Below are 57,671 nucleotides of genomic sequence, written 5' to 3' on the forward strand. Positions count from 1 at the left end.
GGAAGCTTACTATTTAACAATTTCGCTTGGTCAATCAAATCGTCAGTTGTATCTCCCATTGCGGAAACGACAACTACACATTTATGCCCTTCATCCTGTTTCTCGGCAACACGTTTGGCTACCCGTTGCATCCGTTCTGTATCTCCAACAGAACTGCCTCCGAATTTCATTACGAACAAAGACAAACCGAACTCACTCCCTACAGTATGTAACGTAAGATTGTAAACCATGGTAAGCATAAGCTCACCTTGCTTCTAAACAGTATAATACGAATAGCGCTTTGTTGTAACCCTTTTTTACTGTAAATCAGTAAAGATGTTAATGTGAAAATATGGAACTCGCGATAAATGGATTCTCTTTCTCTTAATAAAACAATATCCTCTGCTGAATAATGCTTAAGCAGAGGATAGTACAGCATGATATTACATATTTATTATCTTACAAATGTCTATTTATTACGCGCGGGAGTTGTATTTACCTTCGCGAGTATCGATGATCAGAACATCGCCTTCGTTAATGAAAAGAGGAACCTGCACATTCAGACCCGTTTCCACTTTTGCATTTTTGGTAGCACCTGTTGCTGTATTGCCTTTGATTCCAGGCTCGGTTTCAACAACCTTCAGCTCTACAGAGTTAGGCAGGTTGATACCCAGGATCTCTCCTTGGTAGCTGATGATGTTCACGTTCATGTTCTCTTTGAGGAAGTTCAGTTCCCACTCGAGCTGATCGCTGGTCAATGTAAATTGATCGTAAGTTTCGTTATCCATGAAGGTATGCTCATCACCGCTTGCATAGAGGTAAGATACACCGCGGTTATCGATTTGAGCGCGTCCAATCGTTTCACCCGCGCGGAAGGTTCTCTCTACCGTGTTGCCGTTACGCAGGTTTTTAAGTTTAGAGCGAACAAATGCCGCACCTTTACCTGGTTTAACGTGTTGGAAATCAAGAACCGTAAAGATATCTCCGTCAACCTCTACTGTCAAGCCTGTTTTAAAATCGTTTACTGAAATCACTAAAAAACCCCTCCTAATAATAGTTACAGCTTCAAAAGTTCTTTGTTGGAATGCGTGAGCAGGCGAATCCCTGATTCTGTAATCACGACATCATCCTCAATTCGTACACCGCCGATTCCAGGCAGGTAAATGCCCGGTTCCACGGTAACGACCATACCAGGCTCAAGAATATCATCGCTCAGCTTGGACAGTCTGGGAGATTCATGAACCTCCATGCCCAGACCATGTCCGGTACTGTGGCCAAACTGGTCTCCATAGCCGTATTTCGTAATCACATCTCTTGCGAGAGCGTCTGCTTCTCTTCCTGTCATACCCGGCTTTATATGTTCCAAAGTATGTAATTGGGCTTCCAATACAATATCATAAATCTCCAGCAGCTTGTCTGCAGGATTGCCGATTGCAATGGTCCGCGTCAAATCTGAACAATATCCGTCAAACAGCGCTCCAAAATCAAACGTAACAAAGTCTGACGTTTCAATCACTTTGTTACTGGCAACCCCATGCGGCATTGCTGAACGTTCGCCAGAAGCTACGATCGTATCGAACGAAGATGATGCTGCACCATTTTTGCGCATGAAGAATTCCATTTCCAGATCTACTTCACGCTCTGTCATTCCCGGCTTAATCACATTCAGGATATGCGAAAAAGTTGAGTCAGCCAAGTCTGCAGCACGCTGCATGATGGCAATCTCGTTCTCATCCTTGTAAATCCGCAGCTTCTCCACCAGGCCGCTGACAGGCACGAGAGACACGGGCTTCAATTGCTCTGAATAGACCCCATACGTAGAGAAAGTGACGAGATCCTGCTCAAATCCAAGAGACTTGATACCCTCTTTATCCAGGAGCTCTTTAACCGTACTCATCGGCTTGGCTGCATGTTCCACTACCGTGTAACCTGCTGCCTGCTGAGAAGCTTGTGTCATGTAACGGAAATCCGTAAGCAAATAGGCTTGTTCAAGCGTAATCAATACATATCCGGCTGAACCCGTAAATCCGGTCATATATCGTCTATTAATAGGACTGGTGACCAAGAACGCTTCCAGCTGAGACTCCTGCATCGCTTTACGCAATTTCAACACTCGGTTGTTCCCCATGATTATTCCTTCTTTCTTCGCTCTCGTTCATTCAATCCATCGAAGCGTCTTATGTCTCCAAATAGCGATACATCGCGTTTAGAGCATGTTCATAGCTGTAAGCTCCGAAGCCAGAAATTTGACCAATCGTTACCGCTGCAATGACCGACGTATGCCGGAAAGACTCCCGCGCATGAATATTAGACAGATGAAGTTCGATGGTAGGAATTTTAACTGTGCTCAAAGCGTCACGAATAGCATAGCTGTAGTGAGTAAAGGCACCTGCATTAAGCAATATTCCGTCAACTTCCCCCAAGGAAGCATGAATTCGGTCGATAAGTTCGCCTTCATGATTCGATTGATAAAAAGTAATGGATACGGAAAGCTTCTCCGCCTGAGCACGAAGCATTTCTTCAATGGATTGAAGACTTTGCTTGCCATAAATACCAGGCTCACGCACACCAAGCATATTCAGGTTCGGGCCGTTCATGACCAGAATCCGTTTCATATCCTCGCGCACCACCTTTCCTGCAAATAACCATCTGCTATTTTACCATACCGGATATTGGATTGAGAAGCTTTTTTGCATCAAGACAGAAGTGGTGAGCGATCGGTGTAGTTACATATTAGCTAGCAATTTATTATGAGCCCATCTGGGTGTCTCTTTTACGTTCATCCGTAAACTCCATTGCGATACTGTAACCGATGAACAATCCCCACAGCAGGAACAAGCAGACTTCGCTAAAGATGGAATCCCAGGTCAGCTGGTTTAGAGGCTTCATCATCCCTGTCCAGGGACCAATCCATACAAAGAGAATGACCCACCAGACTATCCCATAGATCAGGCCAGGTATAGGCCCCTTCAGCTTGCGGAACAGATAAGTATATATAATGGAGGCAAGCAGTGAGAAGACAATGAAAAACAGCCACCCGATAAAATGTCCCTGTATTTTATAAATATAAGCATGCTTGAAAAAAGGCTCTGCCAGAAAACCTATCGGTATGACAGTAAAGTTAAAGTAGTAAAATATCCACTGAATACCTCCCCAGATCAACCCTGCAAAAAAACCGATTTCCAACGCAAATACAAATTTATTAGTAATCTCTCTGCGCTGTTCTAAGTGACTCATGATTCATCCTCCTGCAGCTTATGTATTTATTTATCTTCTCGGAAGTAAGAGATCCGCAACTTTTTGGGCTTCAGCTCGTACATAAACACGATCACACTTTTGCATCTGATAACCAAAAGCAATGAATGGCCCTAGCTGCAGCAAATGTCACTATGCATACTCTCATGTAAAACCTTGTTATAACTTGTAGTATGTTCAAATTACTGAAGACTAGTCAGAACTAGAAATTGCTGGCGGAATTCGATACAATGTAGACAATCGAAGTTAAGAATAGGAAGGTGAGTTCTTTGCCTCAAGAATCAAAAAGAGTGGCTTATGGCGGTCAAGCCGTAATTGAAGGGGTCATGTTCGGCGGGAAGCATGTGAATGTCACTGCAGTACGTCGTAAAAACCAAGAAATCACTTTTCTTGAAGTGCCTAAGCAGGACAAATCCTGGGTTACCAAATTGCGTAAGGTCCCTTTTCTGCGCGGGATTGTCAGTCTGATTGACTCCAGCGCCAAGGGAACGAAGCATTTAAATTACTCGGCAGATGCATATGCTGACGACGAGCTGACACCGGAAGAACGTGCGAAGAATCAAGAGGATGAAGATTCTGGCTGGAGTCTGTCGATGATTATCGGCGTTGCTGCCGTAGGTATCCTATCCTTTGTATTTGGTAAAGTGGTGTTGACGGCGGTTCCGGTATTCATAGAGGAATTTCTATTCGGCAGCCTGTCGATCAGCCAGTTCGGTCATACTTTCATTGAAGGAATTATTAAGATCCTGCTTGTCTTTGCTTACCTGTACTTCTTATCCATGACACCAACCATCAAGCGATTGTTTCAATATCATGGTGCAGAGCATAAGGTAATAAGTGCTTATGAAGCTGGAGCTGAGCTCACTCCGGAGAGTGTGCAGAAATTCAGCCGTCTCCATTACAGATGCGGAAGCAGCTTCCTGGTGCTCAGTGTCATTGTCGGGGTGCTTGTCTATTCTGTATTCTCGATCCCGTTTCCTTACGATAATGTATGGGAGCGTGTAGGACAGCGGCTCATGCTCTTGCCGATCGTACTCGGTGTTTCATTTGAAGTATTAAAGTTTACAAACGCAGTAAGAGACATACCGGTTCTTCGCTTCCTTGGTTATCCGGGCCTGTGGCTTCAGCTTCTTACAACCAAAGAACCAACGAACGAGCAGGTTGAGGTATCGATTGCCTCCTTTAACCGTATGCGTGAGCTTGATGCGGAATTTGAAAAATCACCCGCAACGTTCAGTGTAACTAGCGGTAATCTTGATCCTGTGAAAGGATGAGGATCTGACATGGTTAAGCATGCAGTAGCTTTTTGGATCATCATGATATTGGCGGTCTTCGGTTTATATGTAAATATTCGACTTGGTCGATGGGATGCCCTAATCTTCCCCCTGATCCTGGGAGGACTCATCTTCTGGTTCTATAAGCGTCCCCCTCGGGCATTGACCGGCAGACACCCTAAAGTGAAGCCTTCCAAAGCAACGATGGCGAAGCTCGAACGGAGTAAGTCAGGACATAAACCCGGACAGACAATGAATAAGCGCAAGAGCTACCCTTTTCATGTCATTGAAGGACAGAAGAAAAGCAAAAATGACGATGAGCTTCCTAAATATCATTAGCAAAAGCAAAAGTCCTTTGACCTGCTAAAGGTCAAAGGACTTTTTATGTTGTAGATCAGCAGTTTATGAAGCCAATAAATTTAATATTTCAGACAAATTCATTTTCCGTAATAGTTTTGCAGTAAACCGATCAAGCCAAGAGGATTCTTGGTCAGGTATTGTGCACTAAAGTAGATGTCGCCATCAACTTCTTCATACTGCTCATTATATTTGAGCTGATTAATGATTTCATTTGCGGTGTGCCAGCCCGCTTCGGATGTTCCCAGCTTGTAAGGTGAGTGACCTATATACAGATCCACATCGGTCCCTGACACCTCATCGACCCACCAGTCAACCAGAATATCGTATCTTGCCGCTTGGAGTGACATGCTCCAATAAATCTGCGGTGCAACATAATCAATCCACTCTTTCTGAATCCAAGTACGCACATCCGCATGCATATCATCATAGGCGGTCACGCCTGCCTTCGTATTCGAGCCTGTCGGATCATCTGCGATGTTTCTCCACACGCCAAATGGACTAATTCCATACTCGACTCCAGGCTTCACAGCTTGTATCTGTTCCCCAAGTGACTGAACGAACCTGTTAATGTTATCTACACGCCAGTCATTAATATCTGTATAGTTGTTGTAATTGTATGCTTCGAAGGCAGCTGCATCATTAAAAGTGACATTAGATGGATAGAAGTAATCGTCCAAATGAACGCCATCGATGTCATAACGATTCACCACTTCCATGATGGCATCAATAATATGCTTTCTTGCATCTGGGATACCCGGATTAATGTACATCTGATTCTTAGCGGTTACGATCCAATCCGGATGTACATTCACTACATGATTGGCTGCATTCTTGCTAATGTCTGCCGTCGTATTCGCGCGGAAAGGATTAAACCAGGCATGGAATTCCATCCCCCGTTTATGTACTTCCTCGATCATGAAGCTGACAGGATCATACCCTGGATCCACCCCTTGGGTGCCAGTCAATACTTTGTTCCATGGAACCAGTGTGGAAGGATAGATCGCGTCAGCAGCACCTCTCAGCTGAACAAATACCGCATTGATTCCCATAGACTCCAGCTTATCAAGCTCCTGGATGAAATCACTCTTCTGCTTCTCCACATTATTCATAGAGCCTGATTTCGGCCAGTCTCCATTAATGGTGGAGATCCATGCGCCTCTCATATCGCTGTCCTCTGGTTCTCCAGGTACAACCGGGATTTCCGGATCCGTCGGCCACAAATTCGTAGAGGTGAGATGAATCGTTTTGGCGGATTGATTCCATTTCACAATCAGGCCCAGATGCTCGCTGACAAAACGAATCGGCACCATCACACGGTTTTTGGTGTTGGTCACATTCGCGGACAGCTGTACCGTTTTTCCGTTCACAATCGCCGTGCTCTTCCCTTGGGTCAAAGACAGGTCGTTGCCAAATCCTTGAATCCGAACGGTTTTGGACGCCTGATTCCACTTAACCGAAGCGCCAATGCCTTCACTGATTACACGAAGCGGCACCATCGTGACATTGACTTTGGGTACGATATAAGGCGCAACGTCAGACTCCAGCTCCTCACCATCCAAATAAATCGTAATTCCTGCCGTACTGGCTGCGAATGTCACAGAGCCCCCTTGAAATGCCAGCAAACAGACTAGCAATAATGCGATGCATTGTTTCCATTTCCTCATACAACCCTTGTCCTCCATAGCTTTGGTATTAGAAAAATAAACCATTTCCTATGAATATAGACGCGGATTCTATTCTGATAGTTGCGTATAAAAAGAAAAAACACCTGTCCCGCAAATAAATCAGGACGGTGCTCTTCTATGATTCGTTGGTCAGTTCTTTATGAACATTCTGTAAATCCTCTAGTCGGGTGTTGTCTCTGCGAAAATATTCGACAAGGGTTTCGATGCAAGTAATGGAATCCCAGCTCAAATGATGCTCAATTCCTTCAACATCGGTATAGATATTCTCATTCTTAACGCCAATCATCGTTAAAAATTCCTCAAGCAGCTCATGACGGTCCATTAGACGCTTGCCAATCTTTTTGCCTTTTGGCGTCAGCACGAGTCCGCGGTATTTTTCATAGATTAAATATTCGTCTTTATCCAGCTTCTGGATCATCTTGGTTACAGAGGAAGGATGGACTTCCAGTCCCTCAGCTATATCGGATACACGCGCATAGCCCTTCTCGTCAATTAACTTGTAAATTCGCTCCAAATAATCTTCCATACTGGGCGTTGGCATTTGCCTTACCTCTTTTCATTTATGAACTAGCGTCTGATCGATCGCACAACTTTGCTCTTGTAATGATACATGTTATCACTTGCGATTTGCAAGTCTTAAAGCCTGACAAGCACTTCTTACATGACTGAACTTACCACGCTTAATGGGTGCAAACTGATGGCACAATAACTAAGAATTGAATACAGGGAGAGGAGCCTACTGCCCATGACAATACTCGTTCCGGAAAAGCCTAAACGCAAGCTTAAGTCAACAGCTCCCTTTGTTCCTGATTTAGTTTATTTTGAACCACAGGCATTGGAATATGAAAAAGGCAAACGCATTATGGAATGGGTTAAAGCGAATAATATTGAATATCGTATGACCACTTCGCACAACCGAATTACGAACTTGCCGGGAGAGACAGATCAGGAGAAATACCGTATAGCCAAAAGAACGCTCGTGGTGGGCCTTCGCAAAACGCTTAAATTCGATCAGTCCAAGCCCTCTGCCGAATATGCGATTCCGATATCTACAGGATGTATGGGACACTGTCACTACTGCTATCTGCAGACCACGCTTGGCAGCAAACCTTATATTCGTGTCTATGTAAACACGGAGGACATTCTGCATGCAGCGAAGGATTACATTGAAGAGCGCAAGCCGGAGATTACCCGGTTTGAGGCCGCTTGTACTTCAGACCCTGTCGGGCTTGAACACATTACTGGGAGCCTCGGTGATCTCATTCGCTTTATGGCGGATGAAGAGTTTGGACGACTTCGGTTCGTTACCAAGTATCATCATGTAGATCCTCTGCTGAACATCAAGCATAACGGCCATACACGCATTCGATTTAGTGTAAATGCTGAATATGTAATTAAAAATTTTGAGCCTGCCACCTCCCGCTTCGAGGAACGTATAGAAGCCGCAGGAAAAATCGCTCACGCCGGATATCCCCTCGGTTTTATTATCGCTCCGATCATTTGGTACGACGGGTGGGAAGAGGGCTATAGCGAGCTGCTGGAAAGGCTTAAAGAAAATCTTCCACAGGAAGCAACCAAAGATTTGACGTTTGAGATGATTCAGCACCGCTTTACCAAGACGGCCAAAAATGTGATTGAACAGCGCTATCCCAAATCCAAGCTGGAAATGGATATAGCCAAACGTGAGACCAAATGGGGAAAATGGGGACAATATAAATATGTATACCCTAAAGATCAGCAGCAGGCACTCCGTGAATTTATTACGGAACGTATCTTTGATGCTTTTCCACAAGCTAAAATTGAATATTTCACCTAGGTTTGCCTTCGACAAAAGCCACTGCCAATCATTCGCATAATGTGAAAAAACCATCAGTCAGCGACTGATGGGCTTACATAACGAAACTATTTTTTAGAATATCATCCATTCCGGTGTAATCCGTTGCAACCATATCGTAATTTGTGTCATTCGGTCTGTAAAGAGCAATATACCCATCAGAACCATAACACTACCCCCGACCTTCATTAGTACACCTGAATATTTACTGATAAATCTCGTCGTTCCAACAAAGAATGCCAGCATGAAAAAGGGAAGTGCGAATCCTACAGTATAGCCTGTAATAAGAGTAATCCAGGTTCCCGGCTCGGTTGCTGCAATCGCGATGATTGCGGTAAGAATAGGTCCGATGCAAGGAGACCAGCCAGCAGAAAAGCCAATGCCAAAAATAAAAGAGCCAAGGTAGCCAGCCGGCTTCCATTTGACATCAAGCTTTCTTTCCTTCATCAATAGCTGCGGCTGAAAGAGCCCAATGAGAAATAAGCCCATGACCATAATAAGTATTGCTGACAGCATTCGAATGAGGTCCTTGTATTCGTGAAAAAATTCTCCAAAGATGCCTGCGCCAAGTCCGAGTGTGTAGAATACGACGGAAAAGCCCAGGATAAAAGCTAGAGTATGGCTTAACGTGCGCATACGGACCTCGCGCTTATTCTGCTCGTGCTTAAGCTGCTGCACGGATAAACCGGTTATGTAGGACAGATAGGACGGATACAGCGGCAGACTGCAGGGTGATAAGAAGGAAGCAACCCCTGCCAAGAAGGCTAATAATACGTTCACATCAGGCATGACTATAACGCCTCCCTAAGAACGAATGAAAGAATTCGGGTAAGATAAATATCTTAAGCCCGAATTCCTTTTTTACCAAGCATAATGACAATAAGCATCGCAATAAGCAAGAGAACAATCGTTGCTCCAGGAGCGAGATTCCATACCCCTGCAATGATAAGTCCTGCAATAACGGCAATTTCCGAAATAATGACAGATAATATAATGGAAGATCTGAAGCTTCTCGCAATCAAGAGACTGACGGCAACCGGTATGGTCAGCAGTGCCGATACAAGCAGCGCTCCGACAATCTTGATCGCTGTACTGATCACGAGTGCTGTCATGACGGTAAGCAGCATATTCAACAATTTTGTAGGAAGTCCGGTAACGGCCGCAGCGTCCTCTTCAAAGCTGAGAAGGAAGAACTCCTTATGGAAGATGGATACAACCGCAATTACAATAACCGTTACGATACCCACAACCGTCAAATCCGTCATATCCAATGTATATATACTACCAAACAAATAACTCATTACGTCCCCATTATAGCCTTTACCAAGAGTAAAGAATAAAGAAGCCAGCGCTACTCCCCCGGACATGATAATGGCGATCGATAATTCAGCATAACTCTTGTAGGCTTTACGCAGCTTCTCTATGGCAAATGAGGCTAAGACCGCAAAGACAAGTCCAACCGCAATCGGATATACCCCCAGCAAAAAGCCAAGGGCCACCCCCGCAATGGTTACATGCGACAAGGTGTCCCCGATCATCGATAATCTGCGAAGCACAAGAAACAAACCAATCAGCGGGGCTGTGATACCGATCAGTATCCCGCCAGCCAGCGCCCGCTGAAAAAATTCACTCGTTAATATTTCCAATTTCCACGACTCCTTCGGCCCTTATAACAATGTATGCTGTAAATCGGTCTGAGCACAGTTCTCCAGATCATGTGAATGGCGAACATAGAACTTGATCTTGCCGTTCTGCTGCTCAGGCTCACTTCCGAGATAACCTTCAATCATATCGATATCATGCGATACCATTAAGAAGGTCATATGATGATGTTGATGCATATGCGTGATCAGCTCGAAGAAGCTTGCCTGCGTCTCCGCATCAATACCTACCGTAGGTTCATCAAGAATGAGCAAATCTGGACGGTTAATGAGCGCCCGGGCCAAAAAAGTACGCTGCTGTTGACCGCCAGACAATTGGCCAATTCTCTTATCAGCCAAATCCTGAATCCGCATGACTTCAAGCGCATCATCGCATTGCTGCTTATGCTTCTGACTCAATCTGCGGAATATATTTTTGTTGTTGTACAGCCCAGACTGTACGACTTCTCTTACTGTAGCCGGAAACAGTGGATTAAAGGCATTTTTTTGCGGTACATATCCGATTCGTTCCCAGTCCTTAAATTTGGCGATCGGTGTACCAAACATCCGAATATCACCGGATCCTTGGGGCAGCAGTCCAACAAGCATCCGCATCAGCGTCGTTTTTCCCGCTCCATTCGAACCAATCACTCCTACGAAATCTCGTTCTTTCACGGTAAGATTCAGATCCTTAATTACCTGTTGTTCACCGTAAGAAAAACATAGATTGTTAAGCTCAAGGACTGGATCATGGCATAGTGCTGTAGCTGGTTGCATCAACGTTCCATCCTTTATTTCAAGTTCAATCTATTATCATCCTAGCATTATCTTCACTTATTTTAAAGCGGTGATTAAATTTTGTAAATTTTTCTCCATTTGAGTAAAATAAGTTTCTCCGTTCTGCAGCTGCTCTTCAGTCAATCCTTCAACCGGATTGAGTACCATCGTTTGTACACCCGCTTCTGAAGCAAGTGTCTTGGCCAGCTTATCCGATACCAGCTCTTCAAAAAAGATATATTTAATTCCTTCTTCTTCAACGAGATTAGCTAGCTTCACAATGTCCTGTCCCGTTGGCTCTGCATCAGGAGATAACCCCATGATCGAATGCTGAGTCAGTCCGTAATCTCGTGCAAGATAACCAAATGCTTGATGAGATACTACAATCTCTTTATTGGGTACTTTTGCGAGCTCCTCTGTAAATTTGGCATCCAGATCCTCTAGCTCCTGTTTAAGACCCTCATAGCGTTCTTCATAACCTGCTTGGTGCTCAGGATCTGCTTCAACTAGGCTGTCCTTAATATTTTCTGCCATGATCAGAGCTGATTTGGGGCTTATCCAAGTATGAGGATCGGTGGAACCATGATTATGACCATCATCTGAAGCTGGAGCTTCTTCTTCATGAGCGTGCTCCTCTTCATGCGATTCTTCACCTTCATGTGCATGCTCTCCTTCATGCGATTCTTCACCTTCATGTGCATGCTCTTCTTCATGAGCGTGCTCCTCGCCTTCATGGGCATGCTCATCAGCAGCTTCCTCTGCTGCATGATCATGGGTATGACCTTCTGAATCGATCAGCTCGATCCCTTCGCTTACTTCTACAGATTTCACATTAGAATCGCTGTCGAGTCCCTTCAAGAAGTTGGGTACCCATCCTTCAAGTCCTGCACCATTGTACAGAAACAGTCCTGCATTGGATGTATTGACGATATCCTGACTGCGTGGAGTCCAGCTATGAGGATCTACTCCTGCAGGCTGCAAATTGATTACATTCGCATCTTCCCCGCCTATCGTCTTAGCAAATTCATATATTGGATAAAAACTCGTAACGACGTTGAACTTATCTTCCTCAATCTGCCCTTGAGAGCTGCCGTTTGAATCATTGCCACAAGCGGCTGTAAATAACATGATAGCACTAAGTAATACTCCCCCGGCCATATTCCGCACTTTTTTTCCAGTCAAACTATATTTCATAATGACCTCCGCATCTATTAAATCGTAATCGTAATGATTACTAGCAAATAGTAGTATAGCATCCCTCCCAAGATTGTCAATACTATTTACTGAAAAAAAGAGCGTTCCCCAAAAGGAACGCTCTTCATTGTATAAGCTTAAAATCCTCTTTTTAAGATTATGTGCAGGATGCATCCATTTCATAACTCATTAAAAAGGGGTTTACTTCACGATTGCCCCGTTCGGCATATTTTCAGGCACCGTAGCCAGAGTCAATTGATCTCCATGAGAGGCAGCGAGAATCATCCCTTGAGACAATTCGCCGCGCAGCTTTACCGGCTTCAGATTCGTCACACAAATGACTTTCTTGCCTACCATTTCTTCCGGCGTATAGAACTTCGCAATACCCGATACTACTTGACGCTGCTCATAACCGAGATCAAGCTGCAGCTTCAGCAGCTTATCTGCTTTTTTCACCGGCTCGCACGCGGTAACCTGAGCAACACGCAGCTCTACTTTGGCAAAGTCCTCAATTCCGATCTCCGGCAGTCCTTCCGTTGCTTCTGCTGCGGCTTCTACCGCTTTGGCTGGCTCTGCTTTGGTTCCGCCTGACATAGCACCCGCAATATAGGCAACCTCCTGCTCTACATCAAGTCTCGGGAAGATCGGCTCACCCTTGCGAAGCTCATTTCCTGCTGGAACCAATCCTGCCTGCTTGGTGCTGTCCCAGCTTGTAAGCTCTCCCTCCTGAATGTTAAGCTGCTCCCAAATTTTGCGCGGAGCCTGAGTTAAGAACGGCTGCAGCAAGATGGATGCTACACGCAAGCTCTCCACCAGATGGGCCATAACGGAAGCAAGCTCCTCGCGTTTCGCCTCATCCTTAGCAAGCACCCATGGCTGAGTTTCATCAATATATTTGTTGCACCGGCTGATGAATTGACCAATCAGTGTCAGTGCTACAGAGAATTCCAGATTCTCCATCGCCTCTTCCACTTTCTCCACAGTACTCAGCGCAAGCTCCTCAATCGTGCTGTCAAATTCAGTTACTCTGGATTGGTATGCAGGCGTTTTGCCGTCAAAATACTTGTGCACCATCGCCACAGTACGGTTAAGCAGATTGCCAAGGTCATTCGCAAGATCCGAGTTGACACGCTCTACGAAGCTCTCCGGAGTGAATGTACCATCCGATCCGAACGGCACCTCACGCAGTAGATAGTAACGCAGGGAGTCCAGTCCGTAGCGGTCAATCAGTGTCACGGGATCAACGACATTCCCTTTGGATTTGGACATTTTGCCGTCCTTCATCAGCAGCCATCCGTGGGCAAATACCTTCTTCGGCAGCGGAAGATCCAGTGCCATCAGCATGATCGGCCAATATATCGTGTGGAAGCGGACGATTTCTTTACTCATCAGATGAACATCTGCCGGCCAGAATTTATCGTACAAGGAAGCATCCTCACTGCCATATCCCAGAGCGGTAATGTAGTTCAGCAGTGCATCAATCCATACGTAGACCACATGCTTAGGATCACTGGATACTTTAACTCCCCATTCATAGCTTGTACGGGATACAGCCAGATCCTCAAGACCCGGCTTGATGAAATTGTTGATCATTTCGTTCTTGCGGGATTTAGGCTGGATGAAATCCGGATTTTCCTCATAATATTGAAGCAGCCGGTCTGCATATTTGCTCATTTTGAAGAAATAGCTTTCCTCTTTGACGAGCTCGACGGGATGACCGCTGTCCGGGCTTTTTCCGCCAATAATTTTGCCATTCGCATCCTTCTCGGTATCCACCAGCTGTGTTTCCGTGTAATAGGTTTCATCAGGTATGCTGTACCAGCCTTCGTATTCCCCTTTATAAATGTCGCCCTGCTGCACCAGTCGCTCAAACACGTCCTGAACGACGGATGTATGCCGCGGCTCTGTCGTCCGAATGAAATCATCGTTTGTGATATCAAGCTTTTTCCACAAATCCTGAATTCCTGCGACAATATGGTCAACAAATTCCTGCGGTGTTTTGCCCGCTGCCTTCGCTTTTTGCTCGATTTTTTGACCATGCTCATCTGTACCTGTCAGGTAACGTACCTCATAGCCTCTTAGGCGCTTATATCTTGAGATCGCATCTCCCGCTACTGTAGTGTAAGCATGACCGATGTGCAGCTTGTCGCTTGGATAGTAAATCGGTGTTGTAATGTAGAATGTTTTTTTGTCTGTCACTTTTGTATACCTCCTAATGATTAATATGTAATCAAGGGATTGCGGTACCATGTAAAAACAACACAAAAAGACCCTCATCCCATATGGGACGAGAGTCTGTTACACTCACGTGGTACCACCCAAATTCCCTGATCACTTCACACTCAAGTAAGAAATCAGGCTCATACCAGTCAAGCTCATTGCTTAACTGTGCCCGCTAACGCTGGCATGCGCCGCTCCCTTACCTTCCATCTACTAGGACGGATATGGCTCGAAAGCAGTTCCTCCAGGACCATTTTCCGAACTCTGCTTCAGACCGGCTTGCAGCTCCCCCGGCTCTCTGTACTAAAGCATGCATGATCGTACTTATCCCTTCATAGGAAAAATATGCGTACATCTATAATATTGAGCTTATTCAGAAAAATCATACAAAACGGCAGCATCAATGTCAAGGTTCCAAAGCCTATGAAGGCGTATTTCCTTCACTGCCCTTCTTGGGAGGGACGAGGTCCACTCCCCCCGGATGTAGAGGATGACACTTCGCTATCCGTTTCGCCGCAAGCAAAGATCCCTTCACAGCACCGTGCACCTCAATGGCTTCGAGTGCATAAGCAGAACAGGTCGGATAAAAACGACAGCTGGGCGGCTTCAGCGGTGAGATGAATTTGCGATAGAACTGAACCGGAGCCTTCGCGATGAATCTAGCAGGCTTCATTATTAATGACCTTTGGAAGCAGGCTTCTTCGTACTCTTATCGCGGTTGCCTTCTGTTTGACATTCCCTGCAATATCCAAAAATTTCAAACTTGTGTTCAACAACTTGAAATTGATCCGGTGTATCTGTAAGATTCATCGGGCAAAACTCAATCGGCAGTGTCTTCTGACAGTTCAGGCATATCAAATGATGATGGTGATGACCGCTGCTGCATGAAGCTTTGAATTTAACCCCGTCTTCAAAAATAACCTGCTCCAGTACGCCGAGCTCCTGCATGACTCTCAAGTTGCGATAGACCGTATCAAAGCTTAGTCCGCTGTATGATTTGCCCATATATTCATAAACGTCTTTTGGTGACAAATAACCTTCTGATTCGGCAAAAAGCCTTGCCAGCGTCTTGCGCTGATCCGTAATTCGAAGTCCTTGACCGGACATGGCTTCAATAATTTGATCCGTGGACAGCATGACTCTTAACCCTCCTGTCATACCTATTTGTGTCATACCCTTATAATGCCTGAAATAAAGAGTCACGTCAACGAACACGTATAGTACGTTGATTCGTATTCGACACAAACGTAACAAAAAAAGAACTCTGATATAGAGCTCTTTTTTTGATATGAATAAATTCTTACTCCTCTACTTGCGGCAATGCCGTAAACAACAGATTGATTGGAAGACTGCTTGCCGGCGCAGCAGTGAACCAGATTTCGACCTTTTGCTCATAGCTGCCTGTTCGGTATAATACAACCTGCTCATTCGGAGCACTTACTCCTCCACTCTTCGCCAGGGGTATGAGCATTCCATTCACCATCGCATAGCCCGAATAGGTTCCTCCGCGAGGATTAAAGGAGATCAGTGTATTAGGAGCTACGGAGTCCAGTGTGATCTTGTACAGGACACCGAAGTTACCCGAGTTGGAGGCTGTTACCCCTACCATCGGATCCACGCCGGCCACGTTCGGGTCATCCTTGTTATCCCCAATCACAAGCCGCTGTGACTTCTCGCCAATCGTCTCGCTGTATTTGATGATGCGAGTTGGATTATCATAAGTTCCGCGGTTATGAACACCATCCCGATCAAGAACCGGCAGCTTCTTCACTGCAGACAGCGGATCCAGCTTCTCATCAATCATAATGACTTTGTAGTCAATTGGATAATTGCTGTAAACATCAGAATACAGTGAAATAATTTGACTCTGGCCAAGACTCGACATGCTCAGATCGGTAAGGATCAGCTTGCTCTCTCCCGGCTTCAGCTGAGTAGTCGACCACTTTGAACCATCCTGCATCGTTTCAAAATATCTTTGTACCGCTTTTTTGCCTGCAGCCTGTGCAATATTGGTCGGACCTGCGAAGCCTAGATTCTCTGTACGAAGTGTAGCTGTAGCCGAGTTGTTGTTCGTTGCGACCACGTACATCTTCACTTTTTTGCCGGTGTTATTGAGATGGTGAAGCAAAAATCTCGTGTTGCCGACGGCACGATCCTGATATAGAATCCCTTCACGGGTTACCGTTTCAGGACTATTGCTTCGTATCAGTGTGCCTGGTTGATCCGTGTACGTATAACTCACTTTATCCCAGGTCGGGACAATCGAACCGTCAAAGGCAAATTCCTCCCCAACCGGTGTAAAGAGACGATTAAACTCATTGAGCGTGTACAACGTTTCGTTTGTGATAATAATCGTTTTTTCGTAAGTCCGGCTTGCCCCTTTATTATCAGTAACCGTTAATCGAATCGTCTTGGGTCCAGGTGTGAAAAACGCTGCTGCATTATTGTCCCACTGTGTATCTACTATATACTCGTCATCTGTACTCTCGTCCTTGTACGTAATCAGCTCGCCCATCTTGTATTCTTCTTTATCTGTTGTAAACATCGGAATCGGCGGCTGATTCGGCCGTTCTACATTAATGGTAACGGTATAGGCATCACTCCATGTACCGCTTGAATCCTGAACATAATAGCTGACCGTATAGTTCCCTTCTGATTCAAATACATCCTGTCTGCCTTCCCAGCGTTCATTAATGATCGCAAGACCTTTCGGAGAATAAGGAGCTGTTACATAAGTTACCTGATCTCCTGCGTACACCTTGCTCGGCTGAATGCTGAATTTAGCAACCGGCTTACTCGACAGGTTCAAAATAATCCGTTTATTGATGTTATCCACACTGTAGGTTATGCCAAGTGCTTGGGTAATGGATGTCAGCGGCACCATAAATGTATTGTTCGTCTGATAGGAAGCGCCCTTCATGCTCTTCGAAACGCCGTTAACCGTATAGCTGCTGCTGTTCGTTTTGAAGCGAAGTTCGTTGCTGCCCTGGATGATCAGCGTTTCCTTGGTGCTGTAATTGTATGATACCTTGTATCCGACTCGATCAACCAATGCGCGAATAGGCACATAGGAAACACCGCTCTTCACAACCATCGGCTGTGGAGCGTAGTAAGTAACACCGTCCTGAATCATCTTGCTGCTATTATAAAATAAGATCAGCTGGCTCGCGCTGACAGCTGTATTCGCTGCTGTATTTGCCTTGACCGAGCTTGTCTCCTGGACAGTTTGCTGTGAAACCGGCTGCTGCTCTACAGCATCCGACTCTATAGAATCCTCTTCGGGAAGTGAAGCCTGGTCTTTCTCAGAGGATTCATCACTTTGAGAATCATCTGGAAGCTCTGCTTCATCTGATATGTCCTGAGCTCCGCTTACGGATCTTTCTGCGGCTTCTGTGTCCTGCTTCACTTCGTTATTGGTGTGTGAAGTACTCTCGTCATTCTTAACATCTTGGGACAGGGTTTCTTGCACACTTGCTGCTTGTTGATCAAGTGCTTGTCCCTGCTGAACTTCTGCTGTGTCTGATTGTGCACTCACTGGAAAAGCCATCAGTACCTGTGAAACGGCAAAGACGGTGAGAATAGATAATTTCTTGAAATTCATTCCTCGACTCCTTCTAATCACTTAGTTGTATCACGATGCATGTCTCATTATTAGACGCAGTTATACTGAAAAAGTTGCTCTACACATTCTAAAAAATGACAAAAAGCAACATCCCCTAAGTCGGAAACGCTGCTCTTATGTCGCCATTTACTTATGATTTGGAAGAGTTCAGTTTCTCTTGGCTGCCATCTCACGAAATTCAGAAGGCTTCATTCCATAATACTTATGAAATACTTTTGAGAAATATCTCCGTTCCCGATACCCCACGGCAGCTCCAATCGAAGCGATGCTCCGATCTGTTCCGGTGAGCATGGCTTTCGCAGACTCCATCCTTTCTCTCGTTACATATTCAACAAAAGTGACACCAAAATGGCTCTTGAATAGCTGGCAGAAGTAGCTTGAACAGATCCCAAGCTGGTCTGCCATCTCTTCAATACCCAGATCTTTATCCAGCCTTGCCGCGATATAATCCCTTGCGGTGGCCACCAGTTCTCCTGCCGTGCGCCTCGGCAGCTCGCTTGCGCAAGCTTCTGCCAAGGTAAGTGACAGCTCATAATATTCCCGGAGTGTAAGCGTTTGTAACATCACATTCCAGATCCGTTCTTCGGCTTCTGTCTTCAGCAGCTTCATTTCGTGCATATCACGGAGCATGAGAACAACAATGTAATGGAAATACTTGATGGCCTTGCCGTTGTTACTCCCTTTGTCGGTGCACATCAAGCTGTAAATTTGCTTCAGCACCGATGTAACCTCATTTTTATTTTTTTGCCTCACCGCCAGGGTCAACCGATCCGACCATACACGAGACATCCATTCAAGCTCTTCGCCTGACTCCTGCTCATCAATATTTGCAATCCTTGTGCCTGAATGCTCAGACATCATCAGCGCCCGCTGGGCATCTCTATATTCTTCGGCCAGCATGTAATCAAAGACCTTCTTGCCGGAAGCATACAATTCTGCAGCCATGCCAGATGCATCTGTAAACCTACGTTCCAGCTCTTCGAGTAAGTCAGGATCAGGGACACGGGAAGCAGAATCAGACAAGGAGGAATCATGTTCAATAACAATACACCATTCTCCATCCCGCGTCTTGATTACTTCTCCTGCTGGCGTTGAAGCCGCCAAATGATCGTCGATTACTGCACCAACCAACTCATGCCAATGCTTACGCTCTTCTTCTGACCATAACAAGGAATTGAGGAAATAATCCTGTGCAACGAGCAAGATGAGTGTATAACGACTTCCACCTGCGGTTGACTTCACATCTTCACATGGATTGGGACTATGGGATTCACCAAGCAATACTTCCTGCAGCCATTTTTGACGAATCCACTTGCTCATATACAGCTCTCGCACCGTGCCCTGCTGCTCCTGCTGCTTCTCATTGCGGATACGGCCTGCAAGTGCGCCAATGGTTGACTCCAGCTCAAAATAATCGATCGGCTTGCATATGTATTCACGAACGCCTTGCTGCAATGCAAGTCTCGCATATTCAAACTCCTGGTAGCCGGTAAGCAGCAGAATCTCTGCTTTCCCGCCTCTTATCCGATACTGTTCAATGAATGTTAGTCCGTCCATGACAGGCATTCGAATATCACATAATATGAGATCAGGCTGAACATGGGTACTCAGCTCTAACGCTTCATTTCCGGTACGGGCAGCTCCGGCCACCTTGATTCCGAGCGATTCCCAATCAATAAACTCCTTCAAGTTATCAAGTATAGGCTGTTCATCATCAATTAGCAGCGCACTCAATTCCAAGACGAATCCCCCCAATCGTTTTTGGGCAGCACACACCGGATTGTCGTTCCTGCCCCACTCGCAGAACAGATAAATATACCGTAATGTTCTCCATATTGAATGCGAATTCGGTCGGCTACACTCCGCACTCCAAGACCACGACGTTCAGACATGGCCGGTGATATCGGTTCATCCTCCATTTCCGTCGTCTTCGCCATGTATTCGAACCGTTCAAGGACGGTGTTAGCCATCCCGATTCCATTATCCTGCACTTCAAGCACAACTCTTCCCATATCTTCCCATGCTGTTACCCGGATGAATCCAACGTAATCAATTCCTTCAAACCCATGCTGAATGCTATTCTCGACAAGGGGCTGCAGGGTAAGCTTAAGAATAGGAAAGGATTCGAGCTTCTCAGGAATGTCAATCTCATATTCAAACAGCTCAGCAAACCTGTATTGTTGAATCGCCAAGTAGTTCTCGAGATGCTTCACTTCCTCCTTGATCGGAATTTCTTCCACATCTTGAATGCTGATACGTAAAATACTGGCCAGCCTGTTTACCATCTCACTGACCTTCCTTCTTTCCCCGCGAAGTGCAAGTCCATTAATGGACTCTAGTGTATTGAACAAGAAGTGCGGCTTGATCTGGGCCTGCAGCACCCGGAGCTCGGCTCTTGTCTTCTGCATCTGCTCGGCCTTGACTCTGCGGAACAAGCTGCTGATTTTGTCCATAAGATCATTGATGCCTTGTGCCAGCAGCTGGAGCTCGTCGTAGCCTTTGCCCTCAATCCTTGCACTTAAATCCCCATCTTCAACTCTGCGCATAAAGCGTACAAGGACTGCAATCGTTCCGGTAATCCGATTCATAAAAAAGACATTGAACATAAGGGCGGCAAACAGACAGCATATAATAATAATCACATACCAGCTGACCAGCTGATTCGTTTCTTTCGCCAAGGAGTTCCATTCAGTTACAGAGACAAGCTGCCATGGATATCCCTTCATCTGGTATTGAGACAGGATGCTCTCTGTTCCATCGAAATTCAGCCTGCTGCTGCGATATCCGTCCCCGCCTGCAAAGGTCTCGCTCATCAGCTCCGACATGTATCGTCCAATATAAAAACCGGAAGGGTCATATACAACGAGCCCGTCTTGGTTCACCATCATAAATTCCGTATCCTGATTCCCGCTCATGCTGAGATTACGGAAGATCCGGTCAATTTCCCAATTCTTGATCTGCACGACCAGAACACCAATGTTCTGGAAAAAACTCAGCTCTTTTACAAGCCTGATTTGAGTAAATACAGGCTCATAGCCCGTGAATTCCGGATGCTCCAGCGGAGCAATCCACAGAGGCACACCATTTAACTCTTTCACTTGATTGTAGAGCGGATGGTTGGTAAACTCCCCGAAAGGCAGTGCCTTGAAGTCTTCCTTCGTAAAAATAGAGACAATCCGCTCTCTGGCGGAATACTCCAAATTATAGAGAAATGCATAGCTGATTGCGGGATAATTATAGAGCATGCTGCGAAAATTCCGCTGACTCGCATTCAGATAGAGCTGATCGCTCTCCCCAAGGTTTACGGGCTTCTCGGATTCAAGCGCCATCTGAAACACAGACGTAGCAATTCCATTGTCTGTTACATTGTTCATTTCCTGAAACACGCTTTCGATGCTGTAGCTGATCGACTTCAGCGCATACTCAGCCTGCTCGCTGTATTTTTTCTCAATTGTACTCGATGTTACGAGAAAGGTTCCGAAGCCCATGACACACATCGGGATGATGATCAATGCCAGAAACGCCACGACAAGTTTGCTACGCAAGTTCAAGAACACATTTCTCCCCGGTCGAAGAGCATAAGCGTAAGTCTCGTCACCCTTTGACGCTACCTGCGGTTACACCTTCAATGATCTGCTCTTGCAAAATGGAATAAATAATGATAACCGGCACGACACTGTAGACAATTCCCGCTGACATCTGGGCGTAGTTCATCTGGTACTGATCTCTGAACTGCACCATTCCTACAGGCAGGGTACGAAGTGTGTCCGTGGATAAAAAGTAGTTGGCTAGAAGAAATTCATTCCAGTTGCCAAGAAAGTTAACGATAAATACCGTAACGATCGCTGGAATGGTTAGAGGTAACACTATTCTAGCAAATATCCCCTGTGCCCTCAACCCGTCCATAACGGCAGCTTCCTCGATTTCACTTGGGAGCGAACGCATAAAAGCAGCCAGTATAATAACCGTAAACGGAAGCGCATTTGCAATATAAGGAATGATGAGCGCGAGATGCGTATCCAGGATACCCAGCTTGCGGACAAGCAGATAGATGGGCAGCATCAGGGAGTTGTTCGGAATGAGCATGCCGACCAGGATCAGGCTGAAGAAGGCTGTGTTCCATTTTCCATGCTTCATTCTTGTTACCGCAAAGGCAAACATCGCACCAAGCAAGATGGATACCACCGAGGCTAGGATTGAAATATATAAGCTGTTAAAGAAGTACGTTCCGATCTTGGCATTAACCCAGGCTTCTACATAATTTTCAAATGCAAACTCTTGCGGGATACCAAACGGATTAAGCGCAATCGCATTGTTATCCTTCTTGACGGATGAGAAAATGACAAATAGAAATGGAAACAAAATGACTAGCAAGTAGCTGAGCAGAAATACATGGGGGATTGATTTACTCAAGGTTCGCATCATTAGTATTCAATCCTTTCACTTCGGCGGGCGATCATGACTTGATAGAGAGCCGTCAGAATGAGTGTAAATACAAAGATAAGGACAGCGATGGTATTTCCGTAGCCGTATTTAAAATTCGTGATCGCATATTTGATCATGTAGGTTGCTAGCACGTCTGTGGACCCGGCTGGACCGCCTTTTGTCATGACAATGACGATATCTGCTGCCTTCATTGCACCTGCAATCGACAGCATAATGACAACAGAAATGATAGGCTTGATGAGCGGCAGTGTTATGGATAATGCTCTTTGCAGCCGGTTTGCTCCATCAATCTCAGCTGCTTCATCCAGATCACGCGGAATGGCGAGAATTGCTGCGAGTACCATGATGATGTAGAAGCCAGTCCATTGCCAGGCATTTGTGAGCAGGATGGAGAACATCGCGTATTTCTCATCTGACAGCCAGTAGATCGGCTCGATGCCAAGCAGCCCCAATATCTGATTTAACAAGCCGATATTCGGTTCATAGATGAAGCCCCACAAGATCCCAATAACCGCTGTAGACATAATGGAGGGAAGGAACACCGCCGTTTTGTATAGGCCTTTAAGCCGCTTCACATTCGCAATGAGAAGAGAGAAGAGCACAATCAGCGGAACCTGAATACCGCACGAAAAAAGAATAAACCATCCGTTATTCAAGGCCGACTCCCAGAATCTCTCATCTCCAAATGCTTTTATATAATTTTTGAACCCAATAAATTTCGGATTCTCAGATACGCCATTCCAGCTGGTAAAGCTGTAGTATATCGAATTCAAGATCGGATAAATAAAAAACAATATAAACAATATCAAGGCAGGTAATATAAACATGGAGTATACCCAAGGATTCTTGAGTGATTTGTTCATGTGCCAACAGCCTCCCATGGAAGAGCCAATAATGTACAGTCTCATACCATATTAGTGTGTAAAAAAACCCCGGACGCTGATCCGGGGTAAGCAGTCCTGTTATTTTATCGTTTTATGCTGATCACGATTATGAATGGTAACGGTGCTTAAGCCTCTTTATTCCACTGCTGCGTTTGCTTCTTCTTGAACTTTCTGCAGATCCTCTGCCATTTGCTCAGGGGTCGTTTGGCCGCCAATCAGCTTCTGAATCTGAATATTACTGATCTCAGTCGTTACATCCGCTTGAACAAGCGAGTCAAATGCAGGGAAAGAAGTAGCGGAAGCATTAAGGACAGCAACGATCTCCTTCATCAAATCATCGGTAATACTTTCGGTTAGTACAGCTTCATCGAATTTCATAGCCGGCAGTACACCGTCTTCAACTAGACCTCTAATTTGCATTTCTTCATTAAACATATTCTTAATGAAGGATTTCACTGCTGCGAGCTTCTGTGGATCGTCCGCAACCGAAGCTGCAAAGCCGTATCCGTTATTCACATCGCGCATGAGAGAGGTTTGGTCTCCTACTCCTCCATCAACAGGAGGCAAGTTGAAGAATCCGACTTTACCGATCAAGCCTTCACCGGATTGCCCTTCCTTGAATACAGAGGATTTCCATGTGCCGTCATACATCAGAATCGCTTCACCGCTCGTAAATTGAGTCGTATACTCTGCATACTCAAATCCAAGCTCGCCCTTCTTGAAATACTCTTTGTCAACCCATTCTTGATGCTTAGCAAAAGCTTTGACAACTCCCGGATCGGTCCAAGCCGCTTCACCGGTAACAAACTTGTTTGTAATATCAGAGCCTGCGTATCGCGACCAGAGATGGTTCGTCAGCATAAGAGGTACCCAGCCTGCCTTCGAAGCTCCAGCCAGCGGCACTTTGCCATCTGCCTTAATATCAGCCAGCTGCTGCTCAAATTCGGCAAAGGTAGCCGGCGGCTGCCATCCCTTCGACTCATAATATTCCTTGTTGTAGAAAAACCCTTCGCCAGATCCCCCGACCGGCAGACCATATACATTGCCTTCATAAGTGAACGGCTCAAGTGAGGAGAATTTATCCTTAATCCCGAGCTCTTCAAGGATCGGTGTCAGATTAAGAAGCATGCCTTCTTTGGCGTATACCTTCGCATCTGGGCTGCCGAACAGGTCGAAGATATCCGGCGGATTACCTGCAGCCATTTCGCCCCGCAGCTTTTCTTTGCGGTTTACGTCTGAATCAACTCCATCCAGGGTAAAAGATGCGCCTTCGACTTCCTCCTCCACCTTCTTAACCACGTCCTGCAGGATCGCAAGCCGGCGTTCCTTGTCCGCACCGACCTGAGTATGACGAAGTGTCATTTCAAACGGCTCAGTTGAAGCAGCCGGCGGTGTTTCGCCAGACGTTCCGGGCTCCGCAGCAGGTGTTTCCGTATTAGAGCTGCCTCCACAGCCTGCCAGTGTCAGTGACACTGCCAGCAATAACGACATCATAGAACCAAACTTTTTCTTCAACATTCGTTTGCCCCCGCTTTCTATGAGCTTGTATTGTATGTAACTTACTTGCTTTACAATTTTCATTATAAGAACATTGCTGTGTGTCCGATAGGACTACAATTTAAAGATCGAGGGATAAAATCCTCGAAAAATACGTAAAAACTCCCTTCTCATGTTAGAAGGGAGTTCGTTATCACGACACGTTTATCAAAGTTCGATCCTGCTTGCTTCCTTGCGTCCCGTCTCAATGAGACGGTAAGCACGGTCTATTTCCGCTTGTTCAGGAGAGGGGACACCCTCAAGCGGATATTCTTTGCCTAGCAGCTTCCATTTATAAATTCCCATTTGATGATAGGGAAGAATCTCAAATTTTTCTACTCCATCCAGTGTTCCTATAAACCGGCCCAGATTAAGCAGATCCTTCTCATCATGATGAATGCCAGGAACATATACATGGCGGATCCACATCTGCTTGCCATGTTCCGATAACCAGCGTGCCGTCTCCAGCATTCTTACATTCGATTTGCCCGTCAGGCGCTCATGCTTCTCATTATCGATATGCTTCAGATCGAGCAGCACAAGATCCGTTACCTTAAGGAGCTCATCTATACGGTCCATATCATTAAAACCGTTCGTATCCAGCGTCGTATGCAGATTCCAGCGATCTTTGACCTCACGGAACAGCTGAGTAACAAAGGCCGCTTGAAGCGTAGGTTCACCGCCAGAGACAGTCAAGCCTCCACCAGAGCTCTTATAATAATGAATATAAGGCTCAATCTCAGCGAGCACCTCTTCCAGTGACATTGCGTTCCCGCCATCCAGTGCCCAGGTGTCAGGGTTATGACAGTACTGGCATTTCAGCAGACATCCCTGCATGAACAGCACGAAGCGGATGCCGGGACCATCAACCGTACCAAATGTTTCTAGTGAATGTACATGACCTTTGACCATTTATACCATCCCTTTTTCTATCGCATCCGCTTTGTGCGTCTGTGCAGATTGTTGAGTAGCTAGCAGTTAGCTGTTACATATTGCCGTGGAATGTCCGGTTAATAACATCAAGCTGCTGCTCACGTGTCAGTTTGATAAAGTTAACCGCATAACCCGATACCCGTACGGTCAGCTGTGGATAATTCTCAGGGTGCTCCATTGCATCAATCAGCTGCTCTCGATTAAAGACATTGACATTCAAGTGATGGGCTCCACTTCCAAAATATCCGTCCATCATTGCTGTCAGGTTGGTCTTACGGGCCTCTTCCTCTTTGCCAAGTGCCTTCGGAATGATCGAGAAGGTGTTGGAAATACCATCCAGGCTGTGTTCGTAAGGCAGTTTGGCAACGGAGCTGAGGGAAGCCAGTGCGCCTTTTTTATCGCGTCCGTGCATTGGATTCGCTCCTGGGGCAAAAGGCTCTCCTGCTTTACGTCCGTCCGGGGTCGTACCCGTCTTCTTACCATACACAACATTCGATGTAATCGTCAGTACCGATTGTGTCGGCATCGCATTCCGATAGGCTTTGTGCTTGCGAATCATCGTCATGAAGGACTCGACGAGCTCCACTGCGATTTGGTCAACCTTGTCGTCGTTATTACCGTAGCAAGGATACTCGCCTTCTATAACGAAATCCACGGCAATTCCATTCTCGTTGCGGATGGGGCGAACCGTTGCATACTTGATGGCACTAAGCGAATCGGCTGCTACAGACAGTCCAGCGATACCGCAGGCCATCGTCCGCAGAATATCACGATCATGCAGCGCCATTTCAATCCGTTCGTAGCTGTATTTATCATGCATATAGTGAATCACGTTCAGCGTGTTCATATACAGCTTCGCGAGCCACTCCATCATCGGCTTGAAGCGTTTCATAACCTCGTCATAGTTCAGTACTTCAGATGTAATTGGCGGATACTCTGGACCCACCTGGGCTCCTGATTTCTCGTCCTTACCGCCGTTAATTGCATACAGCAGCGCCTTAGCAAGGTTCGCACGTGCACCGAAGAATTGCATCTGCTTCCCGATCCGCATTGCAGATACGCAGCAGGCAATACCGTAATCGTCTCCATAGATCGGACGCATCAGATCGTCATTCTCATATTGAATGGAGCTGGTTTCGATAGATACCTTGGCGCAGTACTTCTTAAACCCTTCTGGCAGCTGCTCTGACCATAGCACCGTCAAGTTTGGCTCTGGTGCGGGTCCGAGATTGTACAGCGTATGCAGGAAGCGGAAGCTGTTCTTCGTGACGCGTGTCTTGCCATCCATCCCCATGCCGCCAATGGATTCCGTGACCCATGTTGGATCTCCACTGAACAGCTCGTTATAATCCGGCGTACGCAGGAATTTTACAATTCTCAGCTTCATGACAAAATGATCCACCAGCTCTTGTGCTTCCTCTTCAGTCAGTGTTCCTTCTATAAGGTCTCTCTGGATATAGATATCCAGGAAGGAAGAGACACGTCCAAGTGACATCGCTGCACCATTTTGCTCTTTAATTGCTGCCAGATAAGCGAAGTAAACCCATTGGAAGGCTTCTTTGGCATTTCGTGCAGGACCGGAAATATCGAATCCGTGCATTTCACCAAGCTGCTTCAGCTCTTTCAGCGCTCGTATCTGTTCAGACAATTCCTCACGAAGCCGGATGACATCTTCATCGATCACATCAACTTCCAGCTCAGCCTGCTCTCTCATCTTGTCCTTGATTAAAAAGTCAATTCCATACAGCGCTGCTCTTCGGTAGTCACCGATAATACGTCCGCGGCCGTAGGCATCTGGCAGGCCTGTGATGATGCCGGCTCGCCGCGCATTTCTCATTTCACTCGTATAGGCATCAAATACCCCTTGGTTATGTGTTTTTCTGATCGTGGTGAACATTTCAATAATCGGCTCAGGAAGCTTAAAACCATAGGCTTCACAAGCATCAATCATCATCTTGATACCGCCGAACGGCTGAATGGAACGCTTAAACGGGGCATCCGTCTGAACGCCGACAATCTGCTCCTTCTCTTTATCCAAGTATCCAGGCTGATGGGATACAATTGTTGAAGGGGTGTTGACATCCACATCCAGTACTCCGCCGTTATCTCTCTCTTTCTTGGTTAGATCCATAACGATCTCCCACAGCGCTTTTGTATTGTCTGTCGCACCTGTCAAAAAGCTCTCGTCACCCTCATACGGAATGAGGTTTTTCTCTAAAAAGTTATTAACATTAACCTCTTTTGTCCATTTTCCGGACTTGAAGCTTCTCCAGCCGGATTGTACGTTTTGCATTTCTTTTTCGGTTACCGCCATGGTAATCCCTCCAATAGATTCGTGGTTACACTAGACAGATCATGAAGGCAGGTACGAAATTCCATCCCTGCTGTTACTCTTTCTCCCTCGGCTCTGTTATTGTGGTAAGGTTATTTGTGATTATTTTCACTAATCTACCTGCTCACTCCCCTTCTCTCCACTCTTTATAGGGAAGTGAAATTGCCTTTTGGGTTCTATGAAATAGATTTCTTCTCTCTTACATTTCAAATTATATTATACAGATCACATTAATTATGTGATGAATATCACAAAGTTAAGCCTGTTACTCCATTTTATTTTTACTGTTGTAGTCATGCTTCCCATTCCTATATTGTGCGGAACAAGCATACGAAAAAAAAGCCGTGCTGAACGAAGGAAATTCCTTCTGCTCAGCACAGCTTCACCATTTACGATGAAGAACACGGTTATTTATCAAATCTTCCATAGAAAGCATTCCGGTACACATCAGCCAGCTCACTGACAAGTGGCAGCTTCGGATTCGCAGTAGTACACTGATCTTCAAATGCCCGGTCTGCCAAATAATCGACTCTTGCTTCAAAATCCTTCGGATCAAAGCCAAGCTCCTGGAACGAAGCCGGGATACCGAGCTTCTTATTCAAATTACGTATTGCCTGAATCAGGCTGTTAACCCCTTCTTCTGTCGTATTCGCAGGTAATCCCAGGATACGTGCAATATCGGCATAACGAAGATCTGCTGTGAAATGATCATATTTCGGGAAGGATGCGAATTTCGTCGGCTTCTTCGCGTTGTATCTTATAACATGCGGCATCAGAATGGCATTGGTTCGTCCATGTGCCGTGTGATACTGTCCGCCCCATTTGTGAGCAAGACTGTGATTGATACCAAGGAATGCATTGGCAAAGGCCATTCCGGCAATCGTAGACGCGTTATGCATTTTCTCTCTCGCCAGCTTATCTCCCGTAAGAGCAGATGCTTCAAGATATTCGAATACGAGCTGAATCGCTTTGATCGCGAGGCCATCTGTATAATCATTTGCCATGACAGATACGTAGGCTTCGATCGCGTGAGTCAGTACATCCATACCCGTATCTGCGACAGCTACCCGTGGCAGGCTGTATACGAAATCGGGATCTACAATGGCTACATCCGGTGTCAGCTCGTAATCGGCCAGCGGATATTTGGTATTCCCTTTATTCTTATCTGTAATAACTGCAAATGAGGTTACTTCTGAGCCTGTTCCCGAGGTTGTTGGGATCGCCACAAATTTTGCCTTTTGTCCCAGCTTAGGATATTTGTAAATCCGTTTACGGATATCCATAAATTTTTGTTTCATATGATCAAACTCGGCATCAGGATGCTCGTAGAACAGCCACATCGCCTTGGCCGCATCCATTGGGGATCCGCCGCCGAGCGCAATAATACAATCCGGTTCAAAGCTGTTCATCAGCTTCGTGCCATTCTCTACGGTTGTTGTTGAAGGGTCGGGCTCCACATCGGAGAACACTTCAATGAACACAGGCTTGCGGCGCTGGCGCAGGTAATGCTCCACTTTATCAACGTAGCCCAGTTTCACCATCATGGAATCTGTAACAATGAGTACGCGAGAAATGTCAGGCATTTTCGCAAGATACTGGGTAGCCCCCTTCTCAAAATAAACCTTGCTTGGAACCTTAAACCATTGCATATTCACTGTACGTCTCGCCACTCTCTTCACGTTGATTAGATTTACTGCGGTTACATTCGAAGAGGTTGAATTCCGTCCGTATGAACCACAGCCCAGCGTCAATGATGGTAAGTTGGTATTGTAGATGTCCCCAATTGCACCGTGAGTTGAAGGAGAGTTTACAAGAATCCGGCAGGTCTTGAGATGATCTGCAAAACGGCTGATCACTTCATCATCATTTGAATGAATGACCGAAGAGTGTCCCATTCCTCCAAAAGAAACGATTTCTGCGGCACGTTCTATCCCCTGCTCTACCGTCTTAACCTTGTAGCAGGCCAGAATCGGACTCAGCTTCTCAGCGGACAATGGGAATTTTTCTCCAACACCGTCCAGCTCAGCAACCAGAATCTTGGTATTCTCCGGAACGACGATTCCGCTCATCTTCGCAATATCGACAGCCGACTGGCCGACGATCTTCGGATTAACAGCACATTTGTCAGCGGAGATAGCATAAGTCGTTAATTTCGCCGCTTCATCTTTGGTTACGAAGTAGCAGCCATCCGCCACCATTCTCTTCTTCACTTCATCGTAGACGGGTTCTTCTACAATGACCGCTTGCTCTGATGCACAGATCATTCCGTTATCGAAGGATTTGGATAAGATCAAATCTGTCACTGCTTGATTAAGATTCGCCGTCTTCTCTATAAAGCAAGGAACATTTCCTGGTCCAACGCCAAGTGCCGGTTTACCGCAGCTGTAAGCTGCCTTAACCATCGCTCCACCACCGGTAGCCAAAATGAGTGCAACATCCGGATGATTCATCAGCTCGTTTGTCTTCTCCATCGACGGGGCGTCAATCCACTGAATACAATCAGCTGGTGCGCCTTCTTTGATCGCTGCATCTCTTAGAATGCGTGCTGCTTCCCGGCTTGAGTTCTGTGCCGATGGATGGAAACCGAATATGATAGGGTTTCGTGTCTTTATGGCAATCAGTGCCTTAAACATCGTTGTAGAGGTAGGATTGGTTACAGGGGTAATCCCCATAATTACGCCTACCGGCTCCGCTATTTTTTGATAGTTCTCAAACTCATTATCTTCGATGACGCCGACCGTTTTGTCATATTTAATATTGTTGTAGACATATTCTGTAGCAAAAATATTCTTGATAATCTTGTCTTCATAAATTCCGCGGCCTGTTTCCGTCACAGCCAGCTTGGCTAGATTCATGTGCTTATCAAGACCAGCCAGTGCCATCGCCTGAACAATACGGTCAACCGCCTCTTGATCTAATTGCATAAATGCTTCCAGCGCCTTCTTGCCCTTGGTTACCAGCTCATTAATATATTCCGCCGCAGTAACTTCTTTGGATACAGCCTCGTTCTTAACAGCCATCTCCTATCATCCTCCTACCCAAATTCTGAGTTTTTTGTCTCTCTATTGGATTACGAAGTCATCATATCATGCATGATTCTCTTTTTTTGTGAATTTATTCACAATGTATAAAAACTTCGGATTCGATAGTGAAATGAATCACAATTTTGGAATTTTGCCATACTTTGCTTCTCCCGCCCTCTTAACGAAGGTATATACTGAACTTGTAAATCGAACAGTGCAAGGGGGAATCGCATATGACTCACTTAGCATTACTTGAACAAAAAGAAGGCAATATCCGCTGCTTCACATCAGAGAACAAACAGCTCTTACTCAACTTATTGAAGTATCGATCATTACCAAAAGGCTCTCATCTGTTCTGGGAGGGGGATCCTGCCGACAAGCTGTTTTTTATTAAGCACGGGCGCATCAAGATTACGAAATTCACAGATGAAGGAAAAGAATTAATCATGTATATTCATCAGGACGGGGATTTGATCGGTCATGCCGACCCCTTCTTCTCTTCTAGGCACAGCTATTCTGCTGAAGTATTGGAAGAGAGCGAGATTGGATATGCAGAAACCTCAGAGCTTCAGCTGCTCATTGAGATCAACGGCGGATTTGCACTTGATTTTATGAAATGGATGGGTATATACCATCGAATTACACAGACGAAATTCCGCGATCTTATGATGTACGGCAAGCAGGGCGCTCTCTGCTCAACACTAATCCGGCTCGGAAATACTTATGGAGAAGTGGATGGCAAGGATATTCGGATTAACAAAAAGATGACACATACGGATCTGTCGAATATGATTGGTGCAACCCGGGAAAGTGTCAATCGAATGCTCGCTGAGCTGCGCAAGAAAGGCGCTCTGGCATATGATGATGGCTGCATCGTGATCAAGGAATTAAGCGTTCTTCAACAGATTTGCCGCTGCGAGCAATGCCCGGTAGAAATCTGCAGGATTTAACAAGACAAAAAGCCGACCTTCTGATTTAGAGAAAGATCGGCTTCTTTTTTTATATGAAGATGGAAATAGACCACCCATTTTAAGCAAGCACAATATACAATTTGCTCTTCATGATATGCACCCTATAAGCTGGCACCTTGGTTATATTACTAGCTTCCCTTGTGACATCTCCCGTTTCCAGATCAACCTTCCAATCGTCGGAAGGATCATACACCGTATGTCCAGACACAATGCCCTCCGTGAGCCTGATTCCCTCTGGATTTATTCTTACATTATCGAGAGCAAACAGACCACCGTCACTTGTCCTGAACACGCCAATTTCGCGATTCTGTAGAGTAACCATACGTCCGATCAATGAATAGAAATCCCGCTCGTCTCCTACTGGATAAGCCTTGGCCTTTATAACTTCTGATACATTAACAGGCACCTGCTGTTCCTTCATTCTCCCCTTGATTACACCCATAGGTTAACCCTTCTTTCCAAGATACGGTAATGTCTTTGTCTCAAAGTGATTGATTCATCTTTTATTATTTTAAATTAAAGATTCTGAAATGAAAATCATATTTTGGCGAATATTTCAAAATGATACCATGGTAGGATATTTGAATGTGTGAATATTCCCAATACAGATGCATTAGGTCTTGTTATCGACAAAAAAAGCCTGCCACCGACTACTGTCGTTCAGCAAGCTCTAATCTTATTTCGTCTCTCGGACTAAGCACCATATCCAGTCCATTATCCATCAACTCTTTATTGTTCACTTCAATTTTCCATCTTTCCGTAATTAACGGAACATAACCATCAATCGAATGAACGTATCGTTTGTTATCCGTCAGTTGAATCCGCTCATTCTTCTCCAAAATATCTCTTACGGTCAAATTAGGAAAATAAAGACTAGCAATGGAGCCCCGCAAATCCGGCTGACTTACCCCGCCATAAATCGTTAAGGTTACAGCCGATGGCTCCATATTCTCAATCTTGGCAATAGGTTGAATGTATAGAATTAGTGAATCTTTACTATCTAAAGAATTTCCCCATGCATCGGAGCCAATATCCTCATCATTTAATTTTAATCTCCACTCAAGAGACTCATCTAATACATACGAGCCAACGGAAGCAATGGCATTCGATCCTTCATTAAATTCAGCAACACGATCGATTGCATCATGTACTGTAAGTCCTTCATTAATTCTAATCTGTACAGGTTGAGTCAATGCCGGTATGTAGCTGCCACCTTCTACACGGAGTTCAACAGTTCCCGGCGTTTGATCCTCCGCCAGGCTTGTCCCTTTATCTACCGAACTGCAGCCCGTAAATATGAACAAGAGTAGAATTATTGCTGAAATTGTAAATGAGTACCGCACTTTCATGCAATCACCGCCTTACTTTTTTTGCATTATTCTACAATCTATTTATATAGCATACTATTATCTTGTGTTTAACTTCAACTCCAATAGAAAAAAGCCCAAGATTGGGCTCTTCTGATATGACCAGTATGATGTTACTACTGAACTGCTGCCTGCATATATATTCGGTTACCGCTCATATTTTTTAAATAAGGACCAAGTCCCTTAAATTGCAGACCTGACACATAAACTCCTGTCATAAGCTTACCTTCCATCGTTCCCCACTCTGAATCAAATACGACAGACGGAGCTGGTACATCCTCTTGGAAGATCGTAACTCCGTAATCTCTTCTTCGATACTGGATTCCACTCTCATACAGCGGTCTCTCCGTCAAATAAGTCGGCACAAAGTAAGCAGCAATGACATCCATCTCTTCTCCCGTATAAAAGGATTCATCTCCCAGAAACGGATGAAACAATTGAATCTCTTCATACTGAGACCATATGAATGCCTGTAGAATTAAGCTCGCAAAAGTTCCGCCACGTTTGGTCGATACAGCTGTAGACTCGCCCATGCTTGTATCCGTTTTCAGATCAGCTAATGGGGGACGGGCTTCTGCTTGTTCATTCTGATATTCACTTCCAATGAATTTCCATCCTTTGCTCGTGTGTATCCACTTTTGAAAGTATGAGCGCTGGGACAGGACTGTTGCTTCAAGCTTCTCAGCAGCTGCTGGAGAAAAGTACTGTTTCACCATTCTGGCTGCCTTCTCATAGATCGACTGAACGCGGAGGGATGCTTGCTCAAGCTCGGCAACATCTTGTTGAAAGTAATTCACTTTACGAGATACGACGATTTTGTTCAAGTAGATCGCCCTCCTTTTAAGCCTTTTAGGACCTTTCTGCAATTATACTACGAAAAGCACTGACTTGTGCAAGGACGACAAATAAATACGAAGATCATACCTCAAGTGCTAATAAAAAAACCCTTTATCTTTCTTCAGAAAAATAAAGAGTTTGAAGTCATTACTTAAGTATATCGTGGTCAACATACCGTTCACCGTTAAGCTCACTGAGCACCTCAATGGCCACTCTTGCTCCGTCACCGGATGTCACGATGGTATGGACACTGACTCCAGCAATGACTCCAGCAGCCCAGACATTTGGCATACTTGTTCTGCCGAGACGATCCACCTCAATAACCGATTTTATTCTTGGCTCACGTCCTTCAATCATACGGATCCCACTATTTGCGGCCAGTTCAGGATTAGCACCGGTGGTCAGAATTACGTGCAGTGCCGTGTATTCTTTACCTGATTCTGTTGTAAGCCTGACCTGACCATCCTCGGAGGTGATCGAGGTCACCTTCTCATCGTAGAAAACAGCGCCAAACTTCTCTGCCTGCTTTCTGCCTGATGTTAAAAGATCCGGACCTGATATGCCCTCTGTTCCATAATGGTTCTCCATCCAGGCGCGCTTTGTCATACTTGCACCGCTGTCAAGAACGATCGTTTCTTTGCCTGCCTTAGCCGCAAAAATAGCTGCACTGCCTCCTGCAGGACCTGCACCAACAACAATTATATCTGCCATGAGTTTCATCCTCTCCACACAAGATTCATGACGCCACGAGCCTAGCTTCGGCTATTCAACCCATTGCTCCGCCCACTGCTGAATTCCCTGCATTACAGGCTGGAGTGCTTTCCCTTTGTCGGTAAGCTCGTATTCAATTCTGACGGGTGTCTCCGGATATACGTGTCTTATTAAGATTCCTTCGCTCTCCAGATCCTTCATTCGCTCTGACAGCATTTTATCACTCATTTGAGGTATGAGATTCGAAATATCCTTAAATCGTTTAGGACCATCCATCAATGTTTGAATAATGAGACCATTCCATCGTTTGCCCAGGAATGAAAAGGCCGACTCAAATCTTGGACACATCTTCAGATGTTGACCTTCCATTATATTCACCTCTTTAAATATTTCCATCAACACAAACTTACAATTAGTTAGTACATATCATAATAGCACATTTCTTGGTGTATGGAAAGAAACTATACCATATCCCATGAAGTATACTATAACCATTAACCAAAAATGAAGCTAATGACCCAATTGTGAAATCAGTCAACCGCTTCAATTAAAAAAGACCATCCAAAGACAGTCCACACACTTTAGAAGGCTTTAAGATCAGGATTCATAAGCATTTCTATTATATCACGCTGATATTTGAATAACCAGTTCTTTATACCTATATAATTTTAAAAATACCATGGACTCACTTAGATGTAAGTCCATGGTATTATTGTTGAAATTCGCTTATACAAGCACGTTACCTAATGCTCTGACCGGTTCGCTGTTACCAAATACCGGTTTGGTATGATGAAGAGGATAAGCCCATCGAATGGAATTGCTGATCACTCTTAGAATCTCCGGACGGTAGTACGTTGGATACGTTTCATGTCCTGGTCTGAAGTAGAAGATCTTACCTTCACCTCGTTTGAACGTACATCCGCTTCTAAACACTTCTCCGCCCTGAAAATTACTCAAGAATACAAGCTCATCCGGCGTTGGAATATCAAAGAATTCACCATACATTTCTTCATGTTCCAATATGATATGGCTGTCGATTCCTTCTGCAATCGGATGACTCGGATTTACAGTCCATATAATTTCTTGTTCCCCAGCTTCCCGCCACTTCAGGTCACAGGAAGTACCCATCAGCTCTTTGAACGGTTTGGAGAAATGTCCCGAATGAAGAACAACAAACCCCATACCATTTAATACTCTCTTCACAACCTTGCTTACGATTTCGTCGCTTACTCTGTCATGAGCCATATGACCCCACCAGATTAATACATCCGTCGTATTCAAGACCTCATCCGTTAAACCATGCTCCGGCTCATCTAGAGTAGCTGTACGAATCGCATATCCTTCTCCTGAAAGACCATCAGCAAGCGCTTTGTGAATGCCTTCCGGGTATACTTCTCTAACCTCATCATGAATTTTTTCGTGAACAAATTCATTCCAGATCGTGACGTTAATCATTCTTATTTCCCCCTGTTGATGTTAGACCCACCACATATCGCCAAGCGGTTCTTCAATAAGTACTTGCTTGAGATTGTGGACGGCTTTTGAGAAACCTTCCTCAACGGACATCAGTCCGTCTTCATGTTCAATACTTACAACATAATCATATCCGACAAGTCGCAGGGCACTGATAATATCTGCCCAGGTTTTGATATCATGACCAAATCCGACGGTGCGGAATTGCCATGCGCGGGTTTGCATATTTGTATAATCCTGCATATCCGTAAGACCATACATATTTACGTTAACAGGATCAATCGTTGTATCCTTGGCATGGAAATGGTGAATCGCTCCTTCACGACCCAAAATTTTGATGGATTCCACAGGATCAATACCTTGCCACCACATGTGAGAAGGATCTAGGTTTGCCCCGATCACTTCACCCGCTGCCTCGCGCAATTTAAGCAGTGTAGCTGGCGTATGAACCGAGAATCCGCCGTGCAGTTCAAGGCCGATTTTTACATTGTGATCAGAAGCGAACTTACCCCATTCCGTCCAGTATGGTATCAGTTTATTCTCCCATTGCCATTTCAATACTTCCTGGAAATCATTTGGCCACGGAGCGACAGGCCAGTTCGGATATTTCGCATCCTCATGATCACCAGGCAGGCCTGAGAACGTGTTAACAACAGGTACTTCGAGCTTCTCAGCAAGCTTCACTGTGTTAACAAAATCATCATGGAACTTCTTAGCAATCTCTTTTTGCGGATGTAGCGGGTTACCGTGACAGCTGAGCGCACTAATGATCAAACCACGAGATTCAACTGCCTTCTTGAATTCTTTCAATGCCGTTTCATTCTCCAGAAGCTCAGCCGGTTTGCAATGAGCATTGCCCGGATGCCCTCCTGTACCAATCTCTATCGCACCTAGACCTTTGGAAGCGATATAATCTAATGCATCCTCAAACTTACGACCACCGAATAGTACTGCAAATACGCCTAATTTCATAAACTAAAATCCCTCCTGTAATGTAATGAGTACTTCAACTATATTTAAACTGCTGCTTCTAAATGAATAAGGAAGATTGCTTATTACTCAAAATAAACTGCTTTTCCAGTACGTGCTGATTCATAGATGGCTTCAAGGATTTGAGTTACGACGTAAGCCTGTTCTGGTTTGACAAGAGGTTCCTTATCTTCAAGAATCGCCTCGATCCACATTCTAGCTTCCCGATCCGCGTCACTCTCGCTCTCACCTGCAAAAAAGGCAACGCCGCCGGCATTAAGATCAATATTCTGTTCATATAGTCTGCTTAATTTCTCACCATTCAAACGAAGACCGTTCTTCATATCAGCTCCGCCTTCTGTCCCTGCAAGAAGGGTCTGTGCCTCGCCCGTCTCCACCACATTAAGAGCCCAGCTCGCTTCGACCTGAATGGTAGCCCCATTCTCCATTGTCACAAAGCCAAAGGCTGAATCCTCCACATTAAACTCTTTAGGATCCCAAGGACCAAATGCATTCGCTGCATTTTCCCGTCCGCTAAGCTTATGGAACACAGAACCCATTACACTCTTAGGTTTGTAGTTATCCATCAGCCATAAGGTTAGATCAAGCGCATGGGTCCCGATATCGATCAAAGGTCCGCCGCCTTGCTTCTCTTCGTCCAGGAATACGCCCCAAGTAGGAACACCGCGGCGGCGAAGTGCAATCGCTTTGCCATAATAGATATCCCCGAGTTCTCCCGTTTCGATAAGCTCCTTCAAATAGAGACTATCGTTGCGGAAACGGTTCTGATACGCGATGGACAGTTTTTTGCCCGTCCGTTTTGCCGCTTCGATCATCTCCAGGGCCTGCTCCGAAGTTTTGGCCATCGGCTTCTCACACATGACATGCTTGCCTGCTTCTAGTGCGGACACAGTAATAACCGAGTGGGAATCGTTTGGCGTACACACATGGACTACATCAATGCTCTTATCCTTGAGGAGCTCTTGATAATCGGTATACACTTTAGCTCCCTCGGCACCAAATTTGCTTGCTGCATCTTCTGCGCGAGATTCAACAATGTCACAGAAGGCAACCATTTCAACATTCTTTTGTTTAGATAGGGATGGCATATGTTTACCGTTTGCAATACCTCCGCAACCGATAATAGCTACTTTTAATGTTTGGGTCATGAACTTTACCTCCGCGTGCAGCTTGTTAATTTCATTATTGTTTAGTAAGTCTAATCGATATTGCTTAGATGTAGTTAGTTGTTGGATACAAGCTCAGGTTTCTTATGGACCTCAACGGTGCTCTCCAGCAGTACATGTCTGCCTTCAATCGAAGAGCGTTCAAACGCATGCATGGCTTCAAGCACATGGTATCCAAGCTTACCGCTTGCTTCAGCCTCACTTCCGTTATGAATCGCTTCTACCATCTGATTCAGACCTAGACCACGCTCATTCTGCTCACTGGCCGTTACTGGCTGGATTATTTCCCAAGCATCAGATCCAATTCGCTTCACTTTAACATCGCCGTTAAAGAAGTTTGGATCAGGCACCTGAAGCGTGCCTTCTGTTCCATGAATCTCGATCAGCGGCAGACCTGAACCTGCGCGAACATCAAAGCTTGCGATCATTGTTCCAATCACTCCATTGGCAAAATCCATGGTCCCAGCCAGATGGGTAGGTGTTTGTACCTGAAGCTTCTGACCTTGCTTCGGTCCGGATCCAACGACCCGGTCTGGGATTTGAATTCCGGTTGAAGCGCTTACCCTGCGGATCGGTCCTAACAGCTTAACAAGTGCTGTCAAATAATATGGTCCCATATCCAGCATCGGTCCCCCGCCGTAGGCATAGAAAAACTCCGGATCAGGATGCCAGGACTCAGGCCCGCCGCCCATGAAAAAGGCGGTCGCAGATACCGGTTTTCCTATGACTCCGTCTTGTATGGCTTTCATCGCAGTCTGAATACCCGACCCCAAGAAAGTATCCGGGGCGGTTCCAACATAAAGCCCTTTTTCTTCAGCCAGCTCAAGCACTCTGCGGCCATCCTCAAGAGAGATGGTGAATGGTTTCTCGCCGTATACGTGCTTACCTGCCTCTAGTGCAGCTATATTGGTTACGGCATGACTGCCCGGTACCGTCAGATTTAATACGAGTTCAATTTCATCATTCTGCAGAAGCTCGTCAACGGTGTAAGCGTTTGCTACCCCGAACTCGGCTGCTCTCGCTTCGGCGCGTTCCATAATGATGTCCGCTACCGCTACAACTTCAATTACAGGACTCTTTTTCAGGTTCGTGAGGTATATGCTGCTGATATTTCCGCACCCGATAATGCCTGCCTTCATTTTTTTCACTGATCTTGTCACTCCTCTGGTGATTGACCTTCAAAGGTAATTCTTAACTGGTACTATAGTATTCGATTCGTTTATAAATTAAAATGAAGTATATGATCAAAACATGAACAATCTGGTCAATATTTTTATTTCAAGGAGTCAGTACTTATGTCAGTTGAACAATCCTGCCAAGTTCTTACAGCCGGCTTTTCTTTTCATCGGAAGCCTTACTATTTCTCACAGCCTGAGGGAGTGAAAAATTATCTGTTCCGTCTTCAGACCGATGGGAGGTGCAGAGCCCGGGTTGATGACCAAATGACCTTTATAGAATCAGGTGATTTGCTGTTATTTCATCCGACAGAACCGTATGAACTCAAGATTGATAATGAGGAGAACGGTGCCGGCAATTCACTTGTAGAAAGTGGAGATTATCATATTTTTTTCACTGGAGATTGGGCGGATGAATGGTGGCATAAAAAGAAGCGTCCGACGCGGATCAAGGTCGAATTGACCGAAAGCCTACTTAGCCTATTTCGTCAAATCGTTCTCGAGCAGCGCCGGATCGCAAATCCATTTCCGGAGATCCCAAGCTATTATATGCGCATATTATGCCTTGAAATTGATCGTTTACTCTCGGAGCATCCGACCACGACACAAACCAGTTATTTAGCTTATCAAATCAAAAATTACATTGTTGAGAATGCTTCTACTTTATTTAAGCTTGAAGATGTAGCTTCCAGTATTGGCATTAGTGTCTCCAGGGCTGTTCATTTGTTCAAAGAAGCATTTGATACAAGTATCATGCAATATACACTGGATATCCGGTTAAATATGGCCCGTGAGCGCATTATTTTTAGTCCGATGTCACTCGAGCACGTCGCCGAATCTTCAGGCTTTAACAGCTATACATACTTCCATCGCGTGTTTAAGGCAAGATTCGGAATGTCGCCGAGGGAATTTCGTTCTATCCACCGAGAACAGCTTCTCTAACGCTTCCGCTGCTCGATCACCTCAGCTACGACCATAGCAAGATCGTCATTACCGTATAATGACAGGACACCAAGGAGTGTATCGTCTGCAATATCGCCTGCTTCTTCCTTAGGAACGACGAGATTCAGTACATGCTGAAGACGTTCGTTGTTCTTCTGTGCAGGATAAGCTTGGCGGTACAGCTCCTCAGGGTTCTGTTCATTGTTTACACACCACTGAGCGAAGACGAGAATCATCATATCCTCATCCTGTCTGTAGCTTTCAATGATTTGTTCTTCCATTTCTTTTTTATTCAAGGCTCATATCTCCTGTCTTGTATGATTTAAGATAAATATTACTGCGTCAGAAGCTCTTCACACAGCTCATGACTTGCAAGTACACGGCCGGCATGAAGCTCGCATCCCTCCGGCTCCTTGTCCAGGAAGTCCAGGAAATGCTGTACGCAGCCCGTAAATCCTCTGCGAGTGAGGATCGATTCCCAGCTGCCCGGTGTTCGGATGATGGATGGCGTGCCTGCTGCATGGAGGTGCAGCGTTTCCATCTGATGGACCCATGCTGTTCTGCCTGCTCCATGAAGCTCTATCGTTTCAGTGTCCGCCCCTGCAAAACGCACCATGCCAAACGAGCCCGCTCCTTTATTACCTGTCACTATACTGCCCGAAGCCTGGAGGAGCGCTCCCTGATCGTTCGTTCTCAGCCTATGGCTTGCGAGCTCGTAATCCTCACCGCCAAGCCATAATAGAGTATCAATCATATGAATGAGATCATCGTAGACGGTAACGCGGCTGGATCGGCTGTCCAGCTTCATACGATGCTTATGGCACACGATACTCTCAAGCTCTCCCGATTGGCTGATCCAGTCTTGTGCCTCACGGTACAGTGGAGCAAACCTGCGATTGAACCCGACAGCAAGCAGCACACCCATCGACTCTGCAAAAGCCGCCATTTCTATGGATTCCTTGAGATTATAGGACAATGGCTTATCTACATAAACGGCAATTCCCCGTTCGATACAGGCCATAACGATCTCATAGTGAGCTTCTGTTGAGGTATGTACAAATACGGCTTCCGGCTCCCAGTCAAGCAGCTCGTCCAGTTTGGTTGTTCCCCGATCAAGCCGATACAGAGAGGTGATCTCCTCAACTTTGGACAATGATCGATTCATTACGCCGACAACTTCCACCCCAGGATGGGCCGTAAGCAGCGGCAGATATACTTTATTTGCGATGTCACCCAGTCCTGCGATCGCAATTCTTTTTCGATGTGTTATTCTCATCTGGTTCTAGACTTCCTCCTGTCTCCTTCAGAATCACCTGCTCTAGTGTAACAAGGGCCTGCTCAACTAGCAAAGTGCACTTGTCCTCCTTATGTAAGTATGTGCGCATCCGGTATAATGTAAGAACGATGAATTCTCTGAGGATGATGATATGAAAAAATGGCTTCTCCTTACGCTGCTTTATCTGCCAGCGCTAATATTTCTTCTATTATATCGTAACGAAATCCTGACATGGGCGCAGGATCATGCGAATTATTTCAACTTAACGCTGATTGCCACCTTATTCGCTCTGTTTCCCGTGCTCCCTTATAAGCTTGTGATCGGGCTGCTGGGATACTCCTTCGGTGCAGCTATAGGCGGCATCGTTACCTGGCTCGGGACAACGATTGCCTCCATTATGGTGTACATGATGTTCAGATGGTTGTTTCAGGCGAAAGGACGGCTGTACTTGGAGCGAGTTCCCATCATTTCAAGACTCACTGCGCTGTTCGAGCAGCATACTTTCAGCACGATCCTACTCGCTAGAATGCTTCCAATCATTCCACAAATGGGGGTGAATATTTACGCAGGAACGGCCTCGCTGCCCTTCTGGAGCTATCTGCTGGCAACCTCTGTTGGCAAAATACCCAGTATCGCCCTGTATGCCTATGCAGGAGGCAACCTGTTAGAGCATCCGCTGCAAACCGCAGGTATAGCTCTGATTTATGTTATTATGCTCGTCATCGCGTTTGCCGCGTATAAAATAAGGTTAAAGCAAATAGAAGGACCGAGATAACCTCTTCATTGGTTAATATCGGTTTTTTAAGATATAATACTTCAAGGACAAGTTGATCTCATAATTCTTCATCGAATGGAGTGTGAATATAGAATGGAACCACTATTTACCGAAAAAGCTACATTTGCCGGAGGGTGCTTCTGGTGCATGGTCTCACCCTTTGAAGATCTTCCCGGCATTTTGAAGGTAAGATCAGGCTATACCGGAGGACATACGGAAAATCCGACCTATGAAGAGGTATGCTCAGAAACGACGGGTCACGTGGAGGCTGTTCAGATCACTTATGATCCGAAAGTATTCCCTTATGAGAAGCTGTTAGCCTTGTTCTGGCAGCAGATTGATCCGACCGATGCTGGAGGACAATTTCATGACCGCGGTACTTCGTATCAGACGGCCATCTTTTATCATACAGAAGAGCAGAAGGTGAAGGCGGAAGTATCCAAACAGGCGCTTGAAGCAAGCGGAAGATTCGATAAACCCATCTTTACCCCTATTCTGCCTGCTCAGACGTTCTATGAGGCTGAAGAGCATCATCAAGACTATCACAAGAAAAATCCAGCACATTACAAACGTTACAGTAAAGGCTCAGGGCGTGTGGATTTCATCGAGAAACACTGGTCACGCTCTATAAATAAGGAGCAGCTGAAAGATCGGCTGAGCCCGATGCAATACAATGTCACTCAAAATAATGGCACCGAGCCTCCCTTTCAGAATGAATTCTGGGACCATGAAGGAGAGGGAATCTATGTGGATATCGTATCCGGAGAACCTCTATTCAGCTCACGTGATAAGTATGATGCAGGCTGCGGCTGGCCAAGCTTTACGAGACCCCTTCGGGAATACAGTATTAAGGAAAAGACCGATTTGTCTCATTTCATGATCCGTACCGAGGTTAGAAGCCGGGAAGCCGATTCTCATCTGGGCCATGTGTTTGATGATGGACCTGGAGAGAACGGGCTTAGATACTGCATCAATTCCGCAGCCCTGAGATTTGTTCCAAAAGAGGATTTGGAGAAAGAGGGCTACGCTGAGTACGTCCATTTATTCGAAAAAGAGAACAGCTGAGCATTTTACCCTCATTCATTAGAAACGCAGGAGCTGAAAAGCCCTGCGTTTTTTGCCGTTGAAATTTGATGTTAGGTTATTAATGCTGAGTCTAGCAGCTCTGGACTACTTTGTTGTCCTGCACTAACTATATCCAGCCGACTATAAGGCTGATCCACAGAGCGAAGGGCACTAGAAGCAGCTGGGCAAGCAGCGTGCCGGCAAGGCGTGACATCAGCATGCAGCCATATACCCGGTTCATCTGCTCCAGACGAATCTCTCCCCTAAGTGATCGATCACTTAGAAGTGCGATCCGCGGGTCGATTAGCAGAGTCAGCAGAATCGTTGCCATACCGTTAATTAAGCCCGAAGATTGTGAAGCAGCCATCGCTTGTTCGGGATTTAGATAGGCTGCATATAAAGTGGCAAGAACGCCAACCGTATAAATAGCCGTCACCGACATGTTAAGGACCATCAGCCTTCTCGGCAAATTTCCAGCGAAGCATGTCTGAAGCATGGAGAACCTGGGCCAAGAAATGTAGTGAAGGGCATTTTTCATCGTATTCATGGAGCACAGTGAAGCAAGCATGCCAGGAATGGATCCTGCCTTCTCCAAATGAAGCACCAGCCTTGAGGACCATCTTACCATGGTCGGAAACATGAGAATGGCGATTACCGTCCCTACTGCTGCCGCTCCTAAAATCCAATGAAGCTGGGTTTGCAGCATACTGCTGTCTGCGCCATTCGCCTTATCAACCATTGACCCAAGCAGCGGTCCTTGTGCCATATTCGAAGTTCTTGAAACAAGGAGCAGCATACCAGATAAAGACAGAGCAATCGTGATCCGCTTTGTTCTTAATCCGCCTAGCCTCAGAGCATAAGACAGGCTGTCTGCAGCGTGAATTATCATTGTAAACATAAACGGCAGAGCCAGTTGGAGCAGCATGATCATTCCCTCCTTATGTTTTTGTCAATTTGTTATCGGGTAAATAGATAGGAGATATCTAATGAAGGGAGAGAACCATTATGCCATGGAGCAAACACGACTACCCTCCATCCATGAAAAATCTTGACCCCAGAATCCGTGAGAAAGCAGTGGAGATAGCAAATGCTTTGCTCGAAGACGGATATGAGGATGGCCGATCGATTGCCATCGCTACCGCTCAAGCCAAGGAATGGGATGAGAATCATCCTGAAGGAAAGAACAAATCTGGCGGCGACAAAGACAGACCTGTTCACTCTTCCCGTGATCACCAGAATCTTCATATTGTTCCCTATGAAAATGGCTGGGCGATAAAAAAAGAAGGCAAAGACAAACCTGAAGATACCTATCACTTAAAAAATGAAGCAGAGGATGCGGCCAAGAAAATCGCGTCAGGTAAAGAGATGAGAGTCATTATCCATGATAAACAAGGTAAAATTATGACCTCCAAGATCTATCACTAAGCTTGTTACTGAGCAGCTAAGCTATGTAAGGATCAGCTTGGCTGCTCCTATAATCCCAGCTCTATTTCCTAATATGGCGGGCAGGATCGGAAGCGGCGGATGATCCGCAAATCCATCCATCGTGTACCTCTCTATATGTTTGCGTACCGGGCGGAGCAAAGCATCCCCCTGTTCTGAAATCGCACCGCCGATAATAATAGCGGGTGGATTATAGAGATGAATGAGATTGGTTAGACCGATGGCGATGAACTCGGCATAATCGTTGATAAGGATTTTTGCAGTTTCATTTCCCACCTCAGCTTGGGCAAACAATTGTCTGGGATCATCAGCCCAAGCAGGCTGTCCCGCTGCCAATACCTGTCTTTTTAGTGATGTAACTGAAGCATACTGCTCCCAGCAGCCTTTCGATCCACACGTACAGGGATGACCACCCAACTGGATAATCTGATGTCCAAAGGCACCTGCGTATCCACTTCTTCCCCGATAGGTATGTCCGTTTGTTATGATACTGCCACCTACACCCGTTCCAAGACTAACACATAGAAAATCAGTCAAACCTCTGCCTGCGCCCTGCCACATTTCTCCTATGGCGAGTACGTTCACATCATTCTCCAGCTGTGCAGGGAGGTGGAGTCTTCGCTCCATTTCCGCTCTTAACGGAGTTCCTTTCCAATCTGGCAAATTCGCTGTTGCACTGCCGATGGCCCCGGCTAACGTAATGAACCCTGCTGTTCCCATTCCGATTCCTGTTACTTCGATATTTGTATAATTCCGGGCCTGCTCCATGCAGCTTGCAGCCGCTTCGGCAATGGAGTCAAGCAGCTGATCCTTGCCCTTCTCTGCATTTGTCGGAGCCATCATATCGTACAGAATGACTCCATCCTCTCGCACAAGCCCGGCCTTTATATTCGTTCCTCCAATATCCAGTCCCACTGCAGCCTGAAGCATGCCCTCTCTCCCTTCTAATCAGCCCATTAATCGGTTGTATTTCGATATGTCAGAAATGATGTGATGAACATAATTCGTCGTTTGCTCTGTTTCGCCATACTCGGCAAGAACAGCTGTCGCTCCCCTTACCAACCACAGGATCATATTTTTGAGAAGCGAGTCCTGTTCCAGCTGTAAACCGCTCTGTTCATAACCTTTTTTAAAATTCGAAATATGAGTGGCAACCTGTTGATCTGTCCAAGTCTTACTCATCGACGATGTTAATAGTGCGGCTGCATCCAAGTGATAATCACCTGTTCTTGCTTCTCCGAAATCAATGAAATACACCGAAGCTGCATGAAAAATGACGTTCCAGATCCCGAGATCAGCATGAATTATCCCTTCTCTTCGTTGCTCTATTTCAAGACAATCGGCTATGTATTTTTCAAGAGATGTTCTTAAATTACCGGATATATTGTGAGAAAACGTTGCTGTATTCCAGCTGATTTCCAAAGAAAATCGATCTTCTTGATGCGGAATCTTCGTATGCCTCAATACAGTATGCAGTCTGCCCAGCGCGTTGCCCATTTGCAGGAACTTGTCCTGAACAGATACCTTATCCGGCTCCAAATAGTGCTGAAGATTGTATATATTGCCTTGAACCTCTATATATCCATTTTCATTTTGACCAGGAAGCATGTATGGACTAATCTGATTCGCTGCAGTTCTATGAGATATTTCAAATTCGCAGGTCGCTTGATGTTTACTTCTTAGTCGTCTTAAAACGAATTGTTGTCCTTGTGCGGTTTCTAAAAGACGGGCATCAGATGTACGCCCAGCGGATATAGGAACAAGCCCTTTGACTTCTTCGAGCTCATAGTGTGCTTCTAAGCTTCTAAGCAGAGACCCTTCTGAAATATGCAATTTGTTTCTCCTTTATAAAATTGTAAAGAATAACGGCTTCCAGTCCCTCTATGTTATCCTTTAAAGTAAGAATATGTAAAGTGAACTCATAGAAAAAGCAAAAAACCGCACATTAAATAATGTTACGGCTTGTGTGGAGCTTTATAAGCATGCATTGCATTGTTCAGTTGATCTAATGCTTGCTGGTATTCCAGCTTGTCTTTCTCATAAACCGATAACTGTCTTCGCATGATTAAATCATCCTGCATTCGCTTGACCAGCTCAGCAATCTGATCGTTTGGCTTCGAGGTCGTCGGTTTAGGCAAAGACTCCTTTCCTGTCTGTACGGTAAGCTCTCCTTGACTGTCTACCTGTCCTATAAATACCTCTTTCAGCGGCAGATCCAGTCTGCGGAGCTCTTTATGGACCCAATCCTCATTATGTCCCGAAGCGGATAACGAATCAGGTAAAATATGTCCGTCGATGATAATGGTTTTTGGCTCTTGCTCGGAAGACAGCTGATAGCCTAACAGATCGGCAGTAAGAGGTTGATGCTCTTTTTTGAGCAACACGTTAATTTCTCCGCTCTGCTCCATCACTGCGAACTCCACATCAGCTACCCTGAACACATCTTTTTTACGAAGCTGTTCTAGAAATTCATCCACCGTGAGACGTTCTTTTTTTAAATTGTCTGCAAGCAAAGCCCCGTTCTCAACCAACACGGTTGCTTTGCCGTCTACGATATCCCTTAATTTTTTACTCTTCATCGTGACATACTCAGCTAATGTAGATACGGCAACCCATACAAACAAAGCTACAAACCCTAAGTACCATGTATTATCAACGTCAAGCGAGATATAACCAACCAAGTTTCCGAGCGTAATACCTGTAATATATTCAAATAGTGACAATTGGGAAATCTGACGCTTACCTAATATTTTGGTGATCAGAAACAGGACGGTTACCGATGCCAATGTTCTGATCGAAACCTCCAGCCAATCAGGCATATTTGTTCGCCTCCCTAATGGATGGTTTGTATTTTGATTCCATTTTGATGAATCCAGATACCTCAATACATGGGATATGGATTCCATTTGATGAATCCAGATACCTCAATACTGGGATATGGATTCCATTTGATGAATCCAGATACCTCAATACTGGGATATGGATTCCATTTGATGAATCCAGATACCTCAATACTGGGATATGGATTCCATTTTGATGAATTCAGATCCCTTAATACATGGGATCTGAATTCATCATACCTCAACAATTTTGATCAAATTCGTCGTTCCCGATCTTCCGATCGGCACACCAGCGGACAACACCACCGTATCCCCCGGCTCCACAAACCCCTTCATCGCTGCGTTTCGTGTCACCGATTCAAACATCTCGTCTGTTGTTGTTACCTTCTCACCCAAATACGGAAATACACCTGAGTACAAACACAATTTAGGCAGCACCTCAGGGTTGGATGTGATTGCCAGGATAGGAGCCTTCGGACGATACTTCGATATCATTCTTGCAGTAAACCCGCTGCCTGTAGATGTAATAATCACCTTTGCTCCCAGCTCAAGTGAAGCACTTACTGCGCTTTGACTAATAACCTCGGTAATTTTGGTCGCATGCTGCTCTCTTTTCTTAAAGAATTCACTTCTATAATCAATCAGCGATTCCGCCTTCTTGGCTACGGCAGCCATGGTCCTCACAGATTCCACCGGATACTTCCCGGCTGCTGATTCTCCCGACAGCATCACAACATCGGCTCCCTGCAGAACAGCGTTTGATACATCACTGACTTCAGCACGGGTTGGACGAGGATTCACCTGCATGGAATCCAGCATATGGGTAGCCACAATGACAGGCTTGCCTGCCAAATTGCATTTCTGGATAAGCTCGATCTGAACCATCGGAACATCCTCAATCGGCACCTCCACACCCAAATCACCTCGAGCCACCATAATCCCGTCCGACGCTTCAATAATCTCATTGATCCGATCCACGCCCTCTTGGTTCTCGATTTTGGCATAGATCTGGACATGCTCGGCCTTGTTTTGTTTAAGAATTGATCGAATCTCCTCGATATCTGCTCCTTTGCGCACAAAGGACGCGGCAATCATCTCCACCTTATTCTCGAGCCCAAAAGCTATATGCTTCTTATCTCGCTCGGTTACCCCTGGCAGTGTCGTTTTAATTCCCGGAAGATTCACACCTTTTCTAGGCTTTAGTACTCCACCATTCAAGATTTTGCAGTGTATATCCGCTCCAGTAACCTCCATCACTTCAAGTCCAATCAGTCCGTCATCAATGAGTACGATGTTACCTGGTTTAACGACGAGATTCATCTCGGCATAATTCACACCAATACGTGTGGCATCTCCTAATATTTCTTCTGTTGTTAATATGAGCTGTTCCCCCGTCATGAGCTGGACAGAGGCTTCTTTTAATTTTCCGATACGAATCTCAGGTCCTTTGATATCAATCATAATCGGTACAAATGTGTTCATTTCCTCTGCAGCCTGCCGTACTCTCTTCATCCGCTGAACATGCTCATCTGGTTCACCATGTGCCATGTTCAGACGCGCTACGGTCATTCCTTGCTGAATCATTTGCTTTAGCAGTTCAATGGAGTCACATGCCGGCCCCATCGTACAGATTATTTTTGTTTTAAGCATTCTTTCTCCTCACTTGTCGATAAGATTTAACCGTCAGGAATCTGCATTATTAATGCAGTCTCCTCCCGTAACAAAATGGTTCCTTTGTGAAGTATGTGTTCTGTCTGAAAAAATCATGTATAGGGCGTTCCATTTAGACGTTCCATTTTTGGCCCCCTCTCTCCGGTTGCTTCGCAAAAGTCGTTCGGTTTCCAAAAATTTCACTTGGGGAGGGAAAACCGAGTTCGGCTTCTCAGCAGCGTTCCATTTTTGGCTCCTTCTCTCCGGTTGCTTCGCAAAAGTCGTTCGGTTTCCAAAAATTTCACTCGGGTGGGAGAACTGTGTTCGGCTTCTCAGCAGTGTTCCATTTTTGGCTCCTTCTCTCCGGTTGCTTCGCAAAAGTCGTTCAGGTTCCAAAAATTCCACTCGGGAGGGAGAAGCGAGTTCGTTTTCTTGGCGGGCTTTTTATTTTGGCCCGTTCTCTCTGGTTGCTTCGCAAAAGTCGTTCAGGTTCTAATAATTCCACTCGGGAGGGAGAAGCGAGTTCGTTTTCTCGGCGGGCGTTCCATTTTTGAAAAAAACAAACATGACAAAGAACCGATACATTTACACCGCTGTATCGGTCTTTGTCATTAACGGTATTTAGATTACGTCAGTCAGTTGCTTTCTACTATGCTGATCAAGCGCTCTCCAATCGAGAATTTCACAGCGCTTACCGTTTATATCCGTTAATATCAATCGTCCCTCGCCAGGGTACTGCACATGCTCGTGCAAATTACGCATGGCCATGCGTGTTGGGCCTAGTGTCGTCTGCAGCTCCCAGACCCAGAGCTCTGATTTTTCTTTGACACTATCTACTCGGGTTACTCTCGGCAGGAAATATCGAAATTGCAGTTCTCTCCCCAATTCCTCTGCACTTTCATCATCCAGCTGACTTATATCCTCAATAATTCCGAGTTCATCTCCCTTCGCATTACGAATGGAAATATATTGAGAAGTGTACTTGAAAGGAAAAGTTCGATAGACTAGAATTTCATCATACAGTGCGCCTTCTATAACTCCCTGTAAAACACCTCCCGGCCCGCGGCTGAACATGACATCCGCTGGCTGAAGAAAGTGAATATCGTAAGGATCTCGTTCCATTAACCCTCGACCCCCTTGATCTTCGACAATTCTTGCTGTGCATCAACGAGTTTGCGATAAGCTCCCTCTTCGATCGAGAGCAATTCTTCATGGGTTCCCACTTCAACGATTCTTCCTTTATCAAGTACGACCAAACGATCGGCATTTCGCAGCGTTGACAGACGATGTGCAATAGCAAACGTAGTTCTTCCCTGTATAAGTCTTGAAATGGCTTCTTGAATCTGACGCTCGGTTTCTGTATCTACGGAAGCCGTTGCTTCATCCAATATCAAAATGCGTGGGTCATGAATAATTGCCCGGGCAATAGCAACACGCTGCTTTTCTCCCCCAGACAGCCTATGCCCTCGTTCTCCGACACGGGTATCATAGCCATCCGGCAGACGAACAATGAAATCATGCGCATTAGCAATCTTAGCTGCCCGCATAATTTCAGCCGGCGAAGCATCCGGCTTGGAATAAGCAATGTTCTCCGCTATAGTTCCATCGAATAAGAATGTCTCTTGCAGCACAACCCCGATCTTATTCCGAAGATCAGTTTGACTAATCTCTGTTAGCGGAACTCCATCGATATAAAGGCTGCCTTCATCTGGATCATAGAAACGGCAAATCAGATTAATGAATGTCGATTTACCAGCTCCCGAATGTCCTACCAGCCCAATCATTTCCCCCGGCTGAACCTCCAGGCTCACCTTCTTCAGTACGGGATGATGCTTCTCATAGCCATAGGTTACTCCATTGAACTGGACATGTCCCTTCATGCTGCCAATATCACGCGGGTTCTGTGCATCAGGTACATCCGGTGTCGTATCAAGAATTTCGAATACTCGATCTGCAGCGGCCAGTGCATTACTGGACCAATTAATCATCTGGCTAACCCATTGCAGCGGACCAAACAGCATACCAAGGTAGGATATCAATGCCATGAGTACACCAAGCTGAAGCTCCCCTTGTATAACCGATGCTCCGCCGTAATACCAGATGAGCAGTGTCCCAATCCCAGCGATCAAGGAAAATAACGGGAACATTCCCTGCCACAAGCCCTCGATACGAATATTATGCTTCACGAGCTGTTCATTCACTTCACTATATCGGGATATCTCTGCCTTCTCTTGTCCAAAAGCTTTTACTACTCGTATCCCTTGAAGCGAGTCACCTACAATGACGTTCAGACGAAAAATCGATCTCCATTGCTGATACCAGCGCCGCCCGATCTTAGGCCATAGAGATAAGGACACAAACACCATCACAGGCATAGGAAGTAACGCAAAGAGCGTCAGCTTCCAGTCAAGTCCAAACATAATGGCGAAGATGGCAACCACTCGGAGAGATTCTCCAGTTACCCAGATAATACCGTCTGTCATGAATTGCCGCATTGCCTCCGAGTCACTGTTAACCCGGCCAATAAATTGCGAGGTTTGCCTCCGGTCAAAGAAGGACAGGGACAGCTTCATTAATGCGTGGTATATATCCTTCCGAATGTCTCCCATTAGTTTGGAGCCGACCCATACGCCCAGCAATCCGCGAACCGTTTGCATGACCGATGTAACGAGCATGGTTGCTCCTAGTCCGATAACCAGCCACAGTAACGAAGCGGATAATGAATCCGGTTTCAAAACATCGTCTATCATAATCTTCGTTAAATAAGGCGGGATGAGTTCAACGAGTGTAGTTAATACAAGTAAAATTCCGGCCACAATCATTCGTCCCTTATATGGCTTTGCGTACCGGAGCATACGAAGAAGTACTTTTCCATTATCCTTACAGACAGGACATGTCTGAGTTCCTTCCGCCAGTGGATGCTCGCAATTCGGGCAATAACGCGGAAGTTCTTTTTCCGAAGCAGTCGGCAGCTCTTCCTGCTGAATCACAGCACAGACCAGCTTAGCTGCGAAGCTATAGACCGCCGTAAGGGCGGCCGTATATCTCGCGATAACTACAGGACCTTTGGAAGTGTCGGCAATGAAGGAGCCGCCGCCTATTCCACTGACGGCTCGAGCTTCTGTCATTTGCTGTATTTCCAGCCTGCTTATATGAACTCCTTCTGGAGTCCAGACCGTGACCTCTTCACTAGTGATCACGATCCACTGTTCTCCGAAATGTCCATTGTGTAGTAAATCTGTCCGTGCGCTGAATAACAATGGACCTTCAATTTGAATACTAATCGAGCTCGGAAGCCCTTGAACGATCGACAATGAAGGCACTCTCCCATCTAACCATCCTAGTTACCTAGACTTTACTACAATTTTGCGAATACTCTCACTTGATAGATGATACTTCTGCTCCAGCTCTGAAACAGACCATCCTTTGGAATAATAGAGTGAAATTTCTGCATTACGCTGAGCTAGCTGCTTGCGGGCTCCGCTCTTTTCTCCCCAGCGTGCACGCTCTTCGGTAGCTTTTGGGATGTAGATGAGATCTCCTTGTATATACTTTTGAATCTCTTTCAATAAGCTAGGGGGAAGCGCATCTCTTCCATTTTTGTACATCACGATAAATATCCTCCTCAAATACGGTTCTCTGGCCACTCACATCATCACTTACAAAGACATTTAAAATCATGTTCGCATCTCCTTTCGTTCATTTTTGGTTGTTGTAACCTTCTCACGGAAACTATGCCCTCAAAAAAATAAAAAAACCCTGAACGTTTACAAATGTCCATAGGCAGTCCTCAACATTATTCATAGGCTAAAATTCACACAACACACAGTCCTTCTCACGATTCATTAAGAGTCACTTGTCATGATCGCGTATCGGTATAGAGGTACCTTGGCTTGAGCATATTCAGTTGTTCCTGTTGTTGAAGTTTAAGTGACGGCTGCATTGTACTTTCTCCTCTCTTCTTAAGATTAGATTCCGCCGGTTACTTAGCAAGTTAGCATGTGGCAAAATCTTCAATATGTAAAACTAAACTTATTATAATGAAACCATTGTTATATAGGCAAGAAATAGTTTTTAAAATTTACAAATTTTATCACACAGGGTCAAAAAGATACGGTATGGATGAATAATGAGAGGAGGCATCAGCCTCCTCCCATGCTAAACGCACAACTTTCGCACTTAAGCGAAAGTCACCTCGCGCTCATTGATCAATTGGATCATCTCCTTTCCTTGTATTTCGTCGGCCCCGACAACTACATTATATAACCTGTAATTCGCACCAGGGTAGAGAAAGAAAAGTTATAACTAATCTTTACCGTGATCACATCTTAAGCCCTGATTTTATTAGATCGTCAATTTCACACCGCGAGATAACCGACAAGAAAGCGATTTCAATTAAATGAAGTCATATGCAATATTTCCATCCAGCTATCCTGATCTCCAAGCGTATGCTATATATTTATCTGCTAAATTCAAGAAATTCAATTCGGTTGCCAAATGGATCATGAGTATAGAAGCGTGTGATGCCTTCTTCTGTACGTGCCTCATCATGGATAATAGTTATATTTTCCTTCGTCAGATGCTCCTTTAAAGCTTCTATATTGTGAACATGAAATGCAGGATGGGCTTTAGAGGCAGGTGTAAAATCCTTCTGCACACCAATATGTACTTCATGAATCCCACATTTAAACCAAATACCACCGCGTTTCTGTAATGGCTCCGGCTTAGGAATTTCGGTCCACCCTAGAATCTCTTTAAAGAAATGACGTGCTTCTGATTCACAGCCTTCCGGTGCAGCAAGCTGAACATGATCAAGACCAACAAACCTAAATGACATCGTCCTTTTCCTCCTCATGAACACTTTCTCGTTTCATTAGATGAAACTAAGTTTTAAATACTACCTTAATACCATTTTACCTAATTTGGAAGGAAAGAGCTATCGTGTTTTTTTGTTCTGCAGGTATGTCTCTGAGTAAAGGGGAAATATTTCGGATTCCTTGTCGTTATACGTTACTTTTTGTCTCCCCGGTCCCAGAGACTTGAATTCGAAATTCCTCAGCTCCGGCTTCAACTGAGAGCTTCGTCACGATCATCATGAATCCGGATATAACTAGAACTATGCCCATTAATTTTGAAAGCTGAATATTTGATCTCTTCACTTATATTCCCTCCATATGGATTCATCTAATATAAAAAAACGTCTGGGATGACCCAAACGTTTCCATTCTTCTGTAATCTTTTATGAATAACAATGTATTGGCTGATCAGGTAGATGTGACATTTCCAACGTTGTTCCAGAGAGAAGTGATGGTGGAGGAGGCTTCAACAAAGCCAAAGTGCCGTTCTATATTGGTTAGACTCGGTTCGTAAGCGTCCAAATAAAGGCAGGTGGTAGCATCCTTTGCGAGCACAACATGGTACCCTATCAAATGAGCCTCCCTAAGTGTGGATTCGACACAAGTATTCGTATTGATCCCAGCAGCAATAAGCGTCTTTACTCCCATACCCTTTAATACTCTTTTTAGTTCCGTATCCACAAAGGCATTATAACGATGCTTCCACACCAATACATCCTCTGTGCGAATATCGAGCTCCTGAATAAAATCCGCCCCCCAGGTTCCAGTCCGGCAGCTCGGAGGATGGCTTCTGCCCATACGCCGCCTTATCCAGGCATCCTGTCCGTCGTTCAGCTGGTTGTGAGACATCCCAACCCATATGATGGTAATATCAGCCTGCCTCGCTTCCTTCACTAATTGACTAATTACGGGGACGATCCCACTGTACATGCTTGTATCATAGCCATACTGAGCGAATACACCTTTTTCATGAATAAAATCATTCTGCATATCGATAATCATGAGAGCTGTCTTTTCTTTCAATACATTAGTTAAGCTATACTCTGTATATTCGCTCATCTCATACCTCCGTCAGAATACCTTGAGATTGAAAGACCTCCCGTATCTCCCGAACATGCTCAAAAAATTTCGGATGCGTTCTTGTCTCCATACTGCGCGGCCTTTCTAACTGAATTGAAATATCTTTTAAGATTGAGCCAGGTCTAGGTGACATCACGATGACCCGATCAGAAAGGAAAACCGCTTCTTCAATGCTATGGGTAATAAAAATAATAGTACATTTATACTTCGTATAAATCTTTAACAGATCATACATCATCTGCTCACGAGTTAGTGCATCAAGCGCACCAAAAGGCTCGTCCATCATCAGTAACGATGGGTTCTGAATTAAAGCACGGCAGATCGATACTCTCTGCTTCATTCCTCCTGACAGCTCAAAAGGATATTTGTCACCGAAACCATCAAGTCCAACCATGCTTAGCAGCTCGTTGGTTTTTCGTTTTTGCTCAGCCAGCTGTTTACGGTTTAATCTGTTCTCCAGTTCATAAGGCAGCAGGATGTTCCCCTGTACTGTCCTCCATTCCAGCAATAGATCCTTCTGAAAGACAACCGCATTCCCCGACTGCGGCCCATTCATCGTACTTCCATCCATCTCGATGGTGCCTCCTGTCGGTTGATCCAGACCTGCAAGTAGATTCATCAACGTGCTTTTTCCACAGCCACTCGGTCCCACAACAGAAACAAATGAAGATGCCTCAATATTTAAACTGACCTTGCTCAGCGCTTGAACGACACCTGTACGCGTCTCGAATTTTTTCTCTACATTTTGAATTGCGATTGTTTTTCCAGCCATCTTATTCTCCTCCTCTGGCAGCTCTGTACCAAGGTATCGCTGCTCTTTCGATCCATCCGACCAAATTGTAAAAAATGAGTCCGATGACTGCCAGCATGACAACCACACAAAACTGCATCGTAATATCAAGATTGGCACTGGCAGCAAGCTGAAGATAGCCTAGCCCTCTGTCTGAGGAGACAAATTCCGCTACAACGGCTCCGACAACAGCCAGCGTAATTCCTACTTTGAAGCCTCCAAAGATGCTAGGAAGTGCCTTTGGCAGCCGGAAGTGCATAAACACCTGGAACGTACTGGCTTTCATGGACTGTGCAAGCATCAGCATCTCTTTCTCCGATGAACGCAGGCCTACCACACTATTTACAATGATCGGGAAGAACGCGATGAGAAAAGCGATAATGACCTTTGTGACCATCCCAAATCCAAGCCAAGTAATCAAAAGCGGGGTAAGTGATATCATAGGCACGCACTGTAGACCAATCATGATTGGAAAAAACGACCTGGAAAAATATTTCGAATATACGATGATGATAGCGAACGGAACACCAAACCCAACCGATAAGGCAAACCCAGCTAAAATTTCGACTATGGTTATCCCGCTGTGCCTAAGCAATACTTGCCAATCCTGAGCCATACGTTCAACGATATTAAGCGGAGTTGGCAGTAAGTATTCTGGAATACCGAACACCATGCAGCACAGCTGCCATAGAGCAAGAAGCGCAATTACGGTAAGCGATACGGACAGCAGAGACTTAAACTTCGCAGTATTACTCATTAGTCTTCTCCCCCTGCTTCCGCAGATTGGTCAGGAAGGTACTGATTCGTATAATACGTATCTACTTTCTCTCTATTCTTAATAAGTCCAGTCTCTTGCATAAGCAGTGTCATCTGCTCTAAATGCTCTGCATTGACATATCCATACGGCTTTCCTTCAGGACGTACAGCCAGTTCCCCTGTTCTTACAATTTGTTCGGCTGTAATTTGTTCATCAACCACATCCGGAAATAATCGTTTGGAGATAGCTGCTGCTTCTTCAGGATGCTCCATAGAATAGGCAAAGGCCTCATCCACTGCAATCAGAAATCGTTTTAACGTATTAGGATTCTCTTCAGCAAACTTATTGTTAGTAATAAGTGAGAGTCCCGATAGGTCAAAACCATAATCCGCTAAATAAAGCGGTACTAGCTCTTGACCTAGATTCTTCTCGAACAATGGATACTCATTAGTTGAGAATACCGCAATCGCATCTGCCTCTCTGTTCTGGAACAGCGTATTTCGTGCACCGGTT

56 protein-coding genes (2 of these 56 only partly in view) are annotated in these 57,671 nt (G+C 45.3%); 8 read left to right on the top strand and 48 right to left on the bottom strand.

The annotated features are described in order from the left end of the window. The 5 genes from BK126_RS13305 to BK126_RS13325 all read right to left on the bottom strand — a co-directional run. A protein-coding gene (locus tag BK126_RS13305) for an aspartate kinase (protein WP_047911041.1) crosses the window boundary here: on the bottom strand, positions 1 to 185 show its 5' portion. Its footprint begins 1,069 nt before the window's first position; only the first 185 of its 1,254 coding nucleotides appear in the window; its start codon is at positions 183 to 185; the stop codon falls past the left edge of the window. Positions 186 to 455: 270 nt separating this feature from the next. Further along, positions 456 to 1,013 carry an elongation factor P gene (gene efp / locus BK126_RS13310; RefSeq protein ID WP_047911040.1) on the bottom strand — a complete coding sequence of 186 codons (558 nt, stop codon included), beginning with the start codon at positions 1,011 to 1,013 and terminating at the stop codon, positions 456 to 458. A gap of 23 nt (positions 1,014 to 1,036) precedes the next feature. Next, the gene (locus BK126_RS13315) at positions 1,037 to 2,107 is read right to left on the bottom strand and encodes a M24 family metallopeptidase (RefSeq protein ID WP_076313097.1); all 1,071 of its coding nucleotides are present in this window, start codon (positions 2,105 to 2,107) and stop codon (positions 1,037 to 1,039) included. 49 nt (positions 2,108 to 2,156) lie between these two features. Further along, entirely contained in the window at positions 2,157 to 2,594 is a 438-nt protein-coding gene (gene aroQ, locus BK126_RS13320) for a type II 3-dehydroquinate dehydratase (protein ID WP_076313098.1), read from the bottom strand. Between the two features lie 133 nt (positions 2,595 to 2,727). After that, positions 2,728 to 3,216, bottom strand: a complete 489-nt coding sequence (locus tag BK126_RS13325; protein WP_047911037.1) for a YqhR family membrane protein — start codon at positions 3,214 to 3,216, stop codon at positions 2,728 to 2,730. Positions 3,217 to 3,503: 287 nt separating this feature from the next. Between BK126_RS13325 and BK126_RS13330 the strand changes: the two genes are divergently transcribed. After that, positions 3,504 to 4,508, top strand: a complete 1,005-nt coding sequence (locus tag BK126_RS13330; RefSeq protein ID WP_047911036.1) for a DUF1385 domain-containing protein — start codon at positions 3,504 to 3,506, stop codon at positions 4,506 to 4,508. Between the two features lie 9 nt (positions 4,509 to 4,517). Continuing rightward, complete coding sequence (locus BK126_RS13335) at positions 4,518 to 4,847, top strand: hypothetical protein (RefSeq protein WP_076313099.1); 330 nt, start codon at positions 4,518 to 4,520, stop codon at positions 4,845 to 4,847. A gap of 98 nt (positions 4,848 to 4,945) precedes the next feature. Here the strand turns inward: BK126_RS13335 and BK126_RS13340 are convergent, their stop codons facing one another. Both BK126_RS13340 and mntR read right to left on the bottom strand, forming a co-directional pair. Further along, positions 4,946 to 6,532 carry a family 10 glycosylhydrolase gene (locus BK126_RS13340; RefSeq protein ID WP_076313100.1) on the bottom strand — a complete coding sequence of 529 codons (1,587 nt, stop codon included), beginning with the start codon at positions 6,530 to 6,532 and terminating at the stop codon, positions 4,946 to 4,948. A 136-nt stretch (positions 6,533 to 6,668) separates the two neighbouring features. Next, positions 6,669 to 7,094: a transcriptional regulator MntR gene (mntR, locus tag BK126_RS13345; protein WP_047911033.1), complete on the bottom strand. Its 426-nt coding sequence runs from the start codon at positions 7,092 to 7,094 to the stop codon at positions 6,669 to 6,671. Between the two features lie 204 nt (positions 7,095 to 7,298). On the opposite strand from mntR, the gene splB reads away from it, so the two are divergent. Then, the gene (gene splB / locus BK126_RS13350; protein WP_076313101.1) at positions 7,299 to 8,369 is read left to right on the top strand and encodes a spore photoproduct lyase; all 1,071 of its coding nucleotides are present in this window, start codon (positions 7,299 to 7,301) and stop codon (positions 8,367 to 8,369) included. Between the two features lie 93 nt (positions 8,370 to 8,462). Here the strand turns inward: splB and BK126_RS13355 are convergent, their stop codons facing one another. The 16 genes from BK126_RS13355 to adhE form a co-directional block, all read right to left on the bottom strand. Further along, entirely contained in the window at positions 8,463 to 9,176 is a 714-nt protein-coding gene (locus BK126_RS13355) for a cytochrome c biogenesis CcdA family protein (RefSeq protein ID WP_076313102.1), read from the bottom strand. Between the two features lie 53 nt (positions 9,177 to 9,229). After that, positions 9,230 to 10,033, bottom strand: coding sequence for a metal ABC transporter permease (locus tag BK126_RS13360; RefSeq protein WP_047911030.1), 804 nt, complete (start codon positions 10,031 to 10,033; stop codon positions 9,230 to 9,232). A 21-nt stretch (positions 10,034 to 10,054) separates the two neighbouring features. Continuing rightward, positions 10,055 to 10,804, bottom strand: a complete 750-nt coding sequence (locus BK126_RS13365; RefSeq protein ID WP_076313103.1) for a metal ABC transporter ATP-binding protein — start codon at positions 10,802 to 10,804, stop codon at positions 10,055 to 10,057. A gap of 57 nt (positions 10,805 to 10,861) precedes the next feature. Further along, the gene (locus BK126_RS13370) at positions 10,862 to 11,998 is read right to left on the bottom strand and encodes a metal ABC transporter substrate-binding protein (protein WP_083655878.1); all 1,137 of its coding nucleotides are present in this window, start codon (positions 11,996 to 11,998) and stop codon (positions 10,862 to 10,864) included. Between the two features lie 201 nt (positions 11,999 to 12,199). Beyond that, positions 12,200 to 14,197, bottom strand: coding sequence for a methionine--tRNA ligase (gene metG / locus BK126_RS13375; protein WP_076313104.1), 1,998 nt, complete (start codon positions 14,195 to 14,197; stop codon positions 12,200 to 12,202). A gap of 442 nt (positions 14,198 to 14,639) precedes the next feature. Further along, on the bottom strand, positions 14,640 to 14,891 hold the full coding sequence (yidD, locus tag BK126_RS13380) for a membrane protein insertion efficiency factor YidD (protein WP_076313105.1): 252 nt from the start codon (positions 14,889 to 14,891) through the stop codon (positions 14,640 to 14,642). Between the two features lie 2 nt (positions 14,892 to 14,893). Further along, positions 14,894 to 15,355, bottom strand: a complete 462-nt coding sequence (locus BK126_RS13385) for a Fur family transcriptional regulator (protein ID WP_076313106.1) — start codon at positions 15,353 to 15,355, stop codon at positions 14,894 to 14,896. A 163-nt stretch (positions 15,356 to 15,518) separates the two neighbouring features. Continuing rightward, positions 15,519 to 17,819, bottom strand: coding sequence for a copper amine oxidase N-terminal domain-containing protein (locus BK126_RS13390; RefSeq protein ID WP_076313107.1), 2,301 nt, complete (start codon positions 17,817 to 17,819; stop codon positions 15,519 to 15,521). A gap of 168 nt (positions 17,820 to 17,987) precedes the next feature. Beyond that, positions 17,988 to 19,580, bottom strand: coding sequence for a response regulator transcription factor (locus BK126_RS13395; protein WP_076313108.1), 1,593 nt, complete (start codon positions 19,578 to 19,580; stop codon positions 17,988 to 17,990). Beyond that, positions 19,571 to 21,397 carry a cache domain-containing sensor histidine kinase gene (locus tag BK126_RS13400; RefSeq protein WP_305954041.1) on the bottom strand — a complete coding sequence of 609 codons (1,827 nt, stop codon included), beginning with the start codon at positions 21,395 to 21,397 and terminating at the stop codon, positions 19,571 to 19,573. The genes BK126_RS13395 and BK126_RS13400 overlap by 10 nt, the downstream gene beginning before the upstream one ends. A gap of 37 nt (positions 21,398 to 21,434) precedes the next feature. Then, a complete protein-coding gene (locus tag BK126_RS13405; protein WP_076313528.1) occupies positions 21,435 to 22,262 on the bottom strand; it encodes a carbohydrate ABC transporter permease in 828 nt (275 codons plus the stop codon). Positions 22,263 to 22,264: 2 nt separating this feature from the next. Beyond that, on the bottom strand, positions 22,265 to 23,149 hold the full coding sequence (locus tag BK126_RS13410) for a carbohydrate ABC transporter permease (RefSeq protein ID WP_076313109.1): 885 nt from the start codon (positions 23,147 to 23,149) through the stop codon (positions 22,265 to 22,267). 156 nt (positions 23,150 to 23,305) lie between these two features. Further along, on the bottom strand, positions 23,306 to 24,688 hold the full coding sequence (locus BK126_RS13415) for an ABC transporter substrate-binding protein (RefSeq protein WP_076313110.1): 1,383 nt from the start codon (positions 24,686 to 24,688) through the stop codon (positions 23,306 to 23,308). A gap of 186 nt (positions 24,689 to 24,874) precedes the next feature. Continuing rightward, positions 24,875 to 25,618: a pyruvate formate-lyase-activating protein gene (gene pflA, locus BK126_RS13420; RefSeq protein ID WP_076313111.1), complete on the bottom strand. Its 744-nt coding sequence runs from the start codon at positions 25,616 to 25,618 to the stop codon at positions 24,875 to 24,877. 73 nt (positions 25,619 to 25,691) lie between these two features. Continuing rightward, positions 25,692 to 27,953 carry a formate C-acetyltransferase gene (gene pflB, locus BK126_RS13425; RefSeq protein WP_047911020.1) on the bottom strand — a complete coding sequence of 754 codons (2,262 nt, stop codon included), beginning with the start codon at positions 27,951 to 27,953 and terminating at the stop codon, positions 25,692 to 25,694. A gap of 425 nt (positions 27,954 to 28,378) precedes the next feature. Beyond that, positions 28,379 to 30,991: a bifunctional acetaldehyde-CoA/alcohol dehydrogenase gene (gene adhE, locus BK126_RS13430; RefSeq protein ID WP_076313112.1), complete on the bottom strand. Its 2,613-nt coding sequence runs from the start codon at positions 30,989 to 30,991 to the stop codon at positions 28,379 to 28,381. Positions 30,992 to 31,227: 236 nt separating this feature from the next. On the opposite strand from adhE, the gene BK126_RS13435 reads away from it, so the two are divergent. Continuing rightward, on the top strand, positions 31,228 to 31,944 hold the full coding sequence (locus tag BK126_RS13435) for a Crp/Fnr family transcriptional regulator (protein WP_047911018.1): 717 nt from the start codon (positions 31,228 to 31,230) through the stop codon (positions 31,942 to 31,944). A 79-nt stretch (positions 31,945 to 32,023) separates the two neighbouring features. Here the strand turns inward: BK126_RS13435 and BK126_RS13440 are convergent, their stop codons facing one another. The 9 genes from BK126_RS13440 to BK126_RS13480 form a co-directional block, all read right to left on the bottom strand. Continuing rightward, the gene (locus BK126_RS13440; RefSeq protein ID WP_052511820.1) at positions 32,024 to 32,407 is read right to left on the bottom strand and encodes a nitrite reductase (NAD(P)H) small subunit; all 384 of its coding nucleotides are present in this window, start codon (positions 32,405 to 32,407) and stop codon (positions 32,024 to 32,026) included. A 208-nt stretch (positions 32,408 to 32,615) separates the two neighbouring features. Next, positions 32,616 to 33,314, bottom strand: coding sequence for a hypothetical protein (locus tag BK126_RS13445; protein WP_047911017.1), 699 nt, complete (start codon positions 33,312 to 33,314; stop codon positions 32,616 to 32,618). A 134-nt stretch (positions 33,315 to 33,448) separates the two neighbouring features. Continuing rightward, positions 33,449 to 34,156, bottom strand: a complete 708-nt coding sequence (locus BK126_RS13450; RefSeq protein ID WP_052511818.1) for a hypothetical protein — start codon at positions 34,154 to 34,156, stop codon at positions 33,449 to 33,451. Positions 34,157 to 34,316: 160 nt separating this feature from the next. Further along, positions 34,317 to 34,880 carry an NAD(P)/FAD-dependent oxidoreductase gene (locus tag BK126_RS13455; RefSeq protein WP_047911016.1) on the bottom strand — a complete coding sequence of 188 codons (564 nt, stop codon included), beginning with the start codon at positions 34,878 to 34,880 and terminating at the stop codon, positions 34,317 to 34,319. A 51-nt stretch (positions 34,881 to 34,931) separates the two neighbouring features. Beyond that, positions 34,932 to 35,249 (bottom strand): winged helix-turn-helix transcriptional regulator, encoded by a 318-nt coding sequence (locus tag BK126_RS13460; RefSeq protein ID WP_047911015.1) that lies wholly within the window; start codon positions 35,247 to 35,249, stop codon positions 34,932 to 34,934. A gap of 357 nt (positions 35,250 to 35,606) precedes the next feature. Further along, positions 35,607 to 36,335 (bottom strand): ThuA domain-containing protein, encoded by a 729-nt coding sequence (locus tag BK126_RS13465; RefSeq protein WP_047911014.1) that lies wholly within the window; start codon positions 36,333 to 36,335, stop codon positions 35,607 to 35,609. Between the two features lie 21 nt (positions 36,336 to 36,356). Next, complete coding sequence (locus BK126_RS13470; protein WP_047911013.1) at positions 36,357 to 37,325, bottom strand: sugar phosphate isomerase/epimerase family protein; 969 nt, start codon at positions 37,323 to 37,325, stop codon at positions 36,357 to 36,359. An 83-nt stretch (positions 37,326 to 37,408) separates the two neighbouring features. Continuing rightward, positions 37,409 to 38,491 (bottom strand): Gfo/Idh/MocA family protein, encoded by a 1,083-nt coding sequence (locus BK126_RS13475; protein ID WP_076313113.1) that lies wholly within the window; start codon positions 38,489 to 38,491, stop codon positions 37,409 to 37,411. A 74-nt stretch (positions 38,492 to 38,565) separates the two neighbouring features. Continuing rightward, positions 38,566 to 39,657: a Gfo/Idh/MocA family protein gene (locus BK126_RS13480; RefSeq protein WP_076313114.1), complete on the bottom strand. Its 1,092-nt coding sequence runs from the start codon at positions 39,655 to 39,657 to the stop codon at positions 38,566 to 38,568. A gap of 147 nt (positions 39,658 to 39,804) precedes the next feature. Between BK126_RS13480 and BK126_RS13485 the strand changes: the two genes are divergently transcribed. Next, a complete protein-coding gene (locus tag BK126_RS13485; protein ID WP_076313115.1) occupies positions 39,805 to 40,626 on the top strand; it encodes an AraC family transcriptional regulator in 822 nt (273 codons plus the stop codon). Here BK126_RS13485 and BK126_RS13490 read toward each other — a convergent pair. Further along, positions 40,623 to 40,922, bottom strand: a complete 300-nt coding sequence (locus BK126_RS13490; RefSeq protein WP_256209773.1) for a hypothetical protein — start codon at positions 40,920 to 40,922, stop codon at positions 40,623 to 40,625. The two genes, BK126_RS13485 and BK126_RS13490, sit on opposite strands and share 4 nt — an antisense overlap. A gap of 38 nt (positions 40,923 to 40,960) precedes the next feature. Then, complete coding sequence (locus BK126_RS13495; protein ID WP_076313116.1) at positions 40,961 to 41,902, bottom strand: Gfo/Idh/MocA family protein; 942 nt, start codon at positions 41,900 to 41,902, stop codon at positions 40,961 to 40,963. Between the two features lie 151 nt (positions 41,903 to 42,053). On the opposite strand from BK126_RS13495, the gene BK126_RS13500 reads away from it, so the two are divergent. Both BK126_RS13500 and msrB read left to right on the top strand, forming a co-directional pair. Further along, entirely contained in the window at positions 42,054 to 42,677 is a 624-nt protein-coding gene (locus BK126_RS13500; RefSeq protein WP_076313117.1) for a TVP38/TMEM64 family protein, read from the top strand. Between the two features lie 93 nt (positions 42,678 to 42,770). Continuing rightward, positions 42,771 to 43,742 carry a peptide-methionine (R)-S-oxide reductase MsrB gene (gene msrB, locus BK126_RS13505; RefSeq protein WP_076313118.1) on the top strand — a complete coding sequence of 324 codons (972 nt, stop codon included), beginning with the start codon at positions 42,771 to 42,773 and terminating at the stop codon, positions 43,740 to 43,742. Between the two features lie 127 nt (positions 43,743 to 43,869). Here msrB and BK126_RS13510 read toward each other — a convergent pair whose 3' ends face one another. Then, the gene (locus tag BK126_RS13510) at positions 43,870 to 44,667 is read right to left on the bottom strand and encodes a lipid II flippase Amj family protein (protein ID WP_076313119.1); all 798 of its coding nucleotides are present in this window, start codon (positions 44,665 to 44,667) and stop codon (positions 43,870 to 43,872) included. Positions 44,668 to 44,747: 80 nt separating this feature from the next. Between BK126_RS13510 and BK126_RS13515 the strand changes: the two genes are divergently transcribed. Next, the gene (locus BK126_RS13515; RefSeq protein WP_076313120.1) at positions 44,748 to 45,167 is read left to right on the top strand and encodes a DUF2188 domain-containing protein; all 420 of its coding nucleotides are present in this window, start codon (positions 44,748 to 44,750) and stop codon (positions 45,165 to 45,167) included. Positions 45,168 to 45,188: 21 nt separating this feature from the next. On the opposite strand, the gene BK126_RS13520 is transcribed toward BK126_RS13515, so the two are convergent. The 13 genes from BK126_RS13520 to BK126_RS13580 form a co-directional block, all read right to left on the bottom strand. Further along, on the bottom strand, positions 45,189 to 46,115 hold the full coding sequence (locus BK126_RS13520; RefSeq protein WP_076313121.1) for an ROK family protein: 927 nt from the start codon (positions 46,113 to 46,115) through the stop codon (positions 45,189 to 45,191). 18 nt (positions 46,116 to 46,133) lie between these two features. Then, positions 46,134 to 47,018: a phosphotransferase enzyme family protein gene (locus BK126_RS13525; protein WP_076313122.1), complete on the bottom strand. Its 885-nt coding sequence runs from the start codon at positions 47,016 to 47,018 to the stop codon at positions 46,134 to 46,136. A gap of 122 nt (positions 47,019 to 47,140) precedes the next feature. Beyond that, entirely contained in the window at positions 47,141 to 48,004 is an 864-nt protein-coding gene (locus BK126_RS13530; protein ID WP_076313123.1) for a DUF421 domain-containing protein, read from the bottom strand. A 255-nt stretch (positions 48,005 to 48,259) separates the two neighbouring features. Next, a complete protein-coding gene (pyk, locus tag BK126_RS13540; protein ID WP_076313125.1) occupies positions 48,260 to 49,675 on the bottom strand; it encodes a pyruvate kinase in 1,416 nt (471 codons plus the stop codon). A gap of 621 nt (positions 49,676 to 50,296) precedes the next feature. Next, the gene (locus BK126_RS13545) at positions 50,297 to 50,797 is read right to left on the bottom strand and encodes a DUF1854 domain-containing protein (protein WP_076313126.1); all 501 of its coding nucleotides are present in this window, start codon (positions 50,795 to 50,797) and stop codon (positions 50,297 to 50,299) included. Then, positions 50,797 to 52,989 (bottom strand): ABC transporter ATP-binding protein, encoded by a 2,193-nt coding sequence (locus BK126_RS13550; RefSeq protein WP_076313127.1) that lies wholly within the window; start codon positions 52,987 to 52,989, stop codon positions 50,797 to 50,799. The genes BK126_RS13545 and BK126_RS13550 overlap by 1 nt, the downstream gene beginning before the upstream one ends. Before the next feature lie 30 nt (positions 52,990 to 53,019). Further along, positions 53,020 to 53,283: a CD3324 family protein gene (locus BK126_RS13555; protein ID WP_285849985.1), complete on the bottom strand. Its 264-nt coding sequence runs from the start codon at positions 53,281 to 53,283 to the stop codon at positions 53,020 to 53,022. 851 nt (positions 53,284 to 54,134) lie between these two features. Further along, positions 54,135 to 54,512: a VOC family protein gene (locus BK126_RS13560; protein ID WP_076313128.1), complete on the bottom strand. Its 378-nt coding sequence runs from the start codon at positions 54,510 to 54,512 to the stop codon at positions 54,135 to 54,137. 166 nt (positions 54,513 to 54,678) lie between these two features. After that, entirely contained in the window at positions 54,679 to 54,834 is a 156-nt protein-coding gene (locus BK126_RS29420; RefSeq protein WP_179085543.1) for a hypothetical protein, read from the bottom strand. Between the two features lie 105 nt (positions 54,835 to 54,939). After that, positions 54,940 to 55,590, bottom strand: coding sequence for a cysteine hydrolase family protein (locus BK126_RS13565; protein ID WP_076313129.1), 651 nt, complete (start codon positions 55,588 to 55,590; stop codon positions 54,940 to 54,942). 1 nt (position 55,591) lies between these two features. Next, the gene (locus tag BK126_RS13570; protein ID WP_076313130.1) at positions 55,592 to 56,383 is read right to left on the bottom strand and encodes an ABC transporter ATP-binding protein; all 792 of its coding nucleotides are present in this window, start codon (positions 56,381 to 56,383) and stop codon (positions 55,592 to 55,594) included. 1 nt (position 56,384) lies between these two features. Continuing rightward, entirely contained in the window at positions 56,385 to 57,158 is a 774-nt protein-coding gene (locus BK126_RS13575; protein WP_047910993.1) for an ABC transporter permease, read from the bottom strand. Further along, positions 57,158 to 57,671 carry the final stretch of an ABC transporter substrate-binding protein gene (locus BK126_RS13580; protein WP_076313131.1) on the bottom strand. Its footprint extends 569 nt past the window's final position, so the window shows 514 of its 1,083 coding nt (coding positions 570-1,083); its start codon lies off the right edge, out of view; it ends in the stop codon at positions 57,158 to 57,160. The genes BK126_RS13575 and BK126_RS13580 overlap by 1 nt, the downstream gene beginning before the upstream one ends.

It is taken from the genome of Paenibacillus sp. FSL H7-0326 (assembly GCF_001955535.1).
GTDB classification, from domain to species: domain Bacteria; phylum Bacillota; class Bacilli; order Paenibacillales; family Paenibacillaceae; genus Paenibacillus; species Paenibacillus shunpengii.

Excerpts from the sequence above, each read along its gene's own strand:
- BK126_RS13530 (WP_076313123.1), bottom strand. The coding sequence starts at position 48,004 with ATGCCTGATTGGCTGGAGGTTTCGATCAGAACATTGGCATCGGTAACC.
- BK126_RS13370 (WP_083655878.1), bottom strand. The coding sequence starts at position 11,998 with ATGAAATATAGTTTGACTGGAAAAAAAGTGCGGAATATGGCCGGGGGA.
- pflA (WP_076313111.1), bottom strand. The coding sequence starts at position 25,618 with ATGGTCAAAGGTCATGTACATTCACTAGAAACATTTGGTACGGTTGAT.
- BK126_RS13495 (WP_076313116.1), bottom strand. The coding sequence starts at position 41,902 with ATGAGAATAACACATCGAAAAAGAATTGCGATCGCAGGACTGGGTGAC.
- BK126_RS13545 (WP_076313126.1), bottom strand. The coding sequence starts at position 50,797 with ATGGAACGAGATCCTTACGATATTCACTTTCTTCAGCCAGCGGATGTC.
- pyk (WP_076313125.1), bottom strand. The coding sequence starts at position 49,675 with ATGCTTAAAACAAAAATAATCTGTACGATGGGGCCGGCATGTGACTCC.
- BK126_RS13520 (WP_076313121.1), bottom strand. The coding sequence starts at position 46,115 with ATGCTTCAGGCTGCAGTGGGACTGGATATTGGAGGAACGAATATAAAG.
- BK126_RS13335 (WP_076313099.1), top strand. The coding sequence starts at position 4,518 with ATGGTTAAGCATGCAGTAGCTTTTTGGATCATCATGATATTGGCGGTC.
- pflB (WP_047911020.1), bottom strand. The coding sequence starts at position 27,953 with ATGGCGGTAACCGAAAAAGAAATGCAAAACGTACAATCCGGCTGGAGA.
- BK126_RS13445 (WP_047911017.1), bottom strand. The coding sequence starts at position 33,314 with ATGAAAGTGCGGTACTCATTTACAATTTCAGCAATAATTCTACTCTTG.
- BK126_RS13315 (WP_076313097.1), bottom strand. The coding sequence starts at position 2,107 with ATGGGGAACAACCGAGTGTTGAAATTGCGTAAAGCGATGCAGGAGTCT.
- mntR (WP_047911033.1), bottom strand. The coding sequence starts at position 7,094 with ATGCCAACGCCCAGTATGGAAGATTATTTGGAGCGAATTTACAAGTTA.
- BK126_RS13325 (WP_047911037.1), bottom strand. The coding sequence starts at position 3,216 with ATGAGTCACTTAGAACAGCGCAGAGAGATTACTAATAAATTTGTATTT.
- BK126_RS13575 (WP_047910993.1), bottom strand. The coding sequence starts at position 57,158 with ATGAGTAATACTGCGAAGTTTAAGTCTCTGCTGTCCGTATCGCTTACC.
- BK126_RS13390 (WP_076313107.1), bottom strand. The coding sequence starts at position 17,819 with ATGAATTTCAAGAAATTATCTATTCTCACCGTCTTTGCCGTTTCACAG.
- BK126_RS13565 (WP_076313129.1), bottom strand. The coding sequence starts at position 55,590 with ATGAGCGAATATACAGAGTATAGCTTAACTAATGTATTGAAAGAAAAG.
- BK126_RS13435 (WP_047911018.1), top strand. The coding sequence starts at position 31,228 with ATGACTCACTTAGCATTACTTGAACAAAAAGAAGGCAATATCCGCTGC.
- BK126_RS13410 (WP_076313109.1), bottom strand. The coding sequence starts at position 23,149 with ATGAACAAATCACTCAAGAATCCTTGGGTATACTCCATGTTTATATTA.
- BK126_RS13415 (WP_076313110.1), bottom strand. The coding sequence starts at position 24,688 with ATGTTGAAGAAAAAGTTTGGTTCTATGATGTCGTTATTGCTGGCAGTG.
- BK126_RS13560 (WP_076313128.1), bottom strand. The coding sequence starts at position 54,512 with ATGTCATTTAGGTTTGTTGGTCTTGATCATGTTCAGCTTGCTGCACCG.
- BK126_RS13510 (WP_076313119.1), bottom strand. The coding sequence starts at position 44,667 with ATGCTGCTCCAACTGGCTCTGCCGTTTATGTTTACAATGATAATTCAC.
- BK126_RS13475 (WP_076313113.1), bottom strand. The coding sequence starts at position 38,491 with ATGACCCAAACATTAAAAGTAGCTATTATCGGTTGCGGAGGTATTGCA.
- BK126_RS13455 (WP_047911016.1), bottom strand. The coding sequence starts at position 34,880 with ATGGCAGATATAATTGTTGTTGGTGCAGGTCCTGCAGGAGGCAGTGCA.
- BK126_RS13500 (WP_076313117.1), top strand. The coding sequence starts at position 42,054 with ATGAAAAAATGGCTTCTCCTTACGCTGCTTTATCTGCCAGCGCTAATA.
- BK126_RS13405 (WP_076313528.1), bottom strand. The coding sequence starts at position 22,262 with ATGCGAACCTTGAGTAAATCAATCCCCCATGTATTTCTGCTCAGCTAC.
- BK126_RS13365 (WP_076313103.1), bottom strand. The coding sequence starts at position 10,804 with ATGCAACCAGCTACAGCACTATGCCATGATCCAGTCCTTGAGCTTAAC.
- BK126_RS13470 (WP_047911013.1), bottom strand. The coding sequence starts at position 37,325 with ATGAAATTAGGCGTATTTGCAGTACTATTCGGTGGTCGTAAGTTTGAG.
- yidD (WP_076313105.1), bottom strand. The coding sequence starts at position 14,891 with ATGAAGCCTGCTAGATTCATCGCGAAGGCTCCGGTTCAGTTCTATCGC.
- BK126_RS13485 (WP_076313115.1), top strand. The coding sequence starts at position 39,805 with ATGTCAGTTGAACAATCCTGCCAAGTTCTTACAGCCGGCTTTTCTTTT.
- BK126_RS13555 (WP_285849985.1), bottom strand. The coding sequence starts at position 53,283 with ATGTACAAAAATGGAAGAGATGCGCTTCCCCCTAGCTTATTGAAAGAG.
- BK126_RS13515 (WP_076313120.1), top strand. The coding sequence starts at position 44,748 with ATGCCATGGAGCAAACACGACTACCCTCCATCCATGAAAAATCTTGAC.
- BK126_RS13340 (WP_076313100.1), bottom strand. The coding sequence starts at position 6,532 with ATGAGGAAATGGAAACAATGCATCGCATTATTGCTAGTCTGTTTGCTG.
- BK126_RS13440 (WP_052511820.1), bottom strand. The coding sequence starts at position 32,407 with ATGGGTGTAATCAAGGGGAGAATGAAGGAACAGCAGGTGCCTGTTAAT.
- BK126_RS13465 (WP_047911014.1), bottom strand. The coding sequence starts at position 36,335 with ATGATTAACGTCACGATCTGGAATGAATTTGTTCACGAAAAAATTCAT.
- BK126_RS13570 (WP_076313130.1), bottom strand. The coding sequence starts at position 56,383 with ATGGCTGGAAAAACAATCGCAATTCAAAATGTAGAGAAAAAATTCGAG.
- BK126_RS13355 (WP_076313102.1), bottom strand. The coding sequence starts at position 9,176 with ATGCCTGATGTGAACGTATTATTAGCCTTCTTGGCAGGGGTTGCTTCC.
- msrB (WP_076313118.1), top strand. The coding sequence starts at position 42,771 with ATGGAACCACTATTTACCGAAAAAGCTACATTTGCCGGAGGGTGCTTC.
- adhE (WP_076313112.1), bottom strand. The coding sequence starts at position 30,991 with ATGGCTGTTAAGAACGAGGCTGTATCCAAAGAAGTTACTGCGGCGGAA.
- BK126_RS13385 (WP_076313106.1), bottom strand. The coding sequence starts at position 15,355 with ATGCTGTCCACGGATCAAATTATTGAAGCCATGTCCGGTCAAGGACTT.
- aroQ (WP_076313098.1), bottom strand. The coding sequence starts at position 2,594 with ATGAAACGGATTCTGGTCATGAACGGCCCGAACCTGAATATGCTTGGT.
- splB (WP_076313101.1), top strand. The coding sequence starts at position 7,299 with ATGACAATACTCGTTCCGGAAAAGCCTAAACGCAAGCTTAAGTCAACA.
- BK126_RS13460 (WP_047911015.1), bottom strand. The coding sequence starts at position 35,249 with ATGGAAGGTCAACATCTGAAGATGTGTCCAAGATTTGAGTCGGCCTTT.